Genomic DNA, 57,671 nt, shown 5'->3' with positions numbered 1-57,671 from the left:
ACCTTGGAATTATCTGCGACTCGCGGCAAAATTACAGATAGACATGGCCAGGTATTGGCATCGTCAGTACCAGTAAAGGCGATCTGGGCGATACCCGAAGACGTTCTGAATGTGCCAGATACCAAACTGCGCGAGTTAGCAGCCTTACTAGAGATGTCAGAAGCTGAGTTGAGAAAGAAACTTGATTCGGATCGCCAATTTGTTTACCTCAAACGTCAAGTAGAACAAGTCGTTGCAGATAAGATTGTGGCACTGGATATTCCAGGTATAGAAACTCGTAAAGAATACAAGCGCTTTTACCCCGAGAGTGAAGTGATGGCGCACGTCGTTGGATTTACCAACGTCGAAGACAAAGGTCAGGAGGGCATTGAGCTCGCTTCCGAGAAAAATCTCGCGGGCAAGACTGGTAGTCGCCGTGTAATCAAAGATCGCCTTGGTCGCATCGTAGAAGATATTGAATCGATTCGCCCGCCTCACGACGGCAAAGATATGAAGTTGTCGATAGACAGCAAAATTCAATACATCGCTTATACGCATGTGAAAGATGCGGTAGAAAAATTCAAAGCGAAAGCCGGTGCCGCTGTCGTGTTGGATGTTCAGACAGGTGAAGTGCTGGCCTTAGTCAATCTGCCTACTTACAATCCAAATGACCGTTCCGTATTGACCGGTGCGCAATTGCGTAATCGTGTGATTACCGATACCTTCGAACCAGGCTCTACGATGAAGCCTTTCACGATTGCTCTGGCATTGGAGACTGGTCGAGTCACACCAGAGACCATAATTCAAACAGCGCCCGGTGCGATGACTATCGGTAGCCAAACGATACATGACGCGCATAAGCAAGGGACTTTGACAGTCGCAGGCGTGATTCAAAAATCTTCTAATATCGGTACCGCAAAAATTGCTTTGCAAATGCCGCCAAAAGAAATGTGGGAAATGTTCGCGACTTTGGGTTTTGGACAGCAACCTAATATAGGATTTCCCGGTGCGGTCGCTGGACGTATGCGCAGCTATAAAACTTGGAAACCGATTGAGCAAGCCACCATAAGTTATGGTCATGGTATGTCAGTTTCTTTATTGCAGATTGCGCGCTCCTATATGATTTTTGCTCGTAAGGGTGATTTGATCCCACTGACCTTCCAGCAATCAGCTGAAATGCCTATGGGCACTCGTGTTATCTCAGAATCGACCGCAATGAAAATGCGCGACATGTTGGAGAGTGTTACTCAACCGGGAGGAACCGCAACACAGGCGCGTGTTCCTGGTTATCGCGTTGGCGGAAAAACGGGTACCGCACATAAGGTTGAAGGTGGTCGCTACGTGAATAAATACGTGAGTGATTTTGTCGGCTTTGCGCCGATGTCGAATCCACGCATCATTGTTGCGGTGATGCTTGACGAGCCAAGTGGCGGCGCTTACTACGCAGGTACAGTCGCAGGTCCGGTTTTCGCCGCGATTATCGCCAATGTTTTACGTTCTATGAACGTCGTACCCGATTCTTCAGTCATGAATATCATTCCTGAGCCAAGTGTGCCGGAGACATTGTAATGACGACCCAAACTATGATTCCAGTACAGATACAAGAAATAGTCGATTGGTTGCGCGCCAATGTGGCTGATGCAGCTAAAGCGCAATTGACGTCCGATTCCCGTGAAATTGGACTAGGAGATGTATTTTTTGCCTTTCCCATTGTTGCCGGCATTGCTGGTAAAGGTGATGGTCGTGCGTTTATTCAAAATGCTATCGAGCGCGGTGCTGCAGCGATTGTGTACGAAAAAATCGGTGAGCAATCTGCGGTAGAAATCAGCGTGCCGCATTTAGCTGTTTCTGGTTTGATCGATCAACTTGGCGCAATTGCCAGTGCTTGGTACGGTGCACCTGATAGGGATATTTTTAGCGTTGCTGTGACCGGCACTAATGGCAAGACCTCATGTTCGCAATGGATAGCAAAAGCCTTGTCATTGCACAACACGCCATGCGCAGTAATCGGCACTTTGGGCGTAGGTACATATCGAGAAGGCATGGTCGCTAGCTTGCAAGAAACCGGATTCACTACCCCCGACGCAATTCAACTGCAACGCCGCTTGGCTGCATTGAAGAAAAACGGTGCGAAAGGTCTGGCGATAGAAGCCTCATCCATTGGTTTGCACCAAGGGCGCCTGAACGCGTTGCATTTTGACGTCGCCTTATTCACTAATTTAACGCGTGACCATCTCGACTATCATCAAACCATGGAGGCCTATGCGGCCGCAAAACAGGCGCTGTTTCAATGGGCGGGTTTGCAAGCGGCAGTGATCAATGCAGATGATGTCTTCGGTGCTGAGCTATTGCGAGGACTTGCAGTGACGCAGCCTGGACTCAAATTGCTCGCGTACTGCATAGATAACACTTCCGAATTAAATGTCCCGGTATTGCGCGCCAGTCAGTTAAAGACGACCCATACTGGCACCCAGTTTTATTTGGAGTCAGCTTACGGAAATAGCGTGGTTAAGGCGCAGACCATAGGCCGCTTCAATATCAGTAACGTGCTGGGGGTTTTGGGCGTGTTATTGATGCGCGGCATCGCTTTTGACCGTGCAATTTCCAGTATAGAAAAATTGACTTCGGTACCAGGTCGTATGCAACAGCTTGGTTCGGCAGGACAAGCAATGGTTGTTGTCGATTATGCTCATACACCGGATGCATTAGAAAAAACTTTAGAAACATTGCAACGAGTCGCCAGTGAGCGACAAGGTAATTTGTGGTGTGTATTTGGTTGTGGTGGTGATCGCGATCCGGGCAAACGTCCACAAATGGGTAAGATTGCGCAGATGGCGGAACATGTAGTGGTGACCAGTGATAATCCTCGCACTGAGCTACCCGCGAAAATCATTCAAGACATTTTGCAGGGCATGAGTGGCACACCGCATGCGATTGAAGATAGAGCCAGTGCGATCTTGTTCGCTGTTAAACATGCGCAGGTCAACGATGTGATCTTGATTGCGGGCAAGGGGCACGAGACCTATCAGGATATTAATGGTAAGAAATGGCCATTCTCAGATGAAGAACATGCGTTGTTAGCACTCGCCACGGTTGCGACCAATAGCACCATGAGGAGAGCGACGTGATTCACTCTTCTCTATTAGCGTTGCAGAAAGTGGTCACGAATTCTAGTGTGACAGCCGATGCGCAATTTGGCGGCCTGAGCACGGATAGTCGTAAAGTCGAGCCAGGCAATATTTTTCTTGCTTTGCGCGGTGAGACATTTGATGCCCATGATTTCTTAAATGAGGTGGTGAAAGCAGGTGCCGTCGCTGTGATCGCCGAACGGATTCCGGTTGACTTTCCAGCACCAGCTTTAATCGTGCCTGACACTAAGTTGGCGCTGGCAGCGATCGCAACTTACTGGCGTCAACAGTTTGATTTGCCCGTGATCGGTGTGACTGGTAGTAACGGAAAAACGACGGTGAAAGAAATGATCGCGGCTATCCTGCTAGCGCAGTATGGTAGCGACCATATGATTTCCACTAAGGGAAATCTGAACAACGAAATCGGTGTGCCATTGACGGTTTTTCGTCTGCAGGCACAACATCACGCAGCGGTATTCGAGCTTGGGATGAATCATCCCGGCGAGATCGCTGTATTAAGCGCGATAGCCCAAGTCAATGTGGCGCTGGTGAATAACGCACAGCGCGAACATCAAGAATTTATGCAAACCGTAGAAGCGGTTGCGATAGAAAACGGTGCGGTCATTCAAAGCTTGCCGGCTGATGGTATCGCCGTATTTCCCGCAGATGATGCCTATGCGCCAATCTGGCGTGGGTTTGCTGCAGATCGTCGGTACATCACATTCGGCCTAAGTTCCCTTGCAGGCTCAAAAGCTGATGTTCATGCTGGCTTTGTTCCAAAAGACTTTGGTAACGAATTGCAGATGTCGATTTTGGGTGAAGTGGTCACAGTGCACTTGGCCGCTGCTGGTCAGCATAATGTTCTTAATGCCTTGGCCGCTGCCGCTTGTTGTAAAGCGATTGGTGTTTCTAATGAAAAAATTGTGGAAGGCCTACAGGCATTTTCGCCTGTCTCTGGTCGCTTGCAAGCTAAGCAGGCTGCGGCTGGTGCTTTGGTCATTGACGATACCTATAACGCTAACCCTGACTCGGTGAAAGCGGCAATAGATGTTTTGGTCGCGGCAAAAAATACGACCACGCTGGTGCTTGGTGATATGGGTGAAGTAGGCGCTGACGGCGCGGCGTTTCATCAAGAAGTCGGACAGTACGCAAAAGCTCGCGGGGTCAAAAATCTGTTTACTTTGGGTGACTTAGCGCGCGCTTCGACACTTGCATTTGGCCATGGCTCACAACACTGCGAAGACTTGGATCAGTTATTGGGGTACTTGAAAAGCAAAGCACAAGCGGGTAACACGATTTTAGTCAAAGGCTCACGTTTCATGAAAATGGAACGTGTCGTGGCACATTTAATCACTAATGAGCAAGTTTAAGAATTCGAAAATAAGTAAAAGAGAAATTAGGGAAAAATATTATGTTGCTTTGGTTGGCAGAACTTTTTAAACAAGACATCGGCTTCTTCCGTGTGTTCGGATTTATTACTTTCCGCGCGGTGTTCGCTACGATGACGGCAATCTCGATAGGCTTGATTGCAGGTCCTGCGGTGATTCGTATGTTGACGCGTTTAAAAGTTGGACAGGCAGTACGTACCGATGGTCCACAAACGCATTTGATTAAGTCTGGCACGCCGACTATGGGTGGTGCTTTGGTGTTGATTTCGATTGGTATTTCTACGCTCTTGTGGTCAGACCTGAGCAATCGATTTGTGTGGGTCGTTTTGATTGTGACTTTGGGTTTCGGTGCGATTGGCTGGGTCGATGATTATCGCAAGGTAGTTTATCGCGATCCAAATGGCATGGCCTCACGTGAAAAATTTTTCTGGCAGTCTTTGATCGGCATTGTGGCTGCGGTGTATTTAGCATTCTCAGTTTCTGCACCGACCAATACCAAGGTGCTGGAATTGTTTTGGGCTTGGGTTCAATCTGGTTTTAGTATGGATTTGCCACCTAAGGCTGATTTGATTATTCCTTTTTTCAAAACCTTTAACTATCCACTCGGTGTGTGGGGTTTTATTGCACTAACTTTTTGTGTAATTGTAGGTACTAGTAATGCAGTCAATTTGACTGACGGTTTGGATGGTCTCGCAATTATGCCGACTATCATGGTCGGCTCTGCTTTAGGTATTTTTGCTTACTTAACAGGACATGCTGGTTATTCTAAATACTTGTTAATCCCGTATATCTCTGGTGCGGGTGAGCTCTTGATTTTCTGTGGCGCGATGGCTGGTGCAGGCCTGGCATTTCTGTGGTTTAACGCTCATCCGGCGCAAGTGTTTATGGGTGACGTCGGCGCCCTGGCATTAGGTGGTGCGCTCGGTACGGTCGCGGTCATTGTGCGTCAAGAGGTCGTGCTCTTCATTATGGGTGGCATTTTTGTGGTGGAGACTTTTTCCGTGATGCTGCAAGTGACCTACTTTAAATTCACCAAGAAGAAATATGGTGTCGGTAAGCGCCTGTTCTTGATGGCGCCTTTGCATCACCATTTTGAACAAAAAGGTTGGAAAGAGACGCAGGTGGTTGTGCGTTTTTGGATAGTCACGATGTTATTAGTGTTAGTAGGTCTGTCGTCATTGAAGCTACGGTAATTGTCTTTATTAAGTGACTAAAGATCTAGGTTGAAAATTAAAGGTGAGCATGAATTCCTCGGATTTATTGAATAAGCAGGTATTGATTGTCGGACTGGGAGAATCAGGTCTGGCAATGGCACGCTGGCTGTCCCGCTGTGGCGCACGCCTACGTGTCATCGATACCCGTGCGAATCCTGAGCGCTTGCCCGCTTTGAAAAAAATGGCACCAGAATCTGAATTCTTTGGCGGTGAATTTCAAGCTGAACAAGTCGAGGGTGTAGATCTGATCGTGCTTAGCCCCGGCTTATCGCCACAGGGCGAATTGCAAACAATACTGCAGCGCGCACAAGAATTGGGTTTGCTTGTGTGGGGTGAAGTTGAGTTGTTTGCGCAGGCTCTGGCCGACTTAAAACTGACTAATGCTTACACGCCGAAAATCATTGCGATCACAGGTACTAATGGCAAGACCACGGTCACCAGCTTGACCGGGCAACTCTGCGCACGCGCTGGCATGAGCGTCAAAGTCGCCGGCAATATCAGCCCAGCGATGTTAGATGTCTTATGTGAATGCATAGATACAGAAACCTTGCCGCAAGTCTGGGTCTTAGAGTTATCGAGTTTTCAGCTGCATACCAATTTAAGTTTGAATCCTGATGTCGCGACCGTGTTGAATGTGACGCAAGATCATCTGGACTGGCACGGTGATATGAAAAATTATTGCGCTGACAAAGCTAAAATTTTCGGTTCCACAACTTTGCAGTTGTTGAATCGTGATGATGATCAAGTCATGGCGATGCAACGCGCCGATGGACATTTTTTAAGCTTCTCCTGCCATGCGCCGCAGCATGATGGCGAATTTGGTTTGTTGAACGAGCAGGGAATGACCTGGTTGGCGGTTGCGAATGCTGATGAAGACGAACAGCCAACATCCCGCAAACGTAAAAAAGAGATTGTTGAAATCCCAGTAACGATTACTCGATTGATGCCTGCTGATGCATTGAAGATTCGTGGTCAGCATAATGCCAGCAACGCACTCGCCGCTTTGGCCTTGTGTCGCGGTATCGGTCTTCCTTTGGCGCCCTTATTGCATGGACTGCGAGAATACAAGGGAGAACCGCATCGCGTGGAGTTGGTCGCAACGATTGCTGGTGTGGATTACTTTGATGACAGCAAAGGCACGAATGTTGGGGCGACTGTCGCTGCACTAAAAGGACTAGGTGAAGAAAATGCGGGTACAGAAAAGCGAATTATTTTGATCGCAGGTGGTGACGGCAAAGGACAGGATTTTTCTCCTTTGGCGGAACCTGTGTCGCGCTATGTCAAAACAGTTCTATTGATTGGTAAAGATGCGAACGAGATTCGAATGGCGTTGGAAATAGCAACGGTAGGGATGCATGATTTCGATACTTTAGAAAATGCAGTGGCAAGCGCAGGCGAAACTGCGCAAGAAGGCGATATCGTCTTGTTGTCGCCAGCTTGCGCTAGTCTGGATATGTTTAAGAATTATGCGCATCGTGCCCAAGTGTTTGTTGATGCCGTGCGCGAGACTGCGCTAAATCGTGGTGAGATTTGCTGATGAAGCAGCTACTCCTGAATTTGAACCCATGGCGTTCGTCTGGCAATAGCCAGAATGGAACCCACTTTGTCCAGCGTTCAAAAATGATGGAGTATGACCAGGCTTTAGTTTGGGTGACTTTGATCTTGATGGTGTTTGGTATGGTGATGGTTTACTCAGCATCGATCTCATTGCCTGATTCACCCAAGTATGCGAACTACAAAAACAATCATTTTTTAGTGCGTCAGGCGATGTTTGTTTGCTTCGCTGTTTTGATGAGTTTTATTGTCTTTAGAGTGAGAGTGGAAGACTGGCAAAAAGCAGCACCTTATTTGTTTATTTTTACTTTGGTTTTGCTGTTGTTGGTTCTGATACCCGGCTTAGGTAAAGGTGTGAACGGTGCGAAGCGCTGGTTGTCATTCAAGGTATTTAATCTGCAGCCATCGGAGTTAATGAAATTATTCATGGTTTTATATGCTGCGGATTACACCGTGCGTAAGCAAGAATATATGCATAAGTTGACCAAAGGCTTTTTACCGATGATGGTGACGGTTGCGGTACTAGGTTTGCTCTTGTTGTTAGAGCCAGATCTCGGCGCTTTTGGTGTGATCGTTTGTATCGCGATGGGAATTTTATTTTTAGGTGGGATTAACGGTATTTGGTTTGGCGGAATCGCCACGACATTGGTTGGAATTTTTGCTTCAGTTATCTTATTGTCTCCATGGCGTCGTGAACGTATTTTCGCTTACTTGAATCCTTTTGAAGAAGACAATGCATTGGGCAAGGCTTATCAATTGACGCATTCATTGATTGCATTTGGGCGTGGTGAATTATTCGGTGTTGGCCTCGGTGCCAGTGTTGAAAAGCTGCATTACTTACCTGAAGCGCATACCGACTTTTTGTTGGCGGTGATTGGTGAAGAGTTAGGATTTGTAGGTGTCGTTACCGTGATTTTTTTGTTTTACTGGATTGTGAAACGAGCATTTGATATCGGACGCCAAGCCATCGTTTTGGATGCAACTTTTGCTGGCTTGGCCGCAAAAGGAATTGGTATCTGGATAGGCGTGCAAACCTTTATCAATATGGGTGTGAATTTAGGACTATTGCCAACCAAAGGTTTGACTTTACCTTTGATGAGCTATGGCGGTTCCGGTGTTTTAATTAATTGCATAGGTTTGACTCTGTTGCTTCGTATCGATTATGAAAATCGGCTCATGATGCGGGGAGGACGAGTATGACGAATTCAAGCAAAGTGAAAAAACATCTAATGATCATGGCGGCCGGTACTGGTGGACATATTTTTCCCGGCCTAGCTATTGCCGATGAAATGCAAAGTCGTGGTTGGAGCGTTTCGTGGTTGGGAACGAAGACCGGGATGGAAGGCGAGATTGTGGCGAAGCATGGCATCACCATGGATCAGTTAGATTTTACGGGGCTGCGTGGTAAAGGTTGGAAGCATAGTTTGACTGGCGCTTACAAATTGATAGCGAGTTTTTTTGCTTGCATCGATATTGTCAGAATACGTCGTCCCGATGTGGTTCTTGGTATGGGTGGATATGTGACTGTGCCGGGTGGAGTAAGTAGTACATTGATGGGTAAGCCTTTAGTGTTGATGAATGCGGATGCACCTTTGCTCTTGTCGAATAAGACCTTGAAACCGTTCGCAAAAAAACTGATGTTTGGCTTACCTTCGACTGCACCAATGCAGGAGCGAAAATTCGTATTCACGGGCAATCCGATCCGCCGCGAAATTTGTGATCTGGAATTGCCGCAGCAACGCTATGCACAGCATCAAGGGCCATTAAAAATTTTAGTGGTGGGAGGTAGTTTAGGCGCGCGTATTTTGAACGAGTCAGTGCCTGACGCATTGGCATTAATTCCCGAAGCGCAACGTCCGCTGGTTACGCATCAATCGGGCAAACAACATGTGAGTGATTTGCGTCAGCGTTATGAAAAGAATGGCGTACAGGCAGAAGTTCTGGATTTTATTAATGATATGCCACGCCGTTATGCGGAGGCCGATTTGGTAATCTGTCGTGCCGGCGCCATTACCGTATCAGAGTTGACCGCGGCGGGCGTTGCTAGTGTGTTGGTGCCTTTAGTCGCGTCAAGTACCTCACATCAAAAAGCGAATGCGGAATGGTTAAGCGGCGCAGGCGGCGCGGTACATTTGCCGCAAACAGAAATGAATGCAGCAAGTCTGGCAGAGTTAATTCAAAGTATGAATCGTGAACGCTGTTTGCAGTTGGCCTCAAAAGCCTATGAATTGGGGAAACGCGATGCGAGTGCAACGATAGCCGCGATATTAGAAGAACTAGTTAAGAGAAAATAACAGAGAATTATTATGAAACATAAAGTGAAGCACTTACATTTTGTCGGTATCGGTGGCTCAGGGATGAGTGGCATCGCCGAGGTGCTATTGAACCTGGGTTATGTGATTTCTGGTTCGGATTTAAGTAGTAATGTGGCGTCACAAAGGTTGGCCAGTTTGGGTGCAAAAGTAACGGTGGGTCATGCGGCCGAAAATATTGAAGGTGCAGATGCGGTAGTGACGTCGACCGCGGTAAAGCCGGATAACCCAGAAGTGATTGCAGCCCGCGAGAAGCATATTCCTATCGTGCCACGCGCTTTGATGTTGACCGAGTTGATGCGTTTGAAAAGCGGTATTGCGATCGCTGGAACGCACGGCAAAACTACGACGACCAGTCTGGTGGCGAGCATTTTGGCCGAAGGCGGTTTAGATCCTACGTTTGTGATTGGTGGTTTATTAAATAGTGCTGGTGCGAATGCACGACTGGGTAGCGGTCAATACATTGTGGCTGAAGCGGATGAGTCCGATGCATCATTTCTAAATCTATTGCCGATGATAGAAGTGATCACGAACATTGATGCTGATCATATGGAAACTTACGATCACGACTTCAATAAATTGAAACAAGCGTTTGTCGATTTCACGCAAAGGTTGCCATTTTATGGCGTTGCGATGTTGTGCATGGATGATCCAAATATTCGCGAGATCATGCCGAGAATTACCAAGACTATCGTTACCTATGGTTTTCATGAAGAAGCCGAAGTGCGGGCGGTGAACGCAAGTGCTGCAAACGGCAAGATGCATTTCACGGTAGTTCAAAAAGGCTATGAGGATATGCAGGTGAGTTTGAATCAGCCTGGTATGCATAATGTCCAAAACGCTTGCGCTGCCATCGCCATTGCGCGTGAAGTTGGTGTTGATGATCGCGCCACGCAAAAAGCCTTGAGTGAATTTAATGGTGTTGGGCGGCGCTTTACTCGCTATGGCGAGATTGCGTTGGATAGTGGCGGTAGCTTTGCTTTAGTTGACGATTATGGGCATCACCCAGTTGAAATGGCAGCGACGCTGGCTGCAGCAAGTGGCGCTTATCCTGGTCGTCGCTTGGTCTTGGCTTTTCAACCGCATCGCTATACCCGCACCCGTGATTTGTTTGAAGATTTTGTGAAAGTCATTTCAACTGCTGATGCAGTGGTTTTGGCAGAAGTCTACGCAGCTGGCGAAGCAGCAATCGTCGCCGCTGATGGGCGCGCCATGACGCGTGCATTGCGTGTGCTTGGGAAAGTTGAGCCTATTTTTGTCGAGCAGATGCAGGAAATGCCAGAAGCTTTGTTGGCAATGTTGCGCGATGGCGATGTATTGATTGTGATGGGAGCAGGTTCTATCAGTGCGGTACCAGGAAAGCTCGCGGGAAAATAAGCGTAAGTAGTTCACTGTAAAAAATTATTGAATTGGATGGATGCAAGATGAAAGATTTAGGCAAAGTTGGCGTGTTGTTCGGCGGTCGTTCCGCAGAACGCGATGTGTCCATCATGTCAGGCACCGGTGTGTTGAACGCATTAAGAAGTCGCGGTATTGATGCGCATGGTTTTGATCCTGCAGAACGCAGTCTGGCGGATTTGGCTGCTGAAAAATTTGATCGTGTTTTTATTGCATTGCATGGCCGTTATGGAGAAGACGGTAGTTTGCAAGGCGCGCTCGAACAATTGGGCATTCCTTACACTGGTAGTGGCGTGATGGCATCCTCAGTGGCGATGGATAAAATTTTTACGAAGAAGATCTGGCTCTATCATCAGCTCACCACACCGAATTACGCAGTGTTGAGTGCTGACAGCGATTTGGCTAAAGTAACTCAGGAACTTGGACTGCCTTTAATCGTCAAACCGCCGCACGAGGGCTCTACTATAGGTATCACCAAAGTAAGTGCGGCTGAGGCCTTGCCTGCTGCTTATCAATTGGCAGCTCAGTTTGATGAGGAAGTGTTGGCCGAAGAGTTTATTCAAGGGCGCGAATTGACTGTTGCAGTTTTAGGTCGAGGTGCTGGTGCACGTGCGTTACCTTTAATTGAAATCGTGGCACCAGATGGCAACTACGATTACCAAAATAAGTATTTTACTGACGATACAAAATATTTGTGCCCAGCGCCTTTGGACGAGTCCTTAAGCTTAGAGATTCAACGCATGTGTGAAGAAGCATATCGTGCGGTCAATTGCGAGGGGTGGGCGCGGATTGACGTCTTGTTGCGCGCGCGCGATAACAAACCATTCCTGATCGAGATTAACACTTCACCGGGGATGACGGGACATTCTTTAGTACCTATGGCTGCAAAAGCAGCTGGTATGAGTTATGAAGATGTTTGTATTGAGATTTTGAAGACAGCGCGATTGAAGATCGCAGCAGATTCTCAATAACTGCCGCGCAAAAGAGTATAGAAGAATTTATGTGGCAAGACGCAAAATTGTTGAATGCAACAGCCAATGTTTTATTTAGCATCGTGTTGCTTGCCATGTTGGTGTCAGGCGTTTGGTGGGTAATTCATCGTCCTGTGTTTGCTTTGCATGTGGTACGAGTTGAGAATGAAAAAACTGTTGGAAGGCAAGAGGGGATACAAGCCGAATTGCGGCACGTTAACACCTTGACGATACGGGATCAGGCAGTACCGAAAATCACGGGGAATTTTTTTACGACGAATTTGGAAGATGTGAAGCAAGCATTTGAATCTGTGCCATGGGTTCGTAAAGCGAGTGTGCAAAGAGTGTGGCCAGATACTTTGGTCGTTCGGATAGAAGAGCACGATGTACTGGGAACTTGGGGTGAGGATGGTCGTCTGATTTCGGTGGCTGGCGATGTCTTTACAGCGAACTTGGCTGAGGCGGAAGAAGATGTTCAGCTCATTGAGTTTTCTGGCCCCAATGGCAGCGAAAAAGAAGTCGTGGCTCAGTATCTGCAATTTAAGCAGTGGTTTGCAAGTTTAAATTTGGAACCAGAAGCGGTTCAGTACTCGAGTCGCTATGCTTGGAGCGTCAAATTGAACAATGGTTTGCAAGTGGAATTGGGTAAAGTGCAGGAAGCCAATGCTTTGAAAAAAAGGGTTGATCAGTTGATTAAGGTGTATCCGCAGTTAGTAACAAGACTGCAGGGCAGTATCGTTAGCGTGGATATGCGTTATCCGAACGGCCTGGCATTAAAGACGAGTAATCAGTCAGTGGTATCAAATCGTAAGTAATGGAGTTAGCAGTAGTTGCGAAATAAGTAGAGCAATCAAGTGTCATTCGGAATGTAACGAGTACCTCAATATAAGTAAGTGGAAGACTATGACAAAAGACGCAAAAAACCTGATCGTTGGCCTTGATATTGGCACATCGAAAATTGTGGCGGTCGTTGCTGAAGTGATGCCAGATGGTCGTCATGAAGTAATCGGTTTAGGTCAACATGAATCGAAAGGTTTGAAAAAAGGCGTGGTCGTGAATATCGAAGCGACTGTCGAATCGATACAGCGAGCTTTGGAAGAAGCCGAGTTGATGGCGGACTGTAAGATACGAACGGTATATACCGGCATCGCAGGTAGTCATATTCGCAGCTTCAATTCCAGTGGCATGGTGGCGATTAAGGATAAGGAAGTGACAGCAGCGGACGTATCGCGCGTGATCGAAACAGCGAAAGCCGTGAATATTCCAACTGACCAGCAATTACTCCATACTTTGCCGCAAGAATTTATCGTCGATAGTCAAGACGATGTGCGTGAGCCAATAGGTATGAGCGGTATTCGTCTCGAAGTGAAGGTTCATATCGTGACCGGTGCTGTGTCGGCAGTTCAAAACATTGTGAAATGTGTGCGTCGTTGCGGCTTAGAAGTATCAGATTTGATTTTGCAACCGATGGCGTCCGCCGATGCGGTGTTGACCAATGATGAAAAAGAATTGGGCGTGGTCTTGATTGATATTGGTGGCGGCACCACAGATGTCGCTGTTTTTAGTGAAGGTTCAATACGTCATACTGCGGTGATTCCAATCGCTGGCGATCAGATCACCAATGATATTGCGATGGCTTTGCGCACGCCAACCTCGGAAGCCGAGGAAATTAAAATCCGTTTCGGCGTTGCGAAGCAGGTGTTGGCCGATCCTGCAGATACCTTAGAAGTACCAGGTTTAGGTGATCGTGGTCCGCGTTCATTGTCGCGTCAGGCGTTGGCTGCGGTAATAGAACCGCGTGTCGAAGAGTTGTTTGCATTGGTGCATCAAGTCGTGCGTGAATCAGGTTATGAAGATGTGCTGTCGTCCGGTATCGTATTGACGGGTGGATCATCTACGATGCAAGGCATGGTAGAAATGGCAGAAGATATTTTCTTAAAGCCTGCGCGTTTGGGTATGCCAGCCTACTCAGGTCAGTTAGCTGATGTCGTACGCAGTCCGCGCTATGCGACGGTTTTGGGGTTGTTGTTGGAAGCGAAGAAGCAGTACTTACGAGGTCATATTGTGACGCGCCAGGCAGGTTCGGCTAACGCAGTTTGGCAACGTATGAAGGAGTGGTTTCAAGGGAATTTTTAATTCCATCTTTTGTTTTGAAAAATAGTGTTTCTTTATAGACGAAATAGGGCGATTTACAGCATATTTTTTACAAACTTTTGCTGTAATCATTTTATAATGGTGTGAATTACAGTTTTTATTCGCTAGGCGTCACATAGGGTGAGGATTAGCGACTGAAAACTGCCTACTTGGGGGATTCATGATGGAGTTCGATATGGTCGATAACGCTACGCAAGGCACAGTGATCAAAGTTGTTGGTGTCGGTGGCGCAGGTGGTAACGCAGTTCAGCACATGATTAACAAAGGTGTTTCTGGCGTGGAGTTCATCGCTGCAAATACAGATGCGCAAGCGCTAACACAATCTAATGCACATAATGTGATACAGATTGGTGAAACTGGTTTGGGTGCCGGCATGAAACCAGAAGTAGGTCGTCAATTGGCGGAGGAATCTCGTTCCCGCATTGAAGACGCTTTGCGTGGTTCGCATATGGTGTTTATCGCCGCAGGTATGGGCGGTGGCACTGGCACTGGCGCTGCGCCGGTGGTTGCGCAAATCGCTAAAGAATTAGGTGCCTTGACGGTAGCGGTGGTTTCCAAACCATTTTCTTACGAAGGTAAGAAATGCATGGATATCGCTGATGAAGGTCTGGAAGCCTTATCCAAACATGTCGATTCTTTGATCATCATCTTGAATGAAAAACTCGAAGAGATCTACGAAGATGACAGTATGATCGAATGGCTGGGTCACGCAGATAACGTGTTGAATAATGCGGTTGCAGGTATCGCAGAAATCATCAATGTGCCAGGTCATATCAACGTCGATTTTAATGACGTGAAAACGATTATGGGTGAACAAGGTAAAGCGATGATGGGAACGGCGACAGCTTCTGGTGTTGATCGTGCTCGCATCGCTGCAGAGCAGGCAGTTGCTTCGCCGTTGTTAGACGGTATTGATTTGTCTGGTGCGCGCGGCGTATTGGTCAACGTTACTGCGAGCCGTGGTTTGAAGGGTAAAGAAATCAAAGAAGTGATGGCGGCAGTACGTGCCTTCGCTGCGCCTGATGCATCGATCGCTCAAGGTATCGCTTACGATGAAAGCATGGGTGATGATATTCGTGTGACAGTCGTTGCAACCGGCTTAGGTCGCGGCAAGAAAAATATTCAGTTGGTGCAAACACCGATGTTGCGTACTGGTACTAATGACGAGCCGATGATGATGGCGGCGTCTGTGGCCACTGCAACTTCTGGTAAAGCGACTACCTCAGTCAGTGCAGGTTTTGATAGTTTGACGAAGCCTGCAGTATGGCGTCATTCTGCAACTGAACAAGTACGAGCATTAGAAAAGAATGGCATGGAAACCTATGATATTCCAGCATTCCTGCGTAAGCAAGCAGACTAATCGAGTCGAAATCGTCATTAAGCAAAACGCCAGTCGATCGACTGGCGTTTTGCTTTCTGCAGAATTTTTCTGTTTAAGGCATACTTGCACACTTCCCTGTATCGCAAGTTGATCAGGTGAGAAGCCACTTATTATTTCATTTTTAGGGAGTTCATTATGAGCATCAAGATTGGTGATACATTACCAGTAGGTAGCCTGGCCGAGTTTATTGAAGTGGAGTCTGAAGGCTGTTCTTTAGGACCAAACACTTTTGATGTTGCTGAATTGACGAAGGGTAAAACCATCGCAATTTTCGGTTTACCTGGCGCGTACACGCCAACTTGCTCCGCTAAACATGTACCTGGTTACGTGGAACATGCTGCTGCTTTGAAAGCAAAAGGCGTTGATGAAATCTGGTGTGTTTCTGTAAACGATGCTTTTGTCATGGGTGCTTGGGGTCGCGATCAGAAAGCGACTGGCGTTGTGCGTATGATGGCTGATGGTAACGCTACTTTCAGTAAAGCTTTAGGTTTGGATGCTGACTTTAGCAAGTTTGGTATGGGCGTGCGTTCACAGCGCTATTCATTGGTCGCGGTTGATGGCGTGGTAAAACATTTGAATGTGGAAGAAGGCGGTAATTTCGCCGTATCGAATGCAGAAACGATGTTGGCACAGTTGGCATAATCGAATTTAGTTAAGTAATGAAAATGCGCATCGTGTGGTGCGCATTTTTTTGTTAGTTAATCTAAAATCTGTAACTTGGTAATTTTCTGCGTAAATTGTTATTGCGATTTATAATCTGAGAATGCTAAAACAAAGAACCATACAGCAAGTAGTGAGAACGATAGGTGTCGGTGTGCATTCCGGCACTAAGGTAACACTGACTTTGCGTCCCGCTCCCATCGATAGCGGCATCATTTTTACCCGCGTAGATTTACAACCACCCGTGGTATTTCCGGCGACAGCCCTAAATATTGGTGATACCAAGATGGCATCAACATTGACAGTGGGCGACGCCAAAGTGTCTACTGTTGAACACCTCTTGTCAGCGTGTGCTGGCTTGGGTATTGATAATCTATATATAGATGTCAGTGCGGAAGAAATTCCGATTATGGATGGTTCCGCATCATCTTTTGTTTATCTGCTTCAGCAAGCCGGTTTCGCTGAGCAAAATGCGGCTAGAAAATTTATCCGCATTTTAAAGCCAGTAGAAATCCGCGAGGGAACAGGTAAGTCGGAGAAATGGGCCAGACTGGAGCCCTATGATGGTTTTAAATTACATTTTTTTATAGAATTTAATCATCCTGCTGTTGATGGCACTATGCAAACAGCCGAGGTCGATTTTGAGAAAGTCTCCTATGTGAAAGACGTGGCCCGTGCTCGCACTTTTGGCTTTATGCAAGATGTGGAAATGTTACGCGGTATAGGTTTGGCACGTGGGGGTTCTTTGGAAAATGCGATCGTGATGGACGAGTATCGTATTTTGAATGCAGATGGCTTGCGTTTCGACGATGAGTTTGTACGACACAAAATTCTAGATGCGATCGGCGACTTGTATTTGATTGGGCATCCGTTCCTAGCAAGTTATGCGGCACATAAGTCTGGTCATGGCTTGAATAATCAATTATTACGAGTTCTATTGGCGCAACCAGATGCTTATGAGATCGTGACTTTTGATGAAGCGAGTCAGGCACCTATTTCCTATTTTGAGCAAGAGCAGCGTGAATGGGCGCTGAATTAAGCTCGACAGGTTGCAAAACATTTTCTAAGTATTTCTTCGCAAAAGCCGCTCCAGCGCGGCGTTCAGATCCGCATTCTGTGGTGTTGTGGCTAAGTTGCTCTTCAGGCTAGCAAAAGCAGAAATAGCCTTGCTACTTAATATTGCCTGTTTGATAGGGGTGGGTTTTTCGATAGTTCGCTTGACTTGTACTTTAATCTTGATTGCGTTAATCTGCCAACCTCGCTGTTGCAAATGAGCTTGCAATTTAGGTAATTGCTGCTTGAGTTTACTGGCAATAGAGGCATTTGGTGTGGAGAGAACTAACTGATCATCAGCCAAGTTTAGTACTTCACAGCCATCAAAGATCGGTGGGAGTATGCTCCCACATTCTTTTTGAAGCGAAAGATTTCGCTTTATAGTAGGTAATAGTGGTGATAGTTTGTCGCTTTGTTGTAAGAATGAAGCGACACCACTGGCATCGGCAAGCTTTTTGCCACGCTTGATATTTAATCGATAAGGTTGTTGAGGTGCTTGCATATTCGGCACATTACCACAATTTATTCTTGTTGATCACGGGGGTATCAGTTAATGCAAGTGATTATTATGCATTCGCGTCTAACGCAAGCCAAGTCGCTTACGCTGACGTCAAAACATCTGGCGATTTTTGTTTCATTATTTGTTTTATTCGCTTTTTGTATTTCTGTCTTAGTCATCAATTTAACCGCTCGTTATAGCACTAGTGATTCTGTGCTGGTTAAAGCCATATTGCCAGCTGCATTGCAAAATGATGGTGGCCTCGGCATCACTTCAAATGATAAATATCTAAAAGAAAACCTTGCTGCCATGGCGGTGAAGGTCGGTGAGATGCAGGCTCAATTGATACGCTTGGACGCCTTAGGCGAGCGTGTGCAGGGTTTGGCAGGGGTTAAGCCTGAGGAGTTTAACTTTAAGGAATCGCCTGGACGTGGTGGTGCTGAAGTGAGTGTTGTACCTAGCAAGGCTGATTCAAATCTCGTGGATTTTCAAACTAGCTTGGATGTGTTGGCAAAAGATGTTAACTATCGCTCAGATTACTTTAATGTCGTCGAATCTAAGTTAATGAGTTTTAAGTTGCAGGCGAAACTTCTACCAACAATAGTACCGGTGAACGTTGGCTACAATGCTTCAACTTTTGGTCGTCGCCTTGATCCTTTCTCGGGTCGTACTGCGTTTCACGAGGGACTAGATTTTTCCGCGCCTACTGGCACACCTATTGTGGCAGCCGCTGGAGGGGTCGTCATTGCAGCTGAATACCACCCTGAGTTTGGCAATATGTTGGAAATTGATCATGGGGGAGATATGATCACGCGTTATGCGCATGCATCAAAATTGTTTGCCAAGGTGGGCGATATCGTTAAACGTGGACAACATGTTGCGAATATTGGTTCTACTGGGCGTTCCACGGGTGCGCATTTACATTTTGAAGTCAGAATTAAAGGGATTCCTCAAAACCCCCATAAATTTTTAAATGCGGGCAACGATGGAGCTGATATTTCTAAAATTGCCAGTCTAGTTCGTTAGTTCTGTACGTTGGTTGGCGTTGTTAACTATTTCGAATCAAAGACTTTCTTTATGGTAATTTAGATAGTGGCTCTTGATTTTGTCTGATTTAACACCAACTCCTACCTAATCTTCCTGTTGGCCGCTCTGGATTTCCTGGAAAGGCACGTCAGGCATGTTAAAATAAAAAGTTAATCACATTTGCTGCGTTTTGAATCTCGTCTGAATACTTTGGATGATATTGTCGCAGTGTTTAAGAACCCAAAACTCAATCAAAGCATGTCATTCCTGACCAAAATATTCGGTAGCCGTAACCAACGGCTCTTGAAACAATATCAAAAAACTGTGCGTGAAATCAACGCCTTAGAGCCAAAGTTGGAAGCTTTGACTGATGAGCAATTACAAGCGAAAACATCAGAGTTTAAGGAGCGCCTGACAAAAGGCGAAACTTTAGATTCTTTACTTCCTGAGGCTTTTGCAGTTTGCCGTGAAGCCAGTAAGCGCGTCCTGAAAATGCGTCATTTTGACGTGCAGATGATGGGTGGTATGGCTTTGCATTTTGGCAAAATTGCCGAAATGGGTACAGGCGAAGGTAAAACCTTGATGGCGACTTTGCCGATCTATCTGAATGCCTTGTCGGGTAAAGGTGTACACGTTGTGACCGTCAATGACTATTTGGCGCAACGTGATGCGGATCAGATGGGTGAGTTGTACGCTTGGCTTGGCTTGACGACAGGTGTCAACTTGTCACAGTTAGAACACGATGCTAAACAAGTTGCCTACGGCTCAGATGTTACCTACGGTACGAACAATGAATTTGGTTTCGATTACTTGCGCGATAACATGGTGTATGAAGCCAAAGATCGTGTCCAACGTTCTTTGAACTTTGCCGTGGTTGATGAAGTCGATTCTATTTTGATCGATGAAGCACGTACGCCTTTGATCATCTCCGGTCAGGCAGAAAATCATACTGAGCTATACTACAAAATTAATGAAGTGCCAAAATTACTGACTTTACAAATCGGTGAAGAAACACCGGACGGCAAAGGCGTGGTTGAGGTGCCTGGCGATTACACCAAAGATGAAAAGTCACATCAGGTTTTATTGACTGAAGCGGGTCACGATAAAGCCGAGCGCATTTTGACGCAGATGGGTTTGTTACCAGAAGGCGCGTCTCTGTACGATGCAGCGAATATCTCTTTGGTGCATCATCTGTACGCTGCTTTGCGCGCACATGCTCTGTATTTCAAAGATCAGCACTATGTTGTTTTGAACGACGAAATCGTGATTGTCGATGAGTTCACTGGCCGTATGATGACGGGTCGTCGCTGGTCTGATGGTTTGCATCAAGCTGTAGAAGCCAAAGAAGCAGTTCGTATTCAGAACGAAAATCAGACTTTGGCATCGATTACCTTCCAGAATTACTTCCGTATGTACACGCGCTTGTCCGGTATGACGGGTACAGCAGATACAGAAGCTTACGAATTCCAAGAAATTTACAATCTTGAAACTGTGGTGATTCCACCGAATCGTCCATCAGCTCGTAAGGATAGACAAGATCAGGTTTATAAGTCTGCCGAAGAAAAATACGGCGCGATGCTGAAGGATATTCAGGACTGCTACGAACGCGGGCAACCAGTTTTGGTCGGTACCACGTCGATTGAAAACTCTGAATTATTATCGGGTATTTTAGAGAAAGCGAAATTGCCGCATAACGTTTTGAATGCAAAACAGCATGCACGTGAAGCGGAAATTATCGCCCAAGCCGGTCGTCCAAAAGCGATTACTATCGCTACCAATATGGCAGGTCGTGGTACAGATATTGTCTTAGGTGGTAACGTCGCTAAGCAAGTGCAATTGATAGAAGCGTCTGAGTCCTTATCTGGTACTGAAAAGCAGATGCAGTCGCAAAAATTACGCGATGAATGGCAATCTCTGCACGATGAAGTTGTCGCTGCGGGTGGTTTGCATATCGTCGGTACCGAACGTCATGAATCACGTCGCGTTGATAACCAATTACGTGGTCGTTCTGGTCGCCAGGGTGATCCGGGCTCATCGCGTTTCTATTTGTCTTTAGATGACGCATTGCTGCGCATTTTTGCTGGTGATCGCGTACGTGCGATTATGGACAGATTGAAAATGCCGGAAGGCGAGCCAATTGAAGCTGGCATTGTTAGTCGTTCAATCGAGTCAGCACAACGCAAGGTCGAAGCGCGTAACTTCGATATTCGTAAGCAATTGTTGGAATATGATGATGTCGCGAATGATCAGCGTAAGGTAATTTACCAACAGCGTAATGAATTGCTGGAAGCGCAAGACATGTCTGAGATGATTGCGTCTTTGCGTGACGGTATGTTCCATGATTTGGTACGTCAATATGTGCCGCATGAAACGGTCGAAGAGCAGTGGGATCTGGCAGGTTTAGAAGCGGTTTTGGCGAGTGAGTGGGCCTTAGATTTACAGTTGGTCAGCTTGCTAGAAACTGAAAAGAATTTAACCGACGAAGATATCTTGGAGCGCGTGGTGGCTGCAGCAAAAGCAGTTTACGACGCGAAAGTTGAAGTGGTAGGTAAGGATAGTTTTGCTGGCTTTGAGCGCAGTGTGATGTTGCAGAGCATAGATAGTCATTGGCGTGAACATCTGGCTGCATTGGATCATCTGCGTCAGGGTATTCATTTGCGTGGTTATGCACAGAAAAATCCTAAGCAGGAATACAAACGTGAAGCCTTCGAGTTATTTGGTCAAATGCTCGATATGATCAAAAACGAAGTTGTGCGTATTGTGGTTACTGTGCGTATTCAATCGCGTGAAGAAATCGAAGCCGCAGAGCAGCAGATGGCACAATCTCAAATAGAAAATGTGCATTATCAACATGCGGAATTTGATGCAAACGCATCGCCTGAAGAAATGTTAGCGCCGTCTCCTATTGCTGGAAATGACGCGCAGGAGCCGTTTGTCGATCAAGGCTGGAAGATTGGACGAAATGATCCTTGCCCATGTGGTAGCGGTAAGAAATTTAAACAATGCCACGGCAAATTAGCTTAAGCGCATAATCGGTAGCTCACTGGACTGCTCAAGATGTTGGCATAAAAAAAGACGGGTTATCCCGTCTTTTTTTTTGCGTCTTTCGTATCGAAAGTATTACAGCGACTAAGAGCGCGTTAACGTTGCTTTTAATTTTAATAGTTGGGCTTCTAGTGCATCAAAATCTTCAGCTCGGTATTCGCTGAACACGGCTCGTCCTTGTTTTACGACTGCGGGGAAGGCAGTGGCGAATTGTTGCTCACCCTCAGCGGTTAGTTTGATAAATAACTGACGCCTGTCTTCACCACGGTCTCTTTGAATTAGACCTTTTTGCTCTAACCTGTCTAGCACGCCAGTTAAGGTACCTTTTGTAATCAAGGTTTTTTCGCCCAGTTCCTTGCAGGTCATGCCAGGTGTGTTGCCCAAGGTTGCGATAATATCGAACTGTGAGTCGGTAAAACCCAAAGAACGTACCCGCTTGGAGGAAGTCTTTTCGAAGGCTTGCATGCATTCAGAGAGTAAGCGAATGCTGCGTAAGTAGCGCTTTTCTAGCATGAGCAATAGCTTAAAGCTGATTGTATTTTGAAGTTAAATGAAGGGGTAAAAGTGGCTGACAGTCGCCAGCCACCGAGCATAAGATAAATATTAATTGACCTTACCAGCTTCTACCTGAATGGATAACTTCACGTCAGGAGAAAAACCCCAGTTCAGCGCAAAGTTCATGCCGAAATCAGAACGCTTGAATTCTGCACTTGCATCCGCGCCGCAGATTTCTTGTTTCGTCATACCATCTTGAATGCACTTGAATTTATTGATGGTCAAATGCACTGGTTTGGTCACGCCCAGTAAAGTCAATTCACCTTCTACTGAAACCAACTTGTCACCATCAAACTTCATCGATTTTCCGACATAAGTAATGCTTGGAAATTGCGGCACATTGAACATATCTTTGCTTTTTGCATGGTCATTCATTTTTGCGTGGCCGAAATCGATAGAGCTCGCGTCAATGGTAATGTTCATTGTGCCCGTTTTTGCGGCGCGATCCAAAGTGATCGTGCCTTCTGTTTTTGTGAACTTCCCGCGCCAGAAAGAAATACCTTTGTGGTCAGCTTCAAAGCTTGGATAGGTATGGCCAGGATCGACTTTGTAAGTTTGAGCGAAGCTTGGTGCTGCAACTGCGAACAATGCCACAGCGAGGATTTTGGATAATTTCATGGTGATACTCCTAAAAAATAAATGGATCTGGTGCGACTAAATGAGGGGGGGGATGTCAGGTGTTAGGTACTGCGATTGCTTTGCTTGCTACATGTTTCTACTACCTACTTTTTAAACTTACATCTTGGGCTTATTGGTTTGTTACAACCTTGAATTTGATCATGACTTCATCTGCGATCATGCTGGTATCTTTCCACTCACCCTCACCAATGTTAAACGTAAGACGTTTAATTGGTAAGCTACCTTCGAAGCTAATGGTTTTACCTTCGGTTTTGACACTTAAGGGAAAACTGACAAGCACCGTTTTACCTTTGATGGTTAGATTGCCGGTGACGTCTAGTTTTCCTGTACCTGCAGATTTCATCGCCGTTGAAGTAAAACTGGCTTTAGGAAATTGCGCTGCATTAAACCATTCTTTTTTCAATACTTCAGCGTTGTACTCAGGTGCGGGCAAATTTAAACTACCAGCATCAATCTCTACTTGTGCTTTAGAGTTTTCAGGTTTGGCGCTGTTGTAGTCAATTATTGCGGTAAATTTTTTAAATTGTGCTTGGACTGGCACATTCATTTGTTTGAAAACCACATGCACGGTGCTTTTCGCTGGATCGACTTGTGCATCGGCGGCGTAGCTAGAGGTGCTGGTTAGACTGATAGCTGCCGTGAATAACAACGTTGATGTCAGGCTTGAGGTGCTGATCATTTTTGTCATCAGCAGATGAGCTGCTTGAACGAGATTTTTCATGCTTATTCCTTGTTGGAGAAATCTGGCAACATCCTTTTCAAGATGTTGTCTTTGTCTATAAAGTGATGCTTGAGTGCTGCTCCAATATGCAATAAGACGAGTAGCAACATGCCTGTAGTTAAAGCCTCATGCAGTTCTTTAAAACTGTCTTTCATTTCAGGATTCGGTGTTATCAATGAGGGCAGCTCAATCAAGCCCAAGTAGACCACCGGAAAACCTGCTGCGTAGGTATAAAGATAGCCAGAAACCGGTACTGCAAACATAAGTACATACAGCGCTATATGAGTCAGGCTTGCAACTTGCTTTTCCCACTTCTTCATACTGTCAGGATAGGCCGGTGCGGTGCTGAATAATCGTACCAATAATCGAATTGCCACCAAAGCCAGAACAGTCACGCCTATCCATTTATGCCATGAATACAGTTTCAATTTAGTCGGACTGATTTTTAAATCGGTCATGTAAGTACCCAAAGCAAACGCGGCAATGATCAAAATAGCGACCAACCAGTGCAATAAGACACTCTTTCCTGGGTAGCGTGATACTGGTTGCATAAATTCTCCTAAAAAAGGAAATTAGTTCGAAGTAGAACTAATATAGCAAAAAAAAGCGAAGTCTGCACAATGCTTTCAAAAAGCGTTCTTTATTGGTACAAAAGCAAAAAGTCTGCAGAAACACTTCTGGAGACTTTTTATCTTATTAATATTTAATCAGGTTGATCAGTCCAATTTTATTGCATTAAATCGCTTTCGCCAATTTCGCTGCATTGCCTGTGTAACTACTTGGCGTCATTGCTAACAACAAGTCTTTGGCATCCTGAGGAATACTTAAACCGAGAATAAATTCGCGCAAAGCGTCTTTAGAAATACCTTTACCACGCGTCAGTTCTTTTAACTGCTCGTAAGGATTTTCTACACCATAACGACGCATGACGGTTTGGACGGGCTCTGCTAAAACTTCCCAAGTATTGTCCAAATCTTCCGCCAGACGCGCTTGATTAGTTTCTAATTTATTCAAGCCGCGTACACAACTGTCGTACGCCAGCAAAGTATAGCCAAGTGCTACACCAATATTGCGCAACACGGTGGAGTCTGTCAGGTCGCGCTGCCAGCGTGAGATCGGTAATTTTTCAGACAAATGCTTGAGCAGCGCATTTGCCAACCCTAAATTGCCTTCAGAATTTTCGAAGTCAATCGGATTCACTTTATGTGGCATCGTTGAAGAACCGATTTCGCCAGCTTTGGTTTTTTGTTTGAAATACCCGACCGAAATATAGCCCCAGATATCGCGATTTAAGTCGAGCAAAATCGTGTTGGCGCGCGCGAAGGCATCGAACATCTCCGCCATGTAATCGTGTGGTTCAATTTGAATCGTGTAGGGGTTGTAAGTTAAGCCCAGACGCTGTTCGATGACGTTTTTTGAGAAGCTCTCCCAGTCATGATTTGGGTAGGCGGATAGATGTGCGTTGTAATTACCGACTGCACCATTCATTTTGCCGAGAATCTCAACTTGAGCAATGCGCTGTGCTGCACGTTGCAGACGCGCGACCACATTCGCCATTTCCTTGCCCAATGTGGTTGGGCTAGCTGTTTGACCATGAGTGCGTGACAGCATAGCAACGTCCGCATTGTCGTGTGCAATGTCGGTTAAGCGGGCAATTAATTTTTGCAGTGCTGGCAACATGACACCATCGCGTGCCGTTTTTAACATCATGCCGTGCGACGTGTTGTTGATATCCTCAGAGGTGCAAGCAAAGTGAATAAACTCGGCCGCGGCTTTTAATTCTGCCGTAATTTCCGGAGCAATGTTTAAGCTGCGTTGCGGCAAATGATTGTAGCTATCTGGTAGCGCCAGGCCAACCGATTCTTTCAACCAGTATTCAACTGCTTTCACATCGTGGTTAGTTATCGCCTCAATTGACTTGATACGCGCAGCATCTTCTTCTGAGAAGTCATTGGCAATACGATCCAACAATGCATTGGCCGCTGCGGAGAATGGCTTAATTTCCGCAAAGCCCGCTAAAGACAAAGCTTGCAACCAGGAAATCTCAACTTTGACGCGATGATGCATGAAGCCAGCTTCAGATAGTGTGGCGCGCAAAGCATCCACTTTCGACGCATAGCGTCCGTCTAGGGGGGAGAGGGCAGATAGAGTAGAGAGAGGCATGATGAAGAGAAGAGTAGTTGAGATAATGGAAGGTGGAATGAGTTCGAATGCTGAATGTACTGAGAGAAATTTTCTGTTTGCGGTTGGTGATTGTCGTCTCGCGATGACCGCCTATGAAAGCCAAAGTCAGAGCATGTTTCTTCAGATTAATCCGGATAACCTCAGATTTTACCATTTTTAGACGCCTAATTCTCATGTTAATTATTGTCACCATGGCATCTTTGTGGCGTGCTTTAGACTTTGATCTGGATCAGCGATGATATAATTTCCCTTGGTAAAAAACTTTGATCATGTGAAAGTATTATGAAACTCATTGGCTCCCTTGCAAGTCCTTACGTAAGAAAAGTTCGCGTGGTGATGGCGGAGAAGAAACTCGATTACACCTTGCTGTTGGAAAATGTCTGGGCTGCTGATACGACGATTCAGCAATCCAATCCACTTGGCAAAGTGCCTTGCTTGTTGATGGAGGACGGTGGTGCGATGTTCGATTCACGCGTGATTGTGGAATATCTGGATACTTTGACGCCAGTCGGTAAATTGATTCCACCGCACGGTCGTGAACGCGCCGAGGTAAAGAATTGGGAAGCCTTGGCTGATGGTATTTTGGACGCTGCCGTTTTGATTCGTGCTGAACGCACGATGCGAGACCCAGCGCAGCAAAGTGAGGCTTGGGTGAATCGCCAGTTGGACAAGGTGAATGCCGGTTTGAAATCCATGTCCCAAGGGTTGGGGGAGTCAGGTTTTTGTGTTGGCAATCATTTGACTTTAGCCGATATTAGTGTCGCGTGTTGTGTTGGATGGTTAGCTTTCCGTTTCCCAGAAATTAAATGGCACGATGATTATCCTAACCTAGCTAAGTTATTCGATAAATTATCTGAACGTCCTTCATTTAAAGAAACGACGCCGGAATAGCTTGTTTGCAACTGGTGTTTGGAATAAAAAAAAGCATGTGTTGCACATGCTTTTTTTTCGACTCAAACTAAGTCAATCTTGCCTAGGTCAAAGTATTTACCCGCGCAATGAAAAATTAATGCTGGCGGTGGCTAATACCATCGTCGCTTTACCATCTTCAACATAGGGTTTGAATAGTGCGCGTAGTAAAGCTAGTTTAGCGGATTCATCGAGGCGCGTAAAACCAGAAGATTTCAGAATTTCTACCTTTTCAGCGCGTCCCTTATCGTTGACTAAAACTTGCATGACGACACGGCCTTCTTCGCCGAGGCGGCGTGCCATCGCTGGATAGTCCGCTTGCGGTGCCTGTATGTATTCAACTGCGCTTACTACTTTAGGGCCAATAGGCTCTGCTTTGGCAATCGTCGGCGTATGCGCTAAGGGTGTTGGGTTAACTGGTGCTGGAATGTCGGCAACTGCTGGTGCAACTTGGATCGCATTTTCGTTGTCGTTTTTTACCGCAATCTGCGGTATCACTGGTGTCACAACATTCTGAACAGGCGGTGTTTTCTCGACTTTAGCTACACGCATTTGTGGTTGCGGCAACATGCTCGGTACCATCATGACGATGGTTTCTTTTGGCTTGCTCTGATAGCGCTCGACAGGATTTAATATGATTAAACCAAATACGACCAAGTGTGCGATCGCAATTAAAGATCCGGTCGCAAATTGACGTGGTAATGGTGCCTGTTGCAGCGTATTCATAATGTTCAGCCTTAGTGATAGGTGACTCAAGTACAATTGAGTTTGAATTTAATCTAAATAAGAATAATTCGTATTTAGATTATGTATCAAATTGGGGCGAACTGCAAGAAACTTGTGCATTGCGGAAGTTGAAGTTTGCGATCGGTCAAATCTATTACGTTTTGTGACAGTCGGACTTAGATGGACGTGAAAGCAGCTTGGAAAGCTGCTTTACTGAACTTTACATTTAATGTTTCGGGCGAGTACCGCGATATTTTTTTTGAGGGGAATATTCTTTATATTTACTTTGTGCCCTTAACTACCCATTTCCTCTCCTAAACGAACCGCACCCGCTGGTTTCCATGTGGAATTGAAATTCATACTTTCTTTAGTAAACAGCATCACCACAGTTGAACCTAGTAAGAAGCGACCCATTTCTTCGCCTTTTTTCAATTGGATATCTTGGTCCGTATAAGTCCATTCACGTATCTTATTCGTACGCGGCGGATTGACTATGCCGTGCCACGCAGTTTGCATGCTGCCAACGATAGTTGCACCAACGAGTACAAGGACAAATTCACCATAGGGAGAATCGAATACACAGACGACTCTTTCATTGCGCGCGAATAGACCCGGGACGCCACGTGCGGTGGTGGGATTGACTGAAAACAATTCACCTGGCACATAAATCATGCGTTTTAGTCTACCGTCACAAGGCATGTGGATACGGTGATAGTCGCGCGGGCTCAAATAAATATTGGCGAACTGACCGTCTTGATACTTAGCTGCCAAATTGGCATCGCCACCTACTAGTGCGATAGTCGAAAAAGTATGACCTTTCGCTTGAAAGATCTGCCCTTGATTGATAGTGCCAAATTCACTAATCGCGCCATCTACCGGGCACGCATATTTTGAGGATGTAATTGGGCGCGCGTCAGAGCGCAAAGGGCGCGTGAAAAATTCATTAAAGCTGGGATAGCTGGCTGTGTCGGGATTCGCCGCTTCTAGCATATTGACATTGTATTTTTTGACAAACCAATTAATTAGGCGTGTAGTGCGCTTGCCACCACGGTCATTCGCAACCAGACCAGCAAAAGCAGTTAATAAATATTTAGGCAAAAAATATTGCGGAAGTACGGCTAAACGGTCGGACACGGCAGACTCATTGTGGAAATAAAGAATCGCGATTATAGCCGCAGAGTGCTTGAGAATAGTTGTTTTGGGGTTTGCAGCAGCTTTTTTGTAAGGCAAAAAATCGCTTTCATAGACAAAGTAGCCTAGACCGTAGCCTTAGGTTTGATCCGCTAAGCAAAAAATTAAATCTGTCATACACGTTTAGTGAATCTCAATTATGATGATTCAGATTGATTGAAGTGTCGGGAAATAGCGCGGTAAGAAAACGTATTAGCTCTTTCCTAAAACAATATTAGAAATAATCTATTGGATTGTAGTAATTCATAGTGATAAGCTTCGTCTCAATGCAGTTCGAATGACGCTGCCGACAATTTCCTTGCTGGATTCGACATTAAGAGCCAGCGAGATTTAAACTGAAACACCCATGTTCATCATCAGGAGAAATCAATGAAAACAGTAGGACAAAAACTCGACGCATTTAGCGTACCAGCAGCTAAGCCAGGTTTTAATCATCACGAAGAAAATGGTGTATCCGCTTTTGAAACAATCACTGAAGCGTCTTTTCCAGGTAAATGGAAAGTCATCTATTTCTATCCAAAGGATTTCACATTTGTTTGCCCAACAGAAATCGTAGAATTCGCGAAATTGACAAATGATTTTGCTGATCGCGATACCGTGTTGATGGGTGGTTCTACAGATAACGAATTCTGCAAATTGGCATGGCGCCGTGAACACAAAGATCTGGACAAGTTGAATCACTATGCATTCGGCGACGCGACAGGTTCTTTGGTAGATATGTTGGGTGTGCGTGACGTCAACGCTGGTGTAGCTTTGCGCGCAACGTTCATCGTGGATCCAGACAATGTCATTCAACACGTTTCTGTGAATAACTTAAACGTTGGCCGTAACCCAACTGAAATCTTGCGTATTTTGGATGGTTTGCAAACTGATGAGCTCTGCCCATGTAATCGTACAGTAGGCGGCTCAACATTGTAATCGCGTTATAAATTCAATTTTTGGGCGCATTGCGGCGTAAGTATTGACGTAGTGCGATCCTCGCAATATTGACATATTGCTCCGGTGTGCGCCTTGCACTGCATCCCAAGAATGTGAATTTCTAATCGCGATTACGGCTAACCTTTATTGGTTAATATTAGTGCTCGCAGTACAATCAACCCGCTCCGGCGGGTTTTAAAAACGCTTTTTGATAGGTGAAAACTATGGAATTTCTTACTTCAATTAAAAATAGCATTCCTGATTATGCTAAAGATATTCGTTTGAATGTGGACAGCACGATTGCACGTTCTAGTCTGGAAGGTAACGATGCTGTAGCGGTTGCCTTGGCTGCGGCGTTTGCTGCGAAGAGTAAAGTACTTATAGACTTGATCAAGAATTCTGGCCACATCGCGCCTGAAGAAGTGCAGGCAGCGCTCACGGCGGCTTCTTTAATGGGCATGAATAATGTCTGGTATCCATTTGTCGAAATGGCGGATGATGAGGATCTTAAGACGCAAGGTGCGCAATTGCGTATGAACGCGTATGCGACCAATGGTGGTGTGGATAAGCGTCGCTTCGAAATGTACGCGCTGGCAGCTTCTATCGTTGGTAAGTGTCATTTCTGCGTGAAATCACACTTTGATTTATTACGAAAAGAAGGTATGTCGACCACGCAATTACGCGATGTAGGCAGAATTGCTGCAGTGATCAATGCAGCGTCTCAAGTGATTGCGGCTGAAGGCTAATTTGAGAAACTTGACTGAAAATATTCAGTCCGGATTCGCTAAAAAAAGGAGATGCCATGATGCATTCAGATTTTGTTGCCAATGTGTTGCAGATATTGACCGCGATTGGTAGCGCCAAATAAACGAAAGCCGACGTGGCGTCGGCTTTCGTTTAAGTGCACATAAAAATCACAACTTCTTCACTACGACGCAACCTATTGAGTAACCAGCACCGAAGGAGCAGATCACACCTATTGCATCCTTATTCAAGTCATCTTGATATTTGTGGAAAGCAATGATGGATCCGGCTGACGATGTGTTGGCGTAAGTATCTAAAATGGTCGGTGATTCTTCTGGAGTCGCATCACGGCCGAGTATGAGTCTCGCAATGAGCAAGTTCATATTTAGGTTCGCTTGATGTAACCAGAATCGTTGAATTTGGCTGATCTCCAAGCCAGAATTTTGAACAGTCGTAGTGATGGTTTCTGCCGCCATAGGGCAGACTTCTTTAAATACTTTACGGCCTTGCTGACGGAATAATTTGTCTGGTTTGCCTATGCCAGTTTCATCGGCACGGTTTAAGAATCCAAAATTATTGCGAATATTATTTGAGAATTGGGTTTTGAGTTTCATACCCAAGATCGCGAATTGGTGCGACGAAGTTGCGAGATCAGCGCGCTCTAACAAGATCGCAGTACAGGCATCACCGAAAATAAAGTGGCTGTCTCGATCTCGCCAGTTTAAGTGTCCACTGGTGATTTCAGGATTGACCACTAGTACGGCACGTGCCTGACCGCTTTGTATCGCACTCATGGCAGCTTGTATGCCAAAAGTTGCAGAGGAGCAGGCGACATTAATGTCGTAGCCATAGCCGTCTATTCCTAGTGCATTTTGAATTTCTACAGCCATTGCAGGATAGGCGCGTTGCATATTGCTGGCAGCGCAAATAACGGCGTCGACATCGGTTACCGTTTTGCCTGCACGTTGTAAAGCCTGGAGGGCAGCGGCGACTGCCATCTGGCACATGATCGAAGGTTCATCGTCTGAACGTTCTGGAATGCGCGGCACCATGCGTTTAATGTCGAGCACACCGGCTTTGTCCATCACATATCGTGATTTGATACCGGATGCCTTCTCAACAAAAGCGACACTGGATGCTTCTAAAGCAGTGACGCTGCCATTGGCTATCGCGTCGGCATGTTCGGTATTGAATTGCTCGACGTAGGCATTAAAACTGTCGATGAGTTCTTCGTTGGAGATTGATTGCTCAGGTGTATATAGGCCAGTGCCACTGATGACAACTTGATTCATCTGGGTTTCCTCGGTTGGATGTGGGTGAGGTAGGTAGCGCCGCTTCTTTTATTAATAGAAATGATGAAGCAATACTTCACTGCAACCTTCTATTCGCGACTGGCGGTGCTTAGCCTATTGATTTTACACAAGTCCATGGAATTTACCGTTGAAACACAAAAAATTTAGAGGAAATGCTCCAACATCACCTTCATTATTATTGGGGTTAAACCGCCATGTAGCGACCTGGCCTGTGATTGAGCATGATCGCTAGATTAAGCACAACAGCGCCGAGTATGGATGCCAGCATGGCAAGAGGAGATACCACCATAAACGATGCTAATACAATACAGACATCCATCCCCATTTGTAATTTGCCGGCACGAATGCCATGTTTGTCCTGTAAATACAAACTTAAAATATTGATACCGCCGAGGCTGGCTTGGTGCCTAAACAAGACGATAAAACCTACTCCCATCAAGGAGCCGCCGAGCAGTGCTACATAGAATGGCGTCAGCGTGCTTAGTTGTATTAATTTAGGGTGTAATCCTGATAAAACTGACACCAGCGCCACCGAGCAAAAAGTTTTGAGTGTGAATTTCCAACCCATACGCTTCCATGCGAACCAGTAAAACGGTATGTTTAATAGGAAGAAAACTAGACCAAAAGAGAGACCAGTCGCATAATGAATCAGGAAGGCGAGGCCAGCCGTACCACCGGTAAACAATCCCACTTGATTAAACAAGGCAACGCCTAGCGACACCAGTAATGTACCGGTGAGAATGGCAAGTACGTCTTCGACTAAATTATGTGGAACAGCAGAAGTTGAGATAGGCATTGCAGTTTTCATACAAAAGTAATTCTTTAGCGGCGTTGTAAGCTGAGAATACTATTGTAACTAGGCATTTGCTGCCAGCAACAGTCGATGCTGGCTTATCTGGACTTTGCTTGATAAGGCTCAAACTTACTTGATTGCAGATTTGTAGTCTGCAACCAAGTTGCGAGTAGCGACTGTTCTCTAAATTGTAGTTGGTAAAAAATTACTTCAATTTAACTTTTTAAAGACTTAATCAAATCTTCTACTTCAGATTTGGTTTTCTTTGGTAATTCTGGTTTGAAGTTCAAGGCTTTTTCGAACGCGGCCAAAGCCTTTACTTTGTCACCCAGCATTTGCCAAGCTTTTCCTAGACGATAAAATACCGATGCGCTGGCGTCGATAGTCATCGCTTTTTCCAGTAGGGGAATGGCCTCTTTGGCTTTACCTTGTTCTTGCAGCGATTTTCCTAAACCAAAATAGCCGTGCACAGCATCAGGAAAACGCTGTGTCAATTCACGGAAAATTTTCTCTGCTTCAGCAAATTTTTTCTCGTTAATTTGCGTGTGACCTATGCTTGCCAGAATGTTTCTTTGCTGACGTGCCAGCGCGTCGGAATTGCTAGTATTAACCGCCAAAGCAGCAGAAGTAGCGCGTTCTACATTGCCGTCCTGCAAATCTAAACTAGCTTGTAGTAAAGCGCCAGCAGCTGGACTGAATTTGATCGTTTCCACGACCAAATCTTTGGCCTTACCAGTGCCTCCGCCAACAAAGCTTGGTGCTTGTAAATAGAACTGCATCAAAGAGTTGCGGGCGCTGAAATTATTTGGATCGAGCTCTATTGCTTTTTTGAATGAATCACGGATCTTGCCCACATAGCTGATCGCCGACATGACGCCACCTTTTTGTGCTTTGGTCCCGAGCACATTGCCTAAAGCTTCATGGCATTCAGAATTTTTAGGATTGGCGTTGATGCATTGTTCTGCATATTTGCTCGCTTCATCTAGGCGACTTTCTTTGCCCTCCGTCAGAATAAGCTCTGTTTTGGCAATTAAAGCGTCTGGGTTGTTCGGTTCAATGCTTAACTTCGCGGCGACCGCTTTCTCTACTTCCGCGTACTTTTTTGCTTTCAGCAAAGCATCGTATTCATGTGCTGAGGCGATATTGCAAGCGAGGAATGTTGCTATTAAGGGTAACAAAGTCAATTGCGGTTTCATTGGCAAATCCTGTAAAAAAAAGAAAAAGTACATGAGGCGGATGGAGTGTCACTTTTGCATTAACGATTGTCAATGGAAAAGCGATGACACACAATTTAACAATGATGAAATGCGAGAAAAGCGGTGCGAACGGGAGTGGATATTTGTCCTTGCTCCGTTATTTATTGATGGAGTCTTAAGTTATGTCGAGAAAGTTTCGATTTTTTCTTACGATAAATTGAAATTATGTGAAGCTTCCTCCTAGTTTGCAATAGTTTGTCATGGCGAGGCCTTAAATCTAGGGTAAAGTTATAGCTTCTTTATTTCGGAAAGTTGGTCGTTGGATAATTTTCTTTTGATCGTGGCGGCGCTATTTTTAGTGGTGCTCAATGGTTTTTTTGTGGCGGCCGAGTTCGGTTTAGTCAAGCTTCGTCAAACCCGTGTGCGTAGTCTGGCGAAAGCAAATGGGCTCCGGGGGCGTTTGCTCGCCACAGTGCATAATCACTTGGATGCTTATCTATCAGCCTGCCAATTAGGTATTACGCTTGCGTCTCTTGGTTTAGGTTGGATAGGCGAGCCCGCATTTGCCCGCATCCTGGAACCTATACTCTTACAGGTGGGTGTTGAATCCGCCAAATTGATACACGCCATTTCCTTCTTTTTCGCCTTCTTTGTTATTTCATTCTTGCACATTGTTATTGGTGAGTTGGCGCCAAAGTCGATGGCGCTGCGCATGCCTGAACGTGTGTCCTTGTGGACCGCACCAGCTTTGTACCTTTTTTATTGGACGATGTTCCCTGTTATCTGGGTTTTAAATAAGAGTGCTAACACTGTACTTTCATGGCTGGGTTTAGATGCCGGTCACGGACAGGATGCTCATTACTCACCAGAAGAATTAAAGACGATCTTGCGCGGCAGTCATGCCAGCAAAAAACTTACGCCTGATGAATGGAGCATCATGGCGCAGATGTTGGATTTTGGTGACTTGGAAATTTCAGATTTGATGCGCCCGATTAATGAAGTTGTCGCGATGTATAAAGATGCCTCCTTGGAGGAAAACATGGCAACCGCTGCGCGCAATCGCTTTAGCCGCTATCCCTACTTCGACAGTGATGGTGAAACAGTCTTGGGGACTTTGCATTTAAAAGATTTATTTTTGGCGCAACAGAGTGGCAAGTCTCTGCAAGATTTGGGCAAGCATCTGCGACACGTTGAATATGTACCTCCGAATATGCCTGCGCTTGAGTTGTTTCGCCGCTTCCGCAAAGGCGCCCCTCATTTCGCGTTGGTCGGCTATCGAGATAGCAATCCAGTGGGTTTTTTAACCTTGGATAATCTGCTTAGCGCTTTGGTAGGACAGATTCGAGACGAATTCCGTCAGAATGACAATGACTGGACGCTATTAGATGATGGCACGTTGATCGGTAAAGGCAGTTTGCCCCTATTCACCTTAGGTATCGCGCTAGGTATTGATTTAGATAGTGAAGAGGTTGAATCAATCGGTGGCTTGATTATGCACGTTTTGGGTGATTTACCAGAAGAGGGGCAAAAAATTGAATTTCCACAATTTGACGCTGTCGTTAAAAAAATGAATGGCCCACGCATAGTCTTAGTTCGCATACATCCGAAAGCTGGCGAGGAAATGTAGCTGTAGTTTTGGGGTGGGTTGATCCATTTTAATTTAGGTACGAATTATCCAAATTAATCGCCAAGAGAAATACCAATATCTCGCGCCGTTTGTAAAGTGTCGCCATCTAAAGGCACACCTTTCATGCGGCCCGCAACTTCAGCCAGATTCACATATCTGACATTAGGAAAGTCGAGCGCGACCATAATTCCTGAATAGCCTTGTTGCAAGGCGCGCACAGCTGCAGCGCCAAAACGCATCGCTGATAAGCGGTCAAAAGCAGTTGGACTACCACCACGCAAGAGATGACCAAGAACGACTGCACGAGCTTCTTTTCCGGTTTGGTTTTGTAATTGTTGAGCCAACTGCTCGCCTATACCACCCAGGCGTTCTACCGAACCTAATCCAGCTGCTTGTTCCACATGATGTTGGCCTTCTTTTGCCAATGCACCTTCAGCGACAACGATAATGCTGTAATGACGTCCGGCTTTTGTTCTGGCATCGACTTTCGCAGCGATTTTTTTCAGATCATAAGGAATTTCTGGAATCAAGATGACATGTGCAGTGCTCGCCATGCCAGCATGCAGCGCTATCCATCCTGCATAACGTCCCATGACCTCAACTACCATAATCCTTTGGTGACTCTCGGCCGTACTATGCAGTCGGTCTATACATTCGGTAGCAAATGCGACTGCGGTATCAAATCCGAATGTGGTGTATGTTTTGTCGAGATCGTTGTCGATGGTTTTTGGCACACCAATCACACGCAAACCTTGAGTTACACCGCGCTCGTGTAAGGCATTGGCAATCGTCAATGTACCATCGCCGCCCACACAGATTAGCGCATCAATTTGCATATCTCTAAGATGCTGAATAATGTCTTGACCACGATCTACTTCTTTTTTTTCGCCGTTTTCATCCGTCACCACGAAGCGCAGAGGATTGCCATGATTGGTCGTGCCGAGTATGGTGCCGCCCAGATGACTGATGCCACGCACCTGATCTTTGCTTAATACGAAGACGCCATTTTCAGGATAACGATCGGGCCGCAAAATGCCATTAAATCCTTCACGTATGCCAAAGCACTCCCAACCAAGGCGAGTTGCAGCTAGGACGACCGAACGTATCACTGCATTGAGGCCAGGCGCGTCACCACCACCAGTAGAAATGGCAATACGACGAATAGGGTTTTGATTGTGCATAGCGAGTATAAATTTTTGTTTGCAGTGGATTACGGGGTCATCGCAACGAAGTGATCGACAAGACGGTCATGCTCGTTCATTCTCGATGACAACGCTGCGTCACTTTTTGTTAGAGACCATTCAATGGAATTTTTAAGTAACTGATGCCGTTCGCTTCAGGTGGTGGTGACATACCCGCTCGTATATTAACTTGTACAGAAGGCAGGATTAAGACCGGCATGTCTAATGTCGCATCGCGTGCCTTACGCATGGTAACGAAATCCTCTTCACTGATGCCATCATGGACGTGGATATTGCTCTGCTTCTGTTCGGCGACACTGGTTTCAAACCGGATTGCACGTCCGTTTGGTGGATAGTCATGACAGATAAAAATACGTGTCTGGTCCGGCAAGCTTAATAATTTTCTGATGGAACGAAATAGCATATGCGCATCGCCGCCTGGGAAGTCGCAACGTGCTGTGCCGACATCAGGCATAAACATGGTATCGCCAACAAACAGAGCATCACCAATTTGATACGCCATATCCGCTGGTGTGTGCCCGGGAACATACAATGCCTTTGCCTTTAAAGTGCCAATAAAAAATTCTTCATCCTCCGCAAACAAATGATTGAATTGAGAGCCATTGACAGGGAATTCTGATTCTAAATGGAATAGTTTTTTGAAGACATTTTGGACTTGATTGATATGCGCACCAATTGCGATTTTGCCGCCCGCTTGTTGCTGAAGATGATGCGCGCCGGATAGATGGTCTGCGTGCGCGTGTGTTTCTATAATCCATTCCAATGTTAATTCGTGTTCATGTAATGCTCGAAGCAGCTGGTCAGCGCTTTGGGTTTTTGTGCGACCAGATTTGGGGTCGTAATCTAGTACTGGATCAATAATTGCGGCGTGCCCGCCAAATTGATCGAAAACCAAATGGCTGGCGGTACAAGTGACAGGATCAAAAAAACTTTGGATTTGTGGTGTCATAAGAATTAAGGGTGAGTAATACCAATTGACTTGCATAATATCAAACCATAAAATGAACGCAAGACAATTCCTTCCTGCTGCGGTTCACTTTGCAAGCTATTGGTAAAACTAATTTACTGAAGTTTGCGCCATTTCTTCAGCGGCTTTTTAATTTCTCAGTTTCCTTTCCGCCTTTTACAAGATAATTTATGACTCTAATTACCCTATTGCTAGTTCTTGGTATTGGAATTGGCGTCGGAATGATTATGGGTTTAACTGGTGCTGGCGGCGGTATGTTAGCAGTGCCTGCGTTGGTATATAGCCAGGGTTGGACTATGCAGCAGGCGATGCCAGTGGCCTTATTAGCAGTGAGTCTTGGTGCAATGATTGGTGCCATCGATGGTTTGCGCCGCAAACAAGTTAGATACAAGGCCGCTACTTTGATGGCATTAGCTGGTGCGCCGCTCACTTCACTAGGTATTTTGGTTGCCAAGAATATGTCGCAGCGGTGGTTGATGTTGGCTTTTTCTACTGTCTTATTGATTGTGGTTGCACGTCTGATTTTTCAGGCCAAGACGCAATTGCTTGGCTCAGCGCATTCTACCGAGCGGCAGGATGCAATGGCATGTGTAAACCGTGAAACAGGTAAGTTTGACTGGACAATAAAAACCGCCAGTGTGATTGGTTTGATTGGTGCCTGCGCTGGATTTTTTACTGGGTTACTTGGCGTTGGTGGGGGATTTATCATTGTGCCCTTACTAAGGCATTTTACCAATCTGTCTATGCAAAGTGCTGCTGCGACTTCGTTAATGGTGATCGCTTTAGTTGGATCCGTCGCAGTTACTTCTGCGATCTTGCATGGTGCCGAAATTCCCTTACTCTTCTCTCTGGTGTTCGCGCTCACATCTGTCACTGGCGTTTTGTTGGGACGCCGTGTTGCTAACTTGTTACCGTCCGCCACCGTGCAAGTGATTTTTGCAGGGATGTTGGTGTTGGTAGCGTTTAGTTTCTTGGTGAAAGCTTTTTAAATGACCTTCGCATAGTGTTTCGGTCGCCTTAGATGACTTGATTTGCTTAAGGTATGGCGTGTTATGGCGTGTTATGGAGGGTTTGGTCGAGTCGTTGCTAATGCTTTCGAGTAAGAAACTAAATTAAATTGCTCAAGATCGATGATATCTATCGGCCGAGATTATTTATTCTTAGGTGCTAGAGAATGCAATAACAAAGCTTGATTTTCTAGTTGGCGTGCAACATTGCCACAGACCAGATCGCATAAAGCATAAATGCCTGGATCTGCGATGCGATAGTAAACTGAAGTACCACGACCTTCACGTGCTACCAATCCGTGTTTGGCCAATGTTGATAAATGGCGTGATACATTTGCTTGCGAGCAGGCGCAGGCTTCCGCAAGCTCACCTACATTTTTCTCTCCCTCACGTAAGTAATTTAGTATACGCAAGCGGCTAGGCTCTGCCAAAGCAGAAAAATATTGAGCAACCTGGCTCAGTGCTTGTTCGGATAAACCTTCCATATTTACGCGAGTAAAAGTGATAACGACCGTAATGGTAACGCTTTTGCGGCTATTGCGGTTCTTTCATCGGAATAAGTTGATGAAGGTGCTTAGCTCGAGAAGCCCAATGTATCGTTATTTCGTGGCTTTTGAATTTAAAATGCTTTCTGTGTGAGTTGAACTAAATGTATAAAACTTACTCCAAAGAATATAGCAAAGTCTGAAAAAATATAGCCTAAACCGGAACTCAACTCACATCCCTAAAATAAGGATAAATTTATGTCCCCTAAAAAAATCGTGCAGGCGATTGGTCTCGCTTTTTGTATTTCACTGGGTGCAGCGCACGCTTATGCCGCGACACCAGCTTCCGTATTACCCGCCCATGCCCGTGCCGATAAAATTACCGCACCAGCAGCTAGTCTTGGATTTGAGTTGGGTGAGTGGCATGCCCGCCCTGAGCAATTGGTCGCTTATTATCAATTATTAGCAAGTCAGTCGCCGAGAGTGCAGGTGAAAATTGTTGGCTACACTCATGAACGTCGTCCCATACTGAATGTCATTATCACCAGCCCAAAAAATCAGGTGCGTTTGGCAGAGATAGAAGCTGCGCGCGGGCGCGGTGAAAGCGACACGCCCTTGGTCGTGTATCTCGGCTATAGCGTGCATGGTAATGAACCGAGTGGCGCGAATGCGGCGCCAGCTGTAGCATGGCATTTGGCTAGTTCCACAGATGCCTCAGTGAACGAGATGCTAGAACGTACTGTCGTTGTGATTGATCCCATGTTGAATCCTGATGGTTTAGCTCGTTTCGCATCATGGGCTAATGCATATCGCGGTCAAACTCTCGTATCTGACCCTAACACTTTAGAGCATAATCAAAGCTGGCCAAGTGCTCGTGGTAACCATTATTGGTTTGATTTGAATCGTGATTGGTTATGGTTGCAACATCCAGAATCTAGAGCTCACGTTGCAACTTTCCAAGCATGGCGACCGCATGTGTTTGGTGACTTTCATGAGCAGGGTACCGATGCAACTTATTTCTTTCAACCTGGTGTACCTTCGCGTACGCACCCTTTAACACCACAAAATAATCAAAGTCTGACGGAAACGATCGCGAAATTTCATGCTAAGGCATTTGATGCTCGCGGCGAGTTTTACTTCAGCCGAGAAGGTTTCGATGACTTTTACTATGGCAAAGGCTCTACTTATCCGGATGTGCAAGGTAGTGTCGGCATCTTGTTTGAGCAAGCGAGTTCGCGCGGACATATTCAAGATTCACGTAACGGCCTTTTGAAATTTGAACATACGATCGCGAATCAAATTACGACTTCTTTAAGCACTTTGCAAGCGGCAGATGCGATGCGCGAACAACTAATTTCGCATCAAAAGAACTTCTTTGAAGAAGCGAAAAAAATGGCGGCGGCGGATACCAATCGTGCCATGCTGTTTGCAGCTGAAGGCAATCCAGCACGCCTGCGCGACTTTGCCAACTTATTGAAGCAACATGGTATCGCGGTGCACCAAGTGAAAGGTAATGTCAGTATTAATGGTCAACGATACGACGCACGAAATGCGATTGCGGTGCCACTCAATCAGCGTCAGAACCGTTTGCTGGAAGGTATTACTGAGCTACGTACACAATTTAAAGATAATACATTTTATGACGTATCCGCATGGAGCATTACCAAGGCATATGACTTGGCAAGTGCAAAAAGTGCTGGCGATGTGATTGGTGACCCTGTGCTCGATTTGCCAAAAGCAAGTTTAAAAGCGGAGTCAAATATCGCTTATGCTTTTGCTTGGGAAAATGACGATGCAGCACCTTTGCTGGCGGAGTTGAGTCAGACTGGTTTGCGCTTGCGTACAATCACCAAACCAATGCGTATACAAACGAGTGCTGGCGTCAAAGATCTGGGCATTGGCAGTATTGTTATTCCAGTAGCAATGCAAAGTATGTCATCGGCCAATGTAGCGGAGATAGTGCGTAAGGCGACCGCTAATTACAGCGTTGAGGTAATGGCGCTGACTTCAGGTGCTGGTAGCACTGGCGTCGACTTAGGTAGTGCAAGTTTGAAAACGGTAGATCGTCCGCGAGTCGCAATGTTGACCGGTGCTGGTTTGGATTCGACTTCAGTGGGCGAGCTTTGGCACTGGCTCGATACGCATTTGCATTTGCCAGTGACACAGTTGAATCTGGATCGTGTCGCCAGTGTGCATTTAGAGCGTTACACGCATATTGTAATGGCAGACGGTAACTATCGTTTGTCAGAAGAAGCAAATAAGAATATCGAGCGTTTCGTGAAGCAAGGCGGCGTCGTGATCGGCGTTGAGGGCGCAATGAAATGGGCTAGTAGCCAATCGTATTTGCATACAAAATTGGTGAAGGGTGAGGGGGTAAAAAAATCTGAGGTGGACGATAAGAAATCTGACGAGAAGAAAACCGAAGAAAAGAAACCGAAAGAAAGTCGACTCGCTTACAAAGATCAGGATGCAAACGCAGCGAAGGAATTGGTTGCGGGTGTGATTTTTGAAACGGATATCGATCGCAGTCATCCTTTAGCAGCAGGTATTCCACGCGATCAATTGCCTGTATTCAGAGCTCAGGCTGATGTGTATAAACTAGAAGGTGATCGGTACGGTACGGTAGCTGCTTATAGCAGCTCTCCAGTTGTCAGTGGCTATGTCTCTGCTGAAAATGCCAAACGAATTGCAGGCTCAGCCGCTTTCACAGCGGAACGGATTGGTAGTGGTAGCGTGATTTTGGCAAGCGCTGCGTTAGGCTTTAGAAGTGGTTGGTTAGGCAGTCGTCGCTTGTTGGAAAATGCCCTATTCTTTGGTAAAGCATTTGAAAAAGCAAGAGTAGAAGGTAATGATGAAAACGAGGACTAGTATCGAGATTGTCCTTATCGTCGAAGTACTTTTGTTTTGATCCAGTAAAGATTAGCTACACGATGCAAAACGCCTTTTCTAGCAAATGCTATGAAAAGGCGTTTTGTTTGGTACGATCAATGAATGCACTGTGCCGAAACTACAAATAATTTTAAATTCTGATTTAAGCTACTGTCTTTAACGTACCGCACTCGGATCAAAATGAGGATTTTGAATGATGCCGAAACGATTGCCAAATGGATCGGTAACTGCCGCCACACGAATCCCACCTCCGACTTCGGTGACCGTTTCTAATGCCGTCGCGCCTAGGGATAGTAATCGCGCAAAAGCCAAATCTGCATCGGCCACGCCCCACAGTGCCTGACTGCCAGTAACACCAGCAACGCCATCTGGTATTAAGCCTAATTCAAAGCCACCAACGGCAAATCCCACATAAAAAGCCTCATCAAAATACGGCGCTTGTTCCAGTACTTGGCTATACCAAGTTTTGGCTTGGGCGATATCATTGACTGGATAAATCGTAGTGCGTAAGCCTAAGATCATTGTTGCTCCTGTGCTGTCTTTTTTGCGAAATGACGGCTTTGTTGTCGCTGAAATAAAATGGTAGTTGCTTTCAACGAAGCCGGTGTTTTTCTAAAGCATAAAGCGTTTGAATAAACTAGGTTTGGTCATTGGATTGACAGTATTGGCTTTGACTAAATCCAGCATAGCCACAATTTTTTCATGTGTGATAGGTTTTTCGAAACTGGCATGCACTTTCAAGCCTTGAATGCGGGCGATTTTTTCCGCGAAATTAAGAATGGGTCCATTGTAATTTGATAGCGATAAATGGCTATCGACCGGTGGTATCAAGTTATGTCCGGAGATAATTAAGATGTCTGCCTGGCAACCATCCAGTGCGAGATGGCTGAGTAGTTCCATGCCACCTAATTGGGGCATGCACAGATCGCAAATAATAAGATTCGGGCGCTGTACTGCTTGGCGATAGGTGTTTAAGCCTTCCAATCCATTGTGTGCCAGCTTGATTGAACCTACTCCCAGGTCACGCAAAGCGACGCTAAGCAGCTCTAATAAAAACTGATCGTCGTCAACCAGTAAAACATGTAAGCCCGAGTAATCCACTTCGGGATTTGGGGTGGAGGTATTCATGATTTTTCTTTGTTAGATGGGATGTGTAAAGTATAGCGAAATTTCTACTAAATTAACAATATTTGCGAAAAGCATCCTTGGTTTTGCAGTTTTCTGTTGCTTAGCGATGTTTTGCCAGTCTATCAGTCACAGTGTAAGCTAGCGTTATGGAAAATAATCTGCAAACTAATTTACAAGCCGTGCCGTCATTTGAACAACAAGCGGTTTCCCAATCTGCGCTGCCTTCTGAGTTCCGGGCAGCCCGTTTTATCAAGGAGATAGGACGAGGTAAAGATGGCGCCCGTAGTTTATCCAGGCAAGATGCTTTTGATTTATACAGCGCGATGTTGGATGGGAGAGTGTCCGATTTGGAAATGGGAGGCATTTTGCTAGCCATGCGGATTAAGGGAGAGTCCATAGATGAGATTGCTGGCTTTCTCGATGCAGCCGTTTCGGTAGTAGTGCCCATGCAAGCACCGATTGATAGCGAGTTTGCGCCCATTGTGATTCCTAGTTATAACGGTGCGCGAAAAAAACCAAATTTGACACCCTTGTTGGCTATGCTTTTAGCGCAAGCGGGCGCACCTGTATTGCTGCACGGGGTCATGCGCGACGCAGGGCGAGTCGCGACCGCCGATATTTTGAAAGTCTTAGGACTTGAACCAGCGCAGAACGCGGCGCAGGCACAATGTCAGTTACAACAAACCAAGCTCACGTTTATGCCAATACAAATTCTTGCACCTAAAATGCATAGAATCTTGGCGATGCGGGCTGTACTGGGTGTTCGTAATTCTACGCATACTTTGGTGAAGCTTTTACAACCCTTCGTGTTGTCCGGGCATCCAGCACTACGTTTGAATTCTTATACCCATCCTGAATATCAGCTCATGCTAGATACCTATTTGCGAACGCTGCACGCGCCGCAGCTAGGCGCGACTTTTTTGATGCGAGCCACTGAAGGTGAAGCTGTCGCAAGCACTGGGCGTGCCCAGCAAATAGATTGTTATAACCTAGGACAGCACAGACGTCTATGTGAAACTGAGGCGCAATTAGGTGCTGTGATTGAAGATTTGCCGTTAAGCGCGGAGGCCGTCGAGACTGCAGCTTGGACGCAAAAAGTTTTGGCTGGCGAGATTGCCGTTCCTATTAATATTGCCCGTCAGCGTGATTTATGTCTGCAGATCGCCAGGGAATTAAAATTAGCCAACGAGGCCGCTTAACTTTATTTTGCGTCGTTTATTCAACGGGTTTGGCGATGTTTAAATTAGCATGTGCCAGTCTTAGCGTTTTGAAAAAATCTAAAATTACTCTATGAGTCAAGAAAATTCCAAGTCGTATTTTGATCTGATCGTGATCGGTGCTGGTGCTGCTGGCATGATGTGCGCTGCAACTGCAGGGCAACGGGGCAAGCGTGTTCTATTGATCGATCATGCGGTGAAATTGGCAGAAAAAATACGCATTTCTGGCGGAGGTCGTTGCAACTTTACGAATTTATATGCTGGGCCTCAAAATTTTCTATCAGACAATCCTCATTTTTGTAAAAGTGCTTTGTCTCGCTATACGCCTCAGGATTTCTTGAGCTTGGTTAAGCGTTATAAGATTGCATTCCATGAAAAACACAAAGGGCAGTTATTTTGCGACGACAGTGCGGAAGAGATTATTCGTATGCTGAAATCGGAATGTGACATGGGTAAGGTGCAGTGGCGTATGCCTTGCTCGGTACAAACCGTTGCAAAAGCCGAAAAAGGATTCGAAATCCAAACAGATCAAGGTGTGGTATTTAGTAAGAGTGTGGTCATCGCAACTGGCGGCCTGTCTATCCCTAAAATAGGTGCAACGGATTTTTCTTTCCGTATCGCTAAAGAATTTGAGCTGAAAGTGATAGCGCTGCGTCCCGCCTTAGTGCCGCTGACTTTTGATGCCGATAGTTGGGAACCATTTGTGCCCTTGTCCGGCATCTCATTAGAAGTCGACATAGAAACTGGCGAAAAAAAGAATAAAGCAGTGTTTCGTGAAGATTTGTTATTTACCCATCGCGGATTATCAGGGCCGGCAGTATTGCAGATATCTAGCTTTTGGCAGCCAGGGCAGGCGATTCGGGTAAATTTATTGCCTGAAGTCGATGTCGCACAAGATTTGATTGATGCAAAAAGCACCACTAAAAAAAACCTGGCCAATTATCTGGCTGCATTTTTACCCGTACGCTTAGTAGACGGATTGTTGTTGGCGCACGGATTTGATGGAAGTTTGAGAATCGCGGATATGCAGGACAAACGCCTTCGTCTTTTGGGTGAAAAACTTAATCGTTGGGAACTACTGCCGAATGGCTCCGAGGGATATCGCAAAGCTGAGGTTACTCGGGGTGGTGTCGATACGCGTGAGCTCTCTCAACAAAGCATGATGGTGAATAAAGTGCCAGGTCTCTATTTTATTGGCGAAGCGGTCGACGTTACTGGCTGGCTGGGAGGTTTTAATTTTCAATGGGCATGGGCTTCCGGCGTCGCTGCCGGGACTGCAATTGAGTAATTTGTCGCGTTGTCGTAAAAATGCCGCAATAGTAAATTGATTTTTTGCGTAAGTTTTCATCAGTTAACTTCCCTATTTACGAATTTGCTGTTATTATTTCGGTCTTCCTATAAATTTTTAATTGGTTCGAACTTACATGACCACAATTCGCCTTAAAGAAAACGAGCCGTTCGAAGTCGCCATGCGTCGCTTCAAGCGCACCATCGAAAAGACCGGTCTGTTGACCGAATTGCGTGCTCGCGAGTTTTACGAAAAACCAACTGCAGAACGTAAGCGTCGTTTAGCTGCTGCTGTTAAACGCCACTACAAACGTATTCGTAGTCAGCAATTGCCTAAGAAAATGTATTAATTCTGTTTGGCATTGAGTCGATGTTAAATCAGCTTAATGCCCAATAGTGCTAATCAGTTTTAGGTTTGCATGCCCGCTCCGGTGTACCGCAGCGGGCTTTCTTATTTATATTGTTTAATTTTTATTTGCATCTTTCTGCATTTAATTGTGTGTGGCATCGTTTGTAATTGATGAACTTGCCCCAATATCAGCTGGAAGAAGCTAGATTTTTTAGAGGATATTATGAGCTTAAAAGAACAAATCACCGAAGATATGAAATCGGCAATGCGCGCTAAAGATACGGCAAAGCTTGGGGCTATCCGTTTGATCACAGCAGCGATAAAGCAAAAAGAAGTTGATGAGCGCATAGAACTTAATGATGCGATGGTGTTGGCAATTATAGAAAAAATGATCAAACAGCGTAAAGATTCGATTACGCAATTTGAAGCAGGTGGTCGCCAGGATTTGGCTGATATCGAAAAAGCTGAATTGGTAATCTTAGCTGCTTATATGCCTGCTGGCTTAAGTGAAGCAGAGATGCAAGCAGCAGTTAATGATGCAGTTGCTGAAGTGGGGGCAACTGGACCGCAAGATATGGGTAAATTAATGGCAGTGTTGAAGCCAAAGCTGGCGGGGCGCGCTGATATGACTGTGGTCTCGGCTCTGGTGAAAGCAGCTTTAGCGAAGTAATTCTTTTGTTTTTCTTATTTTTCTTGGAAGAAATGAAATTTTTCCAGATTTATAAGTGATTTCTCTGATCTATCATCTCGCGGCTTCGGAGGATGTTTCTTCTCGAAGCCGTATCTGTCTTATTGCATGGGGTTTTTTACGTGATTCCTCAAAGTTTCATTCAGGATTTGCTTGCTCGCGTTGACATAGTTGATGTCGTGGGCAAGTACGTGCAATTGAAAAAAGGCGGTGCAAACTATATGGGTTTGTGCCCGTTTCATAACGAAAAGTCCCCTAGTTTTACAGTGAGTCCGACGAAGCAGTTTTATCATTGTTTTGGGTGTGGTGCGCATGGCACGTCCATTGGCTTTTTGATGGAATATTCAGGCCTGAATTTTGTAGACGCGGTGAAAGATTTGGCTCTGAATAACGGTATGGTTGTGCCTGAAGATGATCGCCTTTTGCCTGCACAACGAGCAGAAGTAACTGCGAAAAGCCTTGCTCTGAGTGAGGTAATGACGAAAGCTTGCGATTACTATCGTCAACAATTACGTGGTGCAGATACCGCAATTCAATATTTGAAGCGGCGTGGAGTGACTGGAGAAATTGCTGCTCGATTCGGCTTGGGTTATGCACCCGATGGCTGGGATAGTTTACGTTCTGTATTTGCTGAATATAATGCATCGGCATTGGCTGAATCCGGCATGGTCATTGATAAAAGTGATGATGACGGTGCACATCGCAAGCGCTATGATCGTTTTCGCGACCGCATTATGTTTCCGATTCGGAATACAAAGGGACAAGTGATCGGTTTTGGTGGGCGTATTTTGGATCAGGGTGAGCCTAAATACTTAAACTCGCCAGAAACGCCGCTCTATCAAAAAGGCTTGGAGTTATATGGCTTGTTTGAAGCGCGGCAAGCGATCCGTGAAGCGGGCTATGTGCTGGTCACTGAAGGTTATATGGATGTAGTAGCCTTGGCGCAACTCGGATTTCCGCAAGCTGTGGCGACCTTGGGAACTGCTTGTACGCCGACGCATGTGCAAAAATTATTGCGACAAACTGATCAGGTGGTGTTTAGTTTTGATGGCGATAGTGCTGGGCGTCGTGCCGCGAGGCGCGCATTGGATGCGTGTTTGGCTCATGTGAATGATAATAAAATCATTAAGTTTCTATTTTTGCCAGTCGAGCATGATCCAGATAGTTTTGTCCGTACTTTCGGTGCTGAAGCTTTTGCCGCAGAGGTGGAAGGTGCTATGCCGCTGTCCCAGTTTTTTATCAAAGAGGTTAGCGGTGATAATGATTTAAGTACCGCGGAAGGGCGAGCTAAGACGCAATACGATGCGAAGCCGTTACTCCAGCAAATGACGCCTTCTGGTTTGCGTCTGCAATTAGTGAGGAATCTGGCTCAAATCACCCAGTCGACTACTGCAGAAATTGAAGCTTTGTTTGAGCTCAGTCAGCCAGTAGCACGAATTAAAATTGCGCCGCCCAAGAGTCGGCGCAGTGCACCTGTTGGTTTGGAGCGACAAGTTTTGCGGATTTTGGTCGCACATCCTTCGCTAGCTGTCATGATGACTCCAGCGATGATGGATGACGCTGCAAAAATTGCACCGGATGGTGCCGAAATGCTAAGGCAATTAGTATTGATTGCCCAACCTATGGGTGATCAGGCAAATTTTGCGGCCTTGGCAGAGAATTTACGCGCTAGTAGTGCTGATTTTGACCCCTTAATTGCGGAAATCGCCGAGCAGACTGAATCCGATATTGATGTTGTTGCAATGGAGCTTGCTGGTGCTTTGCGACAAATACGAACCCAGGTTCTGAAGATGGAGATGGAGCAACTAGCGCAACGCGGTTTGCGTGAAGCGGAAGACATCGCAAGATATAGAGAGATTATGCAATTGCAAGACGCTATCCGACGCGAAGCGGAAGTTGAAGCTGCTGGTCGCCCAGTAGGGTAATTGTGGTAAATGGGTTTGCAAAAAAAGTCGTAGAGTGTTTATGTAGAAATGCAGTGGAAAATTTGTGTAAAAAGCTAAAAAATTGCTTCAGTGAAATGCGTAATATATAAGCATTTGATTGAGTAAAAGAGAGGCAAGTGCTATAATTAAAGGCTTTCGATTCAAGGTCTTAGGTTGTTTTCATTCTTTGTTGCAACTGTCATGGTTGTTAATAACAAGAATGTGTTGTTTAGGTGAGCGTAGGCTCCTCCGAGTAACCCAAAACACCGACGCAAAGACAAGTGTGGTTTGAATGAGGAAATGTCGCGCTGTCCCGCAGGGTATTACTGTCGGCAGTGCTTTGTTTTTTATAAGATTCAACTATTTTGTTCGCGTCGGTTGGTTTGATTCAATGGCTAGTGCAATGAAGAAACCCGCGAAAAAACTGACACCCGTAGTTACGAAGAGTTCCACTAAAACTGTCGCTGCTAAACAAACGGCAACGGTTCCAGCTAAGGCAAGTGCTAAGCCTCCCGCTAAAGTCGCCAAACCTGCAAGCAAAGCAGCTAGTGTGAAGACGGCAGCTCAGCCTGTTACAAAAAAAGTTAGCGCGAAAGTTCCAGCAAAACCAGTAGCAAAAGCACCGGCTAAGGCAACAACAAAGATCGCAGCGAAAGTGGCGACTAAGCCAGCACCCAAATTAGCGGCAAAAACGGTTGCCAAGGTAAAAATCACGGAAAAGCCACAGGTGAAAACAGTAAGAGCGAGCGCAGTTGCGGCTAAAGTCTCTGAGAAAAAAGTCCTTGCGAAAGGCGCTAAACCGCCTAAAGTAGAACTGAAGCCTGCAAAATTGGCTGAGAGCAAGATTTCGAGTAAAGATGTAAAATTGACGGCGAGTAAAAAGGAAGTTGAAGTGCCAAAAACACGTGCCACAAAAAATGAACCTAAAGCGGAACCGAAATTGAGCAAGAGTGTCGAAAAACATTCTACAAAACAAGTTGAAATACCGTCACCTGCAACAAAGAAAGCCTCTGTGATTACCAAAGCATCAAACGCTAGCAGTAAAACTGAAAAAGCCGACCACGCTGAAGAAAAACCAGCGAAAAAGTCAACCAAGACGACAGTTAAAGCTGAAAAGGCACCCGAAGTGCAAGAGATCAAAACCGGATCTGCGCCTACAGTGAGTCAAACCACAGATGCTGCTTTGTTGGCGAGCATTGACACCTCAGGCTATGTGTTGCCAGGTGTTAAAGTGCCCGGCCGTCGTGGCCGCAAACCAAAAGAATATCAGCCTGAAAATGAAGAAATGGCAGCACTCAACGCGGTAGAGCGCGCTGAGATGAAGGCACTCGACAAAGCCAAAGCAAAAGATCGTAAGGCGAAAGAAAAAGCTTTATTAAAGGATGCCTTCTCTGCAGATCCAGAAGCGACCGCAGAAGAGTTGGAGCGTCGCCGCCAACGGCTTAAAACCCTGATTAAGATGGGTAAAGACCGTGGCTATCTGACTTTTGCAGAAATTAATGATCACTTGCCGGAAAACGTTGTCGATCCAGAAGCAATCGAAGGCATTATCAGCACTTTCAATGACATGGGTGTTGCGGTCTACGAACAAGCGCCTGATGCTGAAGCATTGCTGTTGTCAGATAACGTCGTAACAGTGGCTAGCGATGATGATGAAGTCGAAGCTGCAGCTGAAGCTGCCTTGTCCACGGTCGATTCTGACTTTGGCCGCACCACAGATCCAGTGCGTATGTATATGCGCGAAATGGGTACGGTCGAATTGTTGACGCGTGAAGGCGAGATCGTTATCGCCAAGAAGATCGAAGAAGGTCTGAAGGACATGATACAAGCGATCTCCGCTTGTCCAACTACAATCGCAGAAATTCTCGCGCAAGCAGAGCGCATCGCCAGTGATGAAATTAAAGTCGACGATATCGTTGATGGCTTAGTCGATCCTAATGCGGAAACTGAAGAAGAAAAAGCACCGATTGTTGTTGCCGAAAGCGAAGAAGACGAAGAAGACGAAGAAGACGAGGACGAAGAAGAAGAGGAAGAGGAAGACAGTGCAGCTGTTGCGGCGGGTATTTCTGCCGAACAGTTAGAGCAGTTGAAGCGTGATTCTCTGGCCAAATTCGCGATCATCTCGGAAAACTTCGACAAAATGCGTAAGTCTTTCGAAAAAGAAGGCTACAACTCAAAGAATTATATAAAAGCGCAAGAAACGATTTCTAGTGAATTGCTTGGTATTCGTTTCACCGCAAAAGTAGTAGAAAAACTGTGTGATACATTGCGTGGTCAAGTAGACGAAGTGCGCCATGTCGAGAAACAAATTTTGGATGTCGTCGTGAATCGTTGTGGTATGCCTCGCTCACATTTCATTAAAGTTTTCCCTGGTAATGAAACCAATCTCGCTTGGGTTGATGGCGAAGTGAACTCGGGTCATTCTTACAGCGCGATTTTGGGACGTAATGTTCCTAGTGTTCAGCAATTGCAACAAAAATTGATCGACTTGCAAGCACGTGTGGTTTTGCCTTTGCCTGACTTACGCGGCATCAATAAAAAGATGTCTGCAGGCGAAATGAAAGCGCGCAAAGCGAAGCGTGAGATGACCGAGGCAAACTTGCGCCTGGTAATTTCTATCGCCAAAAAATACACTAATCGCGGTTTGCAATTCTTGGATTTGATTCAAGAAGGTAATATTGGTTTGATGAAAGCGGTTGATAAGTTTGAATATCGTCGCGGCTATAAATTTTCGACCTATGCAACTTGGTGGATTCGTCAGGCAATTACACGTTCTATTGCGGATCAAGCACGTACGATTCGTATTCCTGTGCATATGATAGAAACGATCAATAAAATGAATCGTATCTCGCGTCAAATTTTGCAAGAAACTGGTGCAGAACCAGATCCGGCAACTTTAGCGATCAAGATGGAAATGCCAGAAGATAAAATTCGCAAAATCATGAAGATTGCGAAAGAACCGATCTCGATGGAAACGCCTATCGGTGACGATGATGATTCCCATTTGGGTGATTTCATTGAAGACAATCACACCTTAGCACCAGCAGATGCGGCTTTGCACGCATCTATGCGCAATGTGGTGAAGGATGTCTTGGACTCTTTAACACCGCGCGAAGCCAAAGTATTGCGTATGCGTTTTGGTGTAGAGATGTCGACCGATCATACTTTGGAAGAAGTCGGCAAACAATTTGACGTAACGCGTGAGCGCATTCGACAAATAGAGGCAAAAGCGTTGCGTAAGCTGCGCCACCCATCACGCTCAGATAAGCTGAAAAGCTTTCTCGAAGGGAATTGATTGATCCAGTGAGTCGATGAGGATCTTGCTAAAAAGTTTGTCTATGATCGAATTTGATAAAACCGCGCAATTGAAAGATTGTGCGGTTTTATTTTGTCGCGCAGCGTTTGAATTTGGCGAAAATGTATTTGATTAGCTCGAAGAATCGCGCATTTATCCTCTGTAAGCCTTGTGTCAATTACGTCTAATGTAATACAATGAGCGCTCGTTTTCTGGGGCGCGTTCGTGCTTTAGCAAATAGGGCCTCTAGCTCATGTTGGTTAGAGCAGCGGACTCATAATCCGTTGGTACCGTGTTCGACTCACGGGAGGCCCACCAATTTATCGATGTTGTTAATGCGATACCGTCTAATTTTTAATCAAAAAATTCCGTATTCCTCTTTGAAAAGAAGATATCAACACGCATAGTGTTATAATGCGCGTCTATTGAAATACACCCACGCCTTTACTTTTGCTGACGCAACATCACGAATTTCCTCACTTGATGCCGTGTTAGACCCACGGGAGGCACACTATGCAAAACATGACCGATACCCCGTTACAGACAGCCGCTGAGCCAGTTGCTGATACCCTTCGTTTTGACTCCTTTGGTTTGGCACCAGAAATCTTACGTGCTCTAAACGACCAAGGATACGTACATCCAACGCCAATTCAAGCACAAGCGATTCCTGTCGTCTTGCAAGGTCGCGATGTCATGGGAGCCGCGCAAACTGGCACTGGTAAAACGGCGGGCTTTTCTCTGCCGATTATTCAATTGTTGATGGCGCATGCCAACAATAGTGCATCGCCTGCACGTCATCCTGTGCGTGCTTTGATTTTGACACCAACCCGTGAGTTGGCAGATCAGGTGGCAGAGAATGTAAAAGCGTATTCGCGTCATACCCACTTGCGTGCCACGGTTGTATTCGGTGGCGTAGATATGGCACCGCAAACCGCGATTTTGCGTAACGGTGTTGAGATCGTGATCGCGACACCTGGACGCTTGTTGGATCACGTACAGCAAAAAACTGTGAATCTGTCGCAAACCCAAATTTTGATTATGGATGAAGCAGATCGTATGTTGGATATGGGATTTTTACCCGACCTGCAGCGCATCATTAATTTGTTGCCGAAACAACGTCAGAATTTGATGTTCTCAGCGACGTTTTCGCCAGAAATCAAAAAACTGTCAGCCAGTTTCTTAAATGATCCTGTGACGATAGAAGTGGCACGCAGCAATGCGACCGCTGAAAATGTGACACAAGTTTTGTACAAAGTCGCTGAAGACGAAAAACGTGATGCGGTTGCATTTATTATTCGTGAACGTGGTTTGAAACAAGTCATCGTGTTTTCAAACACGAAGATAGGAGCTTCACGTGTTGCAGTGCATTTGGTTAAGCAAGGCATCAAAGCAACAGCAATTCACGGTGATAAATCACAACAAGAACGGATGGCAGCATTAGAAGCGTTTAAGCGCGGCGAAGTAGAGATCTTGGTTGCCACAGATGTCGCGGCGCGCGGTTTGGATATTTCTGAGATGCCGTGTGTGATCAACTTTGATCTACCTTATAACGCTGAAGATTATGTGCATCGTATTGGTCGTACTGGCCGTGCAGGTGCGAAGGGTGATGCAATTTCTTTACATACCGATAAAGACGAGCGTTTGTTAGTCGATATTGAGAAATTGATTAAGCAGAAAATTGTACGTTTGCAATTAGCCGGTTTTATCGCAACCTCATTGCACTCCGAACGTAAAGTCTCTTCGTTCGCTGATCGGGGTGATAGGGGTGACCGTAGTGATCGTGGTAGTTCGAATAAACAAACTGATCGTCCTGCGCGCAGCTATCAGGCACCACGTGAGAAAGTTGACCCATGGTTTTTAAAACCTTATGAACCTAGTGCCAGCCCTGCTCAAGTAACGGCAGCTTTAGGCGCCAAGTCCGATCCTGTTAAACCGCAAAAGAAGGCAGCATTATTGGGTGGTTTTGGGAAGATGTCCTAAAACCCGATATGCTCAATATCCTTAGATTATTGCAATGGCTTCAGCAGTAAGTTTTGAATGAAAAACCGGAAAACTTTTTTTGTTTTCCGGTTTTTTTGTCTGCTGGATTAATGACGGTGCCCGACGCTCAGATATTGCAAAGACCACGCTAATGTCGCTTCTTGCCAAAATGTAGGCAGATCATGCGTACCTGATGTTATTTGTAGTCCGAGAAATTCGGCTGCAGGGAGTAAGGCATCTTTCATTAAATCGTTGTCACCCTTATCAAATGCCAGTGCACCGGTTTGTTTAGACAGCTTCTCTCCAGTTTGATTGACGACCACAGGAACATGCAAATAGCTAGGCGTAGGCAATTGCAGTAATTGTTGTAAATAGATTTGTCGTGCGCTGGAATCCAATAAGTCAGCGCCACGGACAATAGCGTTGATGCCTTGTGCCGCATCATCCACCACGACTGCTAATTGGTAAGCCCAAAAACCGTCAGCACGCTTTAAGACGAAATCCCCGACCTTACTACTAAGATCCTGATCTTGCTTGCCAAGTAGTCGATCTTTAAAATGAAATTGAGCCGCCTCTCCATCGGGTACTCGTAACCGGAATGAGCGGGCAGCTTTGCCATTTTGTATGCCGCTACGGCAAGTGCCAGGATAGATTTGATTGTCCTCTAAACCTGCACGTAAACGAGAATCTGCAATTTCTTTGCGTGAACAACTGCACGCAAATACATGATCTCCCAATTTGTCTAATGCTTCTTGATACAAAGTCGTACGTTGACTTTGCCAGGTGATATCGCCATCCCATTGCATACCACAGCGTTGTAGTGAAGCGATGATCTCTTCATCTGCCCCTCGTACGTTGCGATCAAAATCGAGATCTTCTATGCGCAGTAGCCATTCTCCCCGGTGCGCTTTGGCATCCAGATAGCTTGCCATAGCAGCTACCAGTGAACCAAAATGTAATGGCCCCGTAGGTGAGGGAGCGAAGCGACCGCGATAGATGACTGACATGCAGATACGTGATGAAAATTGAATGAAAGGTGACAATCAGTAAGTCTAACAAATATTTGTATGCGACTAAGTCGTCCGTGCAATAAATCTTCATGAAAACAAAAAAGACAGCGATGAATCCATGGCTGTCTTTTTGACTTACTCTTTACCTACTCGACCGTATAAGCTTAATCAGCTGACGTTTGCTCTTTACTCATTTTCTTGCAATGAGGGCAGGATTTTGCTTCGATATACCAAGGAGATAATTGCTCGCGTGGTGTAACAACAGCGCGGCAGGCAAAACATTGCTTGGTATCGGTTGCTTCGAGTTTTGGATTTAGAGCAGTACGGTAGTCAAACACAAAGCAGTCACCATGATAATGATCACCACCGACTTCTTCAAAGTATTTCAAAATACCACCTTCGAGTTGATATACGCTATCGAAGCCGACGTTTTGCATATGAATCGCGGCCTTCTCACAGCGAATGCCACCCGTGCAGAAGGTGACCACGGTTTTGTCGTTCAATGAGTCGCGGTTGGCTTCAATCACTGCAGGAAACTCTGTGAATTTGCTGATCCGGTAATCAATCGTATTGTCAAAGCTACCGACATCGACTTCAAAATCATTGCGCGTATCGACCATGACCACAGGTTTGCCATTGTCATCATGACCTTGATCCAGCCATCGCTTCAGCGTCTTCGCTTCGACTGAGGGCGCGCGACCCTCTTCTGGCTTAATCAAAGGCATGCGCATAGTAATGATTTCAGGCTTGATTTTTACCAGTAACTTTGTGAATGGCTGATGGTCAGAGAAACTTTCTTTGGCCACGATATCGGCAAAGCGAGAGTCACTGTGTAACCAGTCCATATAAGCGTCAATTTCATGGCGCAAACCAGCCAAAAACATATTGATCCCTTCAGGTGTCAACAGTACCGTGCCTTTTAGATTTAGTTCTTGGCACTTGGCGATAAACTCAGGCCGTTTTTCTGTTGTATCGTTGAAAGTGATGAATTTGTAGGCTGAGATATTTACGTAGGGTGTAGTTGCAGATTGCATGAGGAACTTTACTGAGAAAATTAATTAAGTCTTTGATTTTTCAGCATTATAAGGCGAAAGTGAGGCTAAAGTCATGTCCGCTGCGCATGTTAGCGAGGAAGGTATATCGGAGTATGTATAAAAAATGAAGCGCTTAACGAAAATTGATAGGTGATTTAATTTTCGATCTTTGCAGCTTTTGTTTTGCGAAGATTAAGTGCTCTTGAATAAGAAATGTTTAGTGTACCGACTCTATTGAGCAATAACTTTGTGCGAAGCGAGCGCTCGGTAAAATCGGACGCTGATTCCAACGGGGAATTAACAACCGTCTATCTGTCTTAACTCGATTTGGGAAAAGTCGTTTTGATTCTGCGCGCTGATTCTTTAGGTGCAGTTAATCCAAGTTTCAGTAAAATCCATGAAATCGAGCTTGAGCAAACGAGGCCATCTTCATTGTGTGAATTGCTTGAACATATTTACATGTCAAACGTAAATATGTTTATTTGTAAAAAAGCACAATGTACATGTAAAGTGGTTAGAATTCCCATAAAAATTGATATTTAATGTTAAAGTCAACACTATCTCCAGAACAACAAAAAATTCAATGAAGTGTCGAAATAATGAGCTTAATAAATTCCAATCATAGTCAGTCTGCACTAAGCGATGCAGATGATGGCGTGATATCTGGAACATTCAAACACTATGAAATTCGTGCGAAGCTCAGTTCGACCCTATCGACGCAAGTGTTTGAGGCGTGGGATACGCAGCTCCATCGATTAGTCGCGATCAAGCAAATTAAACAATCGCATTCAATTGCACAGGCACAGGAAACGCTGATTAAAGAGGCGCGTCTTGCTGCATCTTTGAAACATGCTGCATTTGTCAAAATTCATGCGCTTGAAGAAGCGCAAGACAGCTTGTTTATTGTGATGGAGTTAGTGACAGGCGTCCGCTTCAGCGATTGGATCAAGGAACATCACGGCAAAGATCGCTTGATTCTTGGGATTGTGTTGCAGCTCGCAAGTGCAATGCAAGAAGCTCATGCTGCAGGATTGATACACGGCGATATCAAACCCTCAAATTTGATTGTCGATGGTTCCGGAAAAGTTCGTATTTTGAATTTCGGATTAGTCAGTCAACATGAAATACACCCATCCGACGTGCCCGACTTGAGCGATCCTCATAACAGTATTCCGTACATGGCTGCAGAGCGGTTTGCCAATTCAAAAGCAACAGCTGCCGGTGATGTTTTTGCTTTGGGAATAATTTGGTATGAAATGCTCAATGGCGCATTGCCTTTCGCTGAACTCCATGGATTAGCGCTGGTTGCTGCTCAGGTGCAAACTAAGTCCGAGCAGTGGCCATGGTCAAAATCGATCTTAGATGGGCAGAAGAAGATAATCTTGAGTATGACGGACAGAGACGCTGGGAAGCGTATTGGTAGTGCACAGGTCGTGACCGAGATTAAATCTCTGACAGCGAATGATCCGCTTTCAAATAGTTCTGCCTCGTTAGATTTGGCTGTATTGCGTGAGCAAATTGCGAAAAAAAATCAACAAAGGCGGCGCAATCTAGTGGTGATGTTTGCCTTGTTATTCAGTCTCTGTGGCATTGCTGCGTGGCAGAGTAAACCATATTGGCCGCAGATTGCTAAGGCAATTAAACCCTATTCCGAGTCGCGTGAAATGGAACAAGGTATCGCACTATTGACCCAGCACATGTATAGGCCAGATCTATCAAAATTGGATGCCGCGAGCGAGCATTTTATGAATGTGCTCGAGCGCACGCCCGAACATGCAGCAGCGGTTGCCTATATGTCCATCGTTTATATATCTCGTTATCATGCAGAAAAACGTGATGAAATATGGCTGCAAAAATCAAAAGCCAGTGCTCAACAAGCGATGAAGTTAAATCCTAATCTGGCGATTAGTCTAGTGGCCGATGCGAAGAT

At 45.6% G+C, this 57,671-nt stretch carries 48 protein-coding genes and 1 tRNA gene (2 of these 49 cut by a window edge); 31 read left to right on the top strand and 18 right to left on the bottom strand.

The genetic code is table 11. The features are described 5' to 3' along the window. The 14 genes from ACO0KZ_RS02575 to lpxC all read left to right on the top strand — a co-directional run. Positions 1–1,548: the 3' portion of a peptidoglycan D,D-transpeptidase FtsI family protein gene (locus tag ACO0KZ_RS02575; RefSeq protein WP_422992405.1), read on the top strand. The gene continues 216 nt to the left of window position 1, outside the view; only the last 1,548 of its 1,764 coding nucleotides appear in the window; its start codon lies beyond the left edge, outside the window; it ends in the stop codon at positions 1,546–1,548. Further along, the gene (locus ACO0KZ_RS02570; protein ID WP_422992403.1) at positions 1,548–3,107 is read left to right on the top strand and encodes a UDP-N-acetylmuramoyl-L-alanyl-D-glutamate--2,6-diaminopimelate ligase; all 1,560 of its coding nucleotides are present in this window, start codon (positions 1,548–1,550) and stop codon (positions 3,105–3,107) included. The genes ACO0KZ_RS02575 and ACO0KZ_RS02570 overlap by 1 nt, the downstream gene beginning before the upstream one ends. Next, positions 3,107–4,477 (top strand): UDP-N-acetylmuramoyl-tripeptide--D-alanyl-D-alanine ligase, encoded by a 1,371-nt coding sequence (locus tag ACO0KZ_RS02565; RefSeq protein WP_422992779.1) that lies wholly within the window; start codon positions 3,107–3,109, stop codon positions 4,475–4,477. The genes ACO0KZ_RS02570 and ACO0KZ_RS02565 overlap by 1 nt, the downstream gene beginning before the upstream one ends. Positions 4,478–4,518: 41 nt before the next feature. After that, on the top strand, positions 4,519–5,688 hold the full coding sequence (gene mraY / locus ACO0KZ_RS02560; RefSeq protein ID WP_422992401.1) for a phospho-N-acetylmuramoyl-pentapeptide-transferase: 1,170 nt from the start codon (positions 4,519–4,521) through the stop codon (positions 5,686–5,688). 49 nt (positions 5,689–5,737) lie between these two features. Beyond that, a complete protein-coding gene (gene murD / locus ACO0KZ_RS02555) occupies positions 5,738–7,246 on the top strand; it encodes a UDP-N-acetylmuramoyl-L-alanine--D-glutamate ligase (protein WP_422992399.1) in 1,509 nt (502 codons plus the stop codon). 83 nt (positions 7,247–7,329) lie between these two features. Beyond that, positions 7,330–8,463 (top strand): putative lipid II flippase FtsW, encoded by a 1,134-nt coding sequence (gene ftsW / locus ACO0KZ_RS02550; RefSeq protein WP_422992777.1) that lies wholly within the window; start codon positions 7,330–7,332, stop codon positions 8,461–8,463. Then, entirely contained in the window at positions 8,460–9,557 is a 1,098-nt protein-coding gene (murG, locus tag ACO0KZ_RS02545) for an undecaprenyldiphospho-muramoylpentapeptide beta-N-acetylglucosaminyltransferase (RefSeq protein ID WP_422992397.1), read from the top strand. The genes ftsW and murG overlap by 4 nt, the downstream gene beginning before the upstream one ends. A gap of 12 nt (positions 9,558–9,569) precedes the next feature. Further along, positions 9,570–10,952 carry a UDP-N-acetylmuramate--L-alanine ligase gene (gene murC, locus ACO0KZ_RS02540; RefSeq protein WP_422992395.1) on the top strand — a complete coding sequence of 461 codons (1,383 nt, stop codon included), beginning with the start codon at positions 9,570–9,572 and terminating at the stop codon, positions 10,950–10,952. Positions 10,953–10,999: 47 nt separating this feature from the next. Next, the gene (locus ACO0KZ_RS02535; RefSeq protein WP_422992393.1) at positions 11,000–11,944 is read left to right on the top strand and encodes a D-alanine--D-alanine ligase; all 945 of its coding nucleotides are present in this window, start codon (positions 11,000–11,002) and stop codon (positions 11,942–11,944) included. A gap of 29 nt (positions 11,945–11,973) precedes the next feature. Then, positions 11,974–12,759, top strand: coding sequence for a cell division protein FtsQ/DivIB (locus ACO0KZ_RS02530; protein ID WP_422992391.1), 786 nt, complete (start codon positions 11,974–11,976; stop codon positions 12,757–12,759). Positions 12,760–12,847: 88 nt separating this feature from the next. Beyond that, positions 12,848–14,080, top strand: a complete 1,233-nt coding sequence (gene ftsA / locus ACO0KZ_RS02525) for a cell division protein FtsA (protein ID WP_315477291.1) — start codon at positions 12,848–12,850, stop codon at positions 14,078–14,080. A 181-nt stretch (positions 14,081–14,261) separates the two neighbouring features. Continuing rightward, entirely contained in the window at positions 14,262–15,458 is a 1,197-nt protein-coding gene (ftsZ, locus tag ACO0KZ_RS02520) for a cell division protein FtsZ (RefSeq protein WP_422992775.1), read from the top strand. Positions 15,459–15,614: 156 nt separating this feature from the next. Continuing rightward, entirely contained in the window at positions 15,615–16,121 is a 507-nt protein-coding gene (locus ACO0KZ_RS02515; protein ID WP_422992388.1) for a peroxiredoxin, read from the top strand. 121 nt (positions 16,122–16,242) lie between these two features. Beyond that, positions 16,243–17,178 carry a UDP-3-O-acyl-N-acetylglucosamine deacetylase gene (gene lpxC / locus ACO0KZ_RS02510; protein ID WP_422992386.1) on the top strand — a complete coding sequence of 312 codons (936 nt, stop codon included), beginning with the start codon at positions 16,243–16,245 and terminating at the stop codon, positions 17,176–17,178. Between the two features lie 24 nt (positions 17,179–17,202). Here lpxC and ACO0KZ_RS02505 read toward each other — a convergent pair whose 3' ends face one another. Beyond that, positions 17,203–17,694 (bottom strand): DciA family protein, encoded by a 492-nt coding sequence (locus tag ACO0KZ_RS02505; RefSeq protein WP_422992384.1) that lies wholly within the window; start codon positions 17,692–17,694, stop codon positions 17,203–17,205. A gap of 51 nt (positions 17,695–17,745) precedes the next feature. Between ACO0KZ_RS02505 and ACO0KZ_RS02500 the strand changes: the two genes are divergently transcribed. Further along, the gene (locus tag ACO0KZ_RS02500; protein ID WP_422992382.1) at positions 17,746–18,717 is read left to right on the top strand and encodes a M23 family metallopeptidase; all 972 of its coding nucleotides are present in this window, start codon (positions 17,746–17,748) and stop codon (positions 18,715–18,717) included. Positions 18,718–18,975: 258 nt separating this feature from the next. Beyond that, a complete protein-coding gene (secA, locus tag ACO0KZ_RS02495; RefSeq protein WP_422992380.1) occupies positions 18,976–21,741 on the top strand; it encodes a preprotein translocase subunit SecA in 2,766 nt (921 codons plus the stop codon). Positions 21,742–21,846: 105 nt separating this feature from the next. Here the strand turns inward: secA and ACO0KZ_RS02490 are convergent, their stop codons facing one another. The 5 genes from ACO0KZ_RS02490 to purB form a co-directional block, all read right to left on the bottom strand. After that, positions 21,847–22,275, bottom strand: coding sequence for a MarR family winged helix-turn-helix transcriptional regulator (locus tag ACO0KZ_RS02490; RefSeq protein ID WP_422992378.1), 429 nt, complete (start codon positions 22,273–22,275; stop codon positions 21,847–21,849). A 90-nt stretch (positions 22,276–22,365) separates the two neighbouring features. Continuing rightward, entirely contained in the window at positions 22,366–22,935 is a 570-nt protein-coding gene (locus tag ACO0KZ_RS02485; protein ID WP_422992376.1) for a YceI family protein, read from the bottom strand. Positions 22,936–23,065: 130 nt separating this feature from the next. Beyond that, positions 23,066–23,635, bottom strand: coding sequence for a YceI family protein (locus tag ACO0KZ_RS02480; RefSeq protein WP_422992773.1), 570 nt, complete (start codon positions 23,633–23,635; stop codon positions 23,066–23,068). Positions 23,636–23,679: 44 nt separating this feature from the next. Beyond that, entirely contained in the window at positions 23,680–24,228 is a 549-nt protein-coding gene (locus ACO0KZ_RS02475; RefSeq protein ID WP_422992374.1) for a cytochrome b, read from the bottom strand. Between the two features lie 184 nt (positions 24,229–24,412). Beyond that, positions 24,413–25,840, bottom strand: a complete 1,428-nt coding sequence (purB, locus tag ACO0KZ_RS02470) for an adenylosuccinate lyase (protein ID WP_422992372.1) — start codon at positions 25,838–25,840, stop codon at positions 24,413–24,415. Between the two features lie 303 nt (positions 25,841–26,143). On the opposite strand from purB, the gene ACO0KZ_RS02465 reads away from it, so the two are divergent. Next, complete coding sequence (locus ACO0KZ_RS02465; RefSeq protein WP_422992370.1) at positions 26,144–26,752, top strand: glutathione S-transferase N-terminal domain-containing protein; 609 nt, start codon at positions 26,144–26,146, stop codon at positions 26,750–26,752. Positions 26,753–26,848: 96 nt separating this feature from the next. On the opposite strand, the gene ACO0KZ_RS02460 is transcribed toward ACO0KZ_RS02465, so the two are convergent. Beyond that, entirely contained in the window at positions 26,849–27,496 is a 648-nt protein-coding gene (locus ACO0KZ_RS02460; protein WP_422992368.1) for a TonB family protein, read from the bottom strand. A 294-nt stretch (positions 27,497–27,790) separates the two neighbouring features. Beyond that, positions 27,791–28,630, bottom strand: a complete 840-nt coding sequence (gene asd / locus ACO0KZ_RS02455) for an archaetidylserine decarboxylase (protein WP_422992366.1) — start codon at positions 28,628–28,630, stop codon at positions 27,791–27,793. Between the two features lie 426 nt (positions 28,631–29,056). Here asd and ACO0KZ_RS02450 point away from each other — a divergent pair, with 426 nt between their 5' ends. Both ACO0KZ_RS02450 and ACO0KZ_RS02445 read left to right on the top strand, forming a co-directional pair. Further along, complete coding sequence (locus ACO0KZ_RS02450) at positions 29,057–29,605, top strand: peroxiredoxin (protein ID WP_314863921.1); 549 nt, start codon at positions 29,057–29,059, stop codon at positions 29,603–29,605. Positions 29,606–29,829: 224 nt separating this feature from the next. Then, positions 29,830–30,351: a carboxymuconolactone decarboxylase family protein gene (locus ACO0KZ_RS02445; RefSeq protein ID WP_390212332.1), complete on the top strand. Its 522-nt coding sequence runs from the start codon at positions 29,830–29,832 to the stop codon at positions 30,349–30,351. 168 nt (positions 30,352–30,519) lie between these two features. On the opposite strand, the gene ACO0KZ_RS02440 is transcribed toward ACO0KZ_RS02445, so the two are convergent. From ACO0KZ_RS02440 to ACO0KZ_RS02430, 3 genes are all read right to left on the bottom strand, one after another. After that, complete coding sequence (locus ACO0KZ_RS02440; protein ID WP_422992363.1) at positions 30,520–31,641, bottom strand: beta-ketoacyl-ACP synthase III; 1,122 nt, start codon at positions 31,639–31,641, stop codon at positions 30,520–30,522. 205 nt (positions 31,642–31,846) lie between these two features. Next, complete coding sequence (locus tag ACO0KZ_RS02435; protein ID WP_422992361.1) at positions 31,847–32,458, bottom strand: YitT family protein; 612 nt, start codon at positions 32,456–32,458, stop codon at positions 31,847–31,849. A 212-nt stretch (positions 32,459–32,670) separates the two neighbouring features. Further along, positions 32,671–33,651 carry a tetratricopeptide repeat protein gene (locus ACO0KZ_RS02430; RefSeq protein WP_422992359.1) on the bottom strand — a complete coding sequence of 327 codons (981 nt, stop codon included), beginning with the start codon at positions 33,649–33,651 and terminating at the stop codon, positions 32,671–32,673. Positions 33,652–33,970: 319 nt separating this feature from the next. Here ACO0KZ_RS02430 and ACO0KZ_RS02425 point away from each other — a divergent pair, with 319 nt between their 5' ends. Further along, entirely contained in the window at positions 33,971–35,278 is a 1,308-nt protein-coding gene (locus ACO0KZ_RS02425) for a hemolysin family protein (protein ID WP_422992357.1), read from the top strand. 53 nt (positions 35,279–35,331) lie between these two features. On the opposite strand, the gene ACO0KZ_RS02420 is transcribed toward ACO0KZ_RS02425, so the two are convergent. Both ACO0KZ_RS02420 and ACO0KZ_RS02415 read right to left on the bottom strand, forming a co-directional pair. After that, entirely contained in the window at positions 35,332–36,459 is a 1,128-nt protein-coding gene (locus ACO0KZ_RS02420) for a 6-phosphofructokinase (RefSeq protein ID WP_422992355.1), read from the bottom strand. A gap of 109 nt (positions 36,460–36,568) precedes the next feature. Further along, positions 36,569–37,429: an MBL fold metallo-hydrolase gene (locus tag ACO0KZ_RS02415; RefSeq protein WP_422992353.1), complete on the bottom strand. Its 861-nt coding sequence runs from the start codon at positions 37,427–37,429 to the stop codon at positions 36,569–36,571. A gap of 188 nt (positions 37,430–37,617) precedes the next feature. Here ACO0KZ_RS02415 and ACO0KZ_RS02410 point away from each other — a divergent pair, with 188 nt between their 5' ends. Beyond that, positions 37,618–38,436, top strand: coding sequence for a sulfite exporter TauE/SafE family protein (locus tag ACO0KZ_RS02410; RefSeq protein WP_422992351.1), 819 nt, complete (start codon positions 37,618–37,620; stop codon positions 38,434–38,436). A gap of 161 nt (positions 38,437–38,597) precedes the next feature. Here ACO0KZ_RS02410 and ACO0KZ_RS02405 read toward each other — a convergent pair whose 3' ends face one another. Then, positions 38,598–38,939 (bottom strand): ArsR/SmtB family transcription factor, encoded by a 342-nt coding sequence (locus ACO0KZ_RS02405; protein ID WP_422992349.1) that lies wholly within the window; start codon positions 38,937–38,939, stop codon positions 38,598–38,600. Positions 38,940–39,197: 258 nt separating this feature from the next. Here ACO0KZ_RS02405 and ACO0KZ_RS02400 point away from each other — a divergent pair, with 258 nt between their 5' ends. Then, positions 39,198–41,807, top strand: coding sequence for a M14 metallopeptidase family protein (locus ACO0KZ_RS02400; RefSeq protein ID WP_422992347.1), 2,610 nt, complete (start codon positions 39,198–39,200; stop codon positions 41,805–41,807). A gap of 177 nt (positions 41,808–41,984) precedes the next feature. Here the strand turns inward: ACO0KZ_RS02400 and ACO0KZ_RS02395 are convergent, their stop codons facing one another. Both ACO0KZ_RS02395 and ACO0KZ_RS02390 read right to left on the bottom strand, forming a co-directional pair. Further along, complete coding sequence (locus ACO0KZ_RS02395; protein WP_422992345.1) at positions 41,985–42,350, bottom strand: VOC family protein; 366 nt, start codon at positions 42,348–42,350, stop codon at positions 41,985–41,987. Positions 42,351–42,440: 90 nt separating this feature from the next. Next, a complete protein-coding gene (locus ACO0KZ_RS02390) occupies positions 42,441–42,956 on the bottom strand; it encodes a response regulator (RefSeq protein WP_422992343.1) in 516 nt (171 codons plus the stop codon). 146 nt (positions 42,957–43,102) lie between these two features. On the opposite strand from ACO0KZ_RS02390, the gene ybiB reads away from it, so the two are divergent. The 8 genes from ybiB (at position 43,103) to ACO0KZ_RS02350 (ending at position 53,697) form a co-directional block, all read left to right on the top strand. Then, the gene (gene ybiB, locus ACO0KZ_RS02385) at positions 43,103–44,155 is read left to right on the top strand and encodes a DNA-binding protein YbiB (RefSeq protein WP_422992341.1); all 1,053 of its coding nucleotides are present in this window, start codon (positions 43,103–43,105) and stop codon (positions 44,153–44,155) included. 91 nt (positions 44,156–44,246) lie between these two features. Then, complete coding sequence (locus ACO0KZ_RS02380) at positions 44,247–45,461, top strand: NAD(P)/FAD-dependent oxidoreductase (RefSeq protein WP_422992339.1); 1,215 nt, start codon at positions 44,247–44,249, stop codon at positions 45,459–45,461. Positions 45,462–45,597: 136 nt separating this feature from the next. Further along, a complete protein-coding gene (rpsU, locus tag ACO0KZ_RS02375) occupies positions 45,598–45,810 on the top strand; it encodes a 30S ribosomal protein S21 (protein ID WP_186891961.1) in 213 nt (70 codons plus the stop codon). Positions 45,811–46,032: 222 nt separating this feature from the next. After that, positions 46,033–46,479 carry a GatB/YqeY domain-containing protein gene (locus tag ACO0KZ_RS02370; protein ID WP_422992336.1) on the top strand — a complete coding sequence of 149 codons (447 nt, stop codon included), beginning with the start codon at positions 46,033–46,035 and terminating at the stop codon, positions 46,477–46,479. 140 nt (positions 46,480–46,619) lie between these two features. Further along, positions 46,620–48,422, top strand: coding sequence for a DNA primase (dnaG, locus tag ACO0KZ_RS02365; RefSeq protein ID WP_422992771.1), 1,803 nt, complete (start codon positions 46,620–46,622; stop codon positions 48,420–48,422). A 1,126-nt stretch (positions 48,423–49,548) separates the two neighbouring features. Further along, positions 49,549–51,717, top strand: coding sequence for an RNA polymerase sigma factor RpoD (gene rpoD, locus ACO0KZ_RS02360; protein ID WP_422992770.1), 2,169 nt, complete (start codon positions 49,549–49,551; stop codon positions 51,715–51,717). 240 nt (positions 51,718–51,957) lie between these two features. Next, positions 51,958–52,035: transfer RNA gene (locus ACO0KZ_RS02355), tRNA-Ile, on the top strand. Between the two features lie 204 nt (positions 52,036–52,239). Further along, positions 52,240–53,697: a DEAD/DEAH box helicase gene (locus ACO0KZ_RS02350; protein WP_422992768.1), complete on the top strand. Its 1,458-nt coding sequence runs from the start codon at positions 52,240–52,242 to the stop codon at positions 53,695–53,697. Between the two features lie 107 nt (positions 53,698–53,804). Here ACO0KZ_RS02350 and gluQRS read toward each other — a convergent pair whose 3' ends face one another. Together gluQRS and ACO0KZ_RS02340 are read right to left on the bottom strand one after the other, a co-directional pair. Continuing rightward, a complete protein-coding gene (gene gluQRS, locus ACO0KZ_RS02345) occupies positions 53,805–54,704 on the bottom strand; it encodes a tRNA glutamyl-Q(34) synthetase GluQRS (protein ID WP_422992334.1) in 900 nt (299 codons plus the stop codon). 167 nt (positions 54,705–54,871) lie between these two features. Next, the gene (locus tag ACO0KZ_RS02340; protein WP_422992332.1) at positions 54,872–55,741 is read right to left on the bottom strand and encodes a sulfurtransferase; all 870 of its coding nucleotides are present in this window, start codon (positions 55,739–55,741) and stop codon (positions 54,872–54,874) included. A 599-nt stretch (positions 55,742–56,340) separates the two neighbouring features. Between ACO0KZ_RS02340 and ACO0KZ_RS02335 the strand changes: the two genes are divergently transcribed. Further along, positions 56,341–57,671, top strand: partial view of a protein kinase domain-containing protein gene (locus tag ACO0KZ_RS02335; protein WP_422992330.1) — the 5' portion only. It continues 877 nt past the right edge of the window; 1,331 of the gene's 2,208 nt are visible here — the first part of the coding sequence; its start codon is at positions 56,341–56,343; the stop codon falls past the right edge of the window.

The organism is Undibacterium sp. Di24W (assembly GCF_049340325.1).
GTDB lineage: Bacteria > Pseudomonadota > Gammaproteobacteria > Burkholderiales > Burkholderiaceae_D > Undibacterium.
This window is presented reverse-complemented; position numbering and strand designations above follow the sequence as displayed.

Bases quoted from the DNA above. Each gene is read 5' to 3' on its own strand.
- ACO0KZ_RS02570 (WP_422992403.1), top strand. From the start codon at position 1,548: ATGACGACCCAAACTATGATTCCAGTACAGATACAAGAAATAGTCGAT.
- mraY (WP_422992401.1), top strand. From the start codon at position 4,519: ATGTTGCTTTGGTTGGCAGAACTTTTTAAACAAGACATCGGCTTCTTC.
- murD (WP_422992399.1), top strand. From the start codon at position 5,738: ATGAATTCCTCGGATTTATTGAATAAGCAGGTATTGATTGTCGGACTG.
- ftsW (WP_422992777.1), top strand. From the start codon at position 7,330: ATGATGGAGTATGACCAGGCTTTAGTTTGGGTGACTTTGATCTTGATG.
- murG (WP_422992397.1), top strand. From the start codon at position 8,460: ATGACGAATTCAAGCAAAGTGAAAAAACATCTAATGATCATGGCGGCC.
- murC (WP_422992395.1), top strand. From the start codon at position 9,570: ATGAAACATAAAGTGAAGCACTTACATTTTGTCGGTATCGGTGGCTCA.
- ACO0KZ_RS02535 (WP_422992393.1), top strand. From the start codon at position 11,000: ATGAAAGATTTAGGCAAAGTTGGCGTGTTGTTCGGCGGTCGTTCCGCA.
- ACO0KZ_RS02530 (WP_422992391.1), top strand. From the start codon at position 11,974: ATGTGGCAAGACGCAAAATTGTTGAATGCAACAGCCAATGTTTTATTT.
- ftsA (WP_315477291.1), top strand. From the start codon at position 12,848: ATGACAAAAGACGCAAAAAACCTGATCGTTGGCCTTGATATTGGCACA.
- ftsZ (WP_422992775.1), top strand. From the start codon at position 14,262: ATGGAGTTCGATATGGTCGATAACGCTACGCAAGGCACAGTGATCAAA.
- ACO0KZ_RS02515 (WP_422992388.1), top strand. From the start codon at position 15,615: ATGAGCATCAAGATTGGTGATACATTACCAGTAGGTAGCCTGGCCGAG.
- lpxC (WP_422992386.1), top strand. From the start codon at position 16,243: ATGCTAAAACAAAGAACCATACAGCAAGTAGTGAGAACGATAGGTGTC.
- ACO0KZ_RS02505 (WP_422992384.1), bottom strand. From the start codon at position 17,694: ATGCAAGCACCTCAACAACCTTATCGATTAAATATCAAGCGTGGCAAA.
- ACO0KZ_RS02500 (WP_422992382.1), top strand. From the start codon at position 17,746: ATGCAAGTGATTATTATGCATTCGCGTCTAACGCAAGCCAAGTCGCTT.
- secA (WP_422992380.1), top strand. From the start codon at position 18,976: ATGTCATTCCTGACCAAAATATTCGGTAGCCGTAACCAACGGCTCTTG.
- ACO0KZ_RS02490 (WP_422992378.1), bottom strand. From the start codon at position 22,275: ATGCTAGAAAAGCGCTACTTACGCAGCATTCGCTTACTCTCTGAATGC.
- ACO0KZ_RS02485 (WP_422992376.1), bottom strand. From the start codon at position 22,935: ATGAAATTATCCAAAATCCTCGCTGTGGCATTGTTCGCAGTTGCAGCA.
- ACO0KZ_RS02480 (WP_422992773.1), bottom strand. From the start codon at position 23,635: ATGATCAGCACCTCAAGCCTGACATCAACGTTGTTATTCACGGCAGCT.
- ACO0KZ_RS02475 (WP_422992374.1), bottom strand. From the start codon at position 24,228: ATGCAACCAGTATCACGCTACCCAGGAAAGAGTGTCTTATTGCACTGG.
- purB (WP_422992372.1), bottom strand. From the start codon at position 25,840: ATGCCTCTCTCTACTCTATCTGCCCTCTCCCCCCTAGACGGACGCTAT.
- ACO0KZ_RS02465 (WP_422992370.1), top strand. From the start codon at position 26,144: ATGAAACTCATTGGCTCCCTTGCAAGTCCTTACGTAAGAAAAGTTCGC.
- ACO0KZ_RS02460 (WP_422992368.1), bottom strand. From the start codon at position 27,496: ATGAATACGCTGCAACAGGCACCATTACCACGTCAATTTGCGACCGGA.
- ACO0KZ_RS02450 (WP_314863921.1), top strand. From the start codon at position 29,057: ATGAAAACAGTAGGACAAAAACTCGACGCATTTAGCGTACCAGCAGCT.
- ACO0KZ_RS02445 (WP_390212332.1), top strand. From the start codon at position 29,830: ATGGAATTTCTTACTTCAATTAAAAATAGCATTCCTGATTATGCTAAA.
- ACO0KZ_RS02440 (WP_422992363.1), bottom strand. From the start codon at position 31,641: ATGAATCAAGTTGTCATCAGTGGCACTGGCCTATATACACCTGAGCAA.
- ACO0KZ_RS02435 (WP_422992361.1), bottom strand. From the start codon at position 32,458: ATGCCTATCTCAACTTCTGCTGTTCCACATAATTTAGTCGAAGACGTA.
- ACO0KZ_RS02430 (WP_422992359.1), bottom strand. From the start codon at position 33,651: ATGAAACCGCAATTGACTTTGTTACCCTTAATAGCAACATTCCTCGCT.
- ACO0KZ_RS02420 (WP_422992355.1), bottom strand. From the start codon at position 36,459: ATGCACAATCAAAACCCTATTCGTCGTATTGCCATTTCTACTGGTGGT.
- ACO0KZ_RS02415 (WP_422992353.1), bottom strand. From the start codon at position 37,429: ATGACACCACAAATCCAAAGTTTTTTTGATCCTGTCACTTGTACCGCC.
- ACO0KZ_RS02410 (WP_422992351.1), top strand. From the start codon at position 37,618: ATGACTCTAATTACCCTATTGCTAGTTCTTGGTATTGGAATTGGCGTC.
- ACO0KZ_RS02405 (WP_422992349.1), bottom strand. From the start codon at position 38,939: ATGGAAGGTTTATCCGAACAAGCACTGAGCCAGGTTGCTCAATATTTT.
- ACO0KZ_RS02400 (WP_422992347.1), top strand. From the start codon at position 39,198: ATGTCCCCTAAAAAAATCGTGCAGGCGATTGGTCTCGCTTTTTGTATT.
- ACO0KZ_RS02395 (WP_422992345.1), bottom strand. From the start codon at position 42,350: ATGATCTTAGGCTTACGCACTACGATTTATCCAGTCAATGATATCGCC.
- ACO0KZ_RS02390 (WP_422992343.1), bottom strand. From the start codon at position 42,956: ATGAATACCTCCACCCCAAATCCCGAAGTGGATTACTCGGGCTTACAT.
- ybiB (WP_422992341.1), top strand. From the start codon at position 43,103: ATGGAAAATAATCTGCAAACTAATTTACAAGCCGTGCCGTCATTTGAA.
- ACO0KZ_RS02380 (WP_422992339.1), top strand. From the start codon at position 44,247: ATGAGTCAAGAAAATTCCAAGTCGTATTTTGATCTGATCGTGATCGGT.
- rpsU (WP_186891961.1), top strand. From the start codon at position 45,598: ATGACCACAATTCGCCTTAAAGAAAACGAGCCGTTCGAAGTCGCCATG.
- ACO0KZ_RS02370 (WP_422992336.1), top strand. From the start codon at position 46,033: ATGAGCTTAAAAGAACAAATCACCGAAGATATGAAATCGGCAATGCGC.
- ACO0KZ_RS02350 (WP_422992768.1), top strand. From the start codon at position 52,240: ATGACCGATACCCCGTTACAGACAGCCGCTGAGCCAGTTGCTGATACC.
- gluQRS (WP_422992334.1), bottom strand. From the start codon at position 54,704: ATGTCAGTCATCTATCGCGGTCGCTTCGCTCCCTCACCTACGGGGCCA.
- ACO0KZ_RS02340 (WP_422992332.1), bottom strand. From the start codon at position 55,741: ATGCAATCTGCAACTACACCCTACGTAAATATCTCAGCCTACAAATTC.